Annotated in this window: 52 protein-coding genes and 3 pseudogenes (2 of these 55 only partly in view); 16 read left to right on the forward strand and 39 right to left on the reverse strand. The window is 59.6% G+C overall.

What is annotated here, in order from left to right:
* The 6 genes in view from V5E99_RS10310 to V5E99_RS10335 are tightly spaced (at most 47 nt apart) and all read left to right on the forward strand, a layout consistent with a single transcriptional unit that may run on beyond the window.
* Positions 1–294, forward strand: the final stretch of a protein-coding gene (locus V5E99_RS10310; protein WP_499802372.1) for an ABC transporter ATP-binding protein. The gene continues 801 nt to the left of window position 1, outside the view; the window shows 294 of its 1095 coding nt (coding positions 802–1095); its start codon lies beyond the left edge, outside the window; it ends in the stop codon at positions 292–294.
* Complete coding sequence (locus tag V5E99_RS10315) at positions 294–1391, forward strand: ABC transporter ATP-binding protein (protein WP_499802373.1); 1098 nt, start codon at positions 294–296, stop codon at positions 1389–1391. The genes V5E99_RS10310 and V5E99_RS10315 overlap by 1 nt, the downstream gene beginning before the upstream one ends.
* Positions 1388–2254: a carbohydrate ABC transporter permease gene (locus V5E99_RS10320; RefSeq protein WP_499802374.1), complete on the forward strand. Its 867-nt coding sequence runs from the start codon at positions 1388–1390 to the stop codon at positions 2252–2254. Before V5E99_RS10315 ends, V5E99_RS10320 begins: the two co-directional genes overlap by 4 nt.
* Before the next feature lie 8 nt (positions 2255–2262).
* Positions 2263–3063 (forward strand): carbohydrate ABC transporter permease, encoded by an 801-nt coding sequence (locus V5E99_RS10325; protein ID WP_005789022.1) that lies wholly within the window; start codon positions 2263–2265, stop codon positions 3061–3063.
* A gap of 7 nt (positions 3064–3070) precedes the next feature.
* Positions 3071–3346 (forward strand): DUF2160 domain-containing protein, encoded by a 276-nt coding sequence (locus V5E99_RS10330; protein WP_499802375.1) that lies wholly within the window; start codon positions 3071–3073, stop codon positions 3344–3346.
* Positions 3347–3393: 47 nt separating this feature from the next.
* Positions 3394–5136 (forward strand): ABC transporter substrate-binding protein, encoded by a 1743-nt coding sequence (locus V5E99_RS10335; protein WP_499802376.1) that lies wholly within the window; start codon positions 3394–3396, stop codon positions 5134–5136.
* A gap of 47 nt (positions 5137–5183) precedes the next feature.
* On the opposite strand, the gene V5E99_RS10340 is transcribed toward V5E99_RS10335, so the two are convergent.
* The 27 genes and pseudogenes from V5E99_RS10340 to V5E99_RS10470 all read right to left on the reverse strand — a co-directional run bounded on the left by V5E99_RS10340 (position 5184) and on the right by V5E99_RS10470 (position 35470).
* Positions 5184–6050 (reverse strand): alpha/beta fold hydrolase, encoded by an 867-nt coding sequence (locus V5E99_RS10340; protein ID WP_499802377.1) that lies wholly within the window; start codon positions 6048–6050, stop codon positions 5184–5186.
* Positions 6050–6949 (reverse strand): class I SAM-dependent methyltransferase, encoded by a 900-nt coding sequence (locus tag V5E99_RS10345; protein WP_499802378.1) that lies wholly within the window; start codon positions 6947–6949, stop codon positions 6050–6052. Before V5E99_RS10345 ends, V5E99_RS10340 begins: the two co-directional genes overlap by 1 nt.
* On the reverse strand, positions 6946–8169 hold the full coding sequence (locus tag V5E99_RS10350; RefSeq protein WP_499802379.1) for a YcaO-like family protein: 1224 nt from the start codon (positions 8167–8169) through the stop codon (positions 6946–6948). The genes V5E99_RS10345 and V5E99_RS10350 overlap by 4 nt, the downstream gene beginning before the upstream one ends.
* 43 nt (positions 8170–8212) lie before the next feature.
* Positions 8213–8341: a hypothetical protein gene (locus tag V5E99_RS10355; protein WP_499802380.1), complete on the reverse strand. Its 129-nt coding sequence runs from the start codon at positions 8339–8341 to the stop codon at positions 8213–8215.
* Positions 8342–8856: 515 nt separating this feature from the next.
* Positions 8857–8994, reverse strand: a complete 138-nt coding sequence (locus tag V5E99_RS10360; RefSeq protein ID WP_499802381.1) for a helix-turn-helix domain-containing protein — start codon at positions 8992–8994, stop codon at positions 8857–8859.
* Between the two features lie 300 nt (positions 8995–9294).
* Complete coding sequence (nuoN, locus tag V5E99_RS10365; protein WP_499802382.1) at positions 9295–10758, reverse strand: NADH-quinone oxidoreductase subunit NuoN; 1464 nt, start codon at positions 10756–10758, stop codon at positions 9295–9297.
* A gap of 7 nt (positions 10759–10765) precedes the next feature.
* Positions 10766–12298, reverse strand: a complete 1533-nt coding sequence (gene nuoM, locus V5E99_RS10370) for an NADH-quinone oxidoreductase subunit M (RefSeq protein ID WP_499802383.1) — start codon at positions 12296–12298, stop codon at positions 10766–10768.
* A gap of 40 nt (positions 12299–12338) precedes the next feature.
* On the reverse strand, positions 12339–14192 hold the full coding sequence (nuoL, locus tag V5E99_RS10375; RefSeq protein WP_499802384.1) for an NADH-quinone oxidoreductase subunit L: 1854 nt from the start codon (positions 14190–14192) through the stop codon (positions 12339–12341).
* Positions 14189–14497: an NADH-quinone oxidoreductase subunit NuoK gene (gene nuoK, locus V5E99_RS10380; RefSeq protein WP_007905077.1), complete on the reverse strand. Its 309-nt coding sequence runs from the start codon at positions 14495–14497 to the stop codon at positions 14189–14191. Before nuoK ends, nuoL begins: the two co-directional genes overlap by 4 nt.
* 2 nt (positions 14498–14499) lie before the next feature.
* The gene (gene nuoJ / locus V5E99_RS10385; RefSeq protein ID WP_499802385.1) at positions 14500–15003 is read right to left on the reverse strand and encodes an NADH-quinone oxidoreductase subunit J; all 504 of its coding nucleotides are present in this window, start codon (positions 15001–15003) and stop codon (positions 14500–14502) included.
* 9 nt (positions 15004–15012) lie between these two features.
* The gene (nuoI, locus tag V5E99_RS10390) at positions 15013–15558 is read right to left on the reverse strand and encodes an NADH-quinone oxidoreductase subunit NuoI (RefSeq protein ID WP_007946418.1); all 546 of its coding nucleotides are present in this window, start codon (positions 15556–15558) and stop codon (positions 15013–15015) included.
* Between the two features lie 12 nt (positions 15559–15570).
* Entirely contained in the window at positions 15571–16578 is a 1008-nt protein-coding gene (gene nuoH, locus V5E99_RS10395) for an NADH-quinone oxidoreductase subunit NuoH (protein WP_201204594.1), read from the reverse strand.
* The gene (nuoG, locus tag V5E99_RS10400; protein ID WP_499802386.1) at positions 16575–19289 is read right to left on the reverse strand and encodes an NADH-quinone oxidoreductase subunit NuoG; all 2715 of its coding nucleotides are present in this window, start codon (positions 19287–19289) and stop codon (positions 16575–16577) included. Before nuoG ends, nuoH begins: the two co-directional genes overlap by 4 nt.
* A gap of 137 nt (positions 19290–19426) precedes the next feature.
* Positions 19427–20782 carry an NADH-quinone oxidoreductase subunit NuoF gene (gene nuoF, locus V5E99_RS10405; RefSeq protein ID WP_499802387.1) on the reverse strand — a complete coding sequence of 452 codons (1356 nt, stop codon included), beginning with the start codon at positions 20780–20782 and terminating at the stop codon, positions 19427–19429.
* Positions 20779–21276, reverse strand: coding sequence for an NADH-quinone oxidoreductase subunit NuoE (gene nuoE, locus V5E99_RS10410; RefSeq protein WP_499802388.1), 498 nt, complete (start codon positions 21274–21276; stop codon positions 20779–20781). The genes nuoF and nuoE overlap by 4 nt, the downstream gene beginning before the upstream one ends.
* Positions 21277–21278: 2 nt before the next feature.
* Positions 21279–23063, reverse strand: coding sequence for an NADH-quinone oxidoreductase subunit C/D (gene nuoC, locus V5E99_RS10415; RefSeq protein ID WP_499802389.1), 1785 nt, complete (start codon positions 23061–23063; stop codon positions 21279–21281).
* 198 nt (positions 23064–23261) lie between these two features.
* A pseudogene (locus V5E99_RS10420) lies at positions 23262–23810 on the reverse strand (NuoB/complex I 20 kDa subunit family protein); the annotation flags it as partial.
* A gap of 10 nt (positions 23811–23820) precedes the next feature.
* A complete protein-coding gene (locus tag V5E99_RS10425; RefSeq protein WP_003223812.1) occupies positions 23821–24234 on the reverse strand; it encodes an NADH-quinone oxidoreductase subunit A in 414 nt (137 codons plus the stop codon).
* Positions 24235–24876: 642 nt separating this feature from the next.
* The gene (gene aceA, locus V5E99_RS10430; RefSeq protein WP_008032724.1) at positions 24877–26202 is read right to left on the reverse strand and encodes an isocitrate lyase; all 1326 of its coding nucleotides are present in this window, start codon (positions 26200–26202) and stop codon (positions 24877–24879) included.
* A gap of 458 nt (positions 26203–26660) precedes the next feature.
* Positions 26661–27422, reverse strand: a complete 762-nt coding sequence (locus V5E99_RS10435; RefSeq protein WP_499802390.1) for a secretin N-terminal domain-containing protein — start codon at positions 27420–27422, stop codon at positions 26661–26663.
* A 208-nt stretch (positions 27423–27630) separates the two neighbouring features.
* A complete protein-coding gene (locus V5E99_RS10440) occupies positions 27631–28056 on the reverse strand; it encodes a GNAT family N-acetyltransferase (RefSeq protein WP_054053668.1) in 426 nt (141 codons plus the stop codon).
* On the reverse strand, positions 28049–29218 hold the full coding sequence (locus V5E99_RS10445; RefSeq protein ID WP_499802391.1) for a ribosomal protein uL16 3-hydroxylase: 1170 nt from the start codon (positions 29216–29218) through the stop codon (positions 28049–28051). The genes V5E99_RS10440 and V5E99_RS10445 overlap by 8 nt, the downstream gene beginning before the upstream one ends.
* Before the next feature lie 86 nt (positions 29219–29304).
* Positions 29305–30675, reverse strand: a complete 1371-nt coding sequence (gene purB, locus V5E99_RS10450; protein ID WP_323570209.1) for an adenylosuccinate lyase — start codon at positions 30673–30675, stop codon at positions 29305–29307.
* 127 nt (positions 30676–30802) lie between these two features.
* The gene (gene hflD / locus V5E99_RS10455) at positions 30803–31426 is read right to left on the reverse strand and encodes a high frequency lysogenization protein HflD (RefSeq protein WP_475269233.1); all 624 of its coding nucleotides are present in this window, start codon (positions 31424–31426) and stop codon (positions 30803–30805) included.
* Complete coding sequence (gene mnmA, locus V5E99_RS10460) at positions 31423–32568, reverse strand: tRNA 2-thiouridine(34) synthase MnmA (protein ID WP_499802392.1); 1146 nt, start codon at positions 32566–32568, stop codon at positions 31423–31425. Before mnmA ends, hflD begins: the two co-directional genes overlap by 4 nt.
* A gap of 59 nt (positions 32569–32627) precedes the next feature.
* Positions 32628–33074 carry an NUDIX hydrolase gene (locus V5E99_RS10465; RefSeq protein ID WP_499802393.1) on the reverse strand — a complete coding sequence of 149 codons (447 nt, stop codon included), beginning with the start codon at positions 33072–33074 and terminating at the stop codon, positions 32628–32630.
* Positions 33075–33244: 170 nt separating this feature from the next.
* Positions 33245–35470 (reverse strand): NADP-dependent isocitrate dehydrogenase, encoded by a 2226-nt coding sequence (locus V5E99_RS10470; protein WP_499802394.1) that lies wholly within the window; start codon positions 35468–35470, stop codon positions 33245–33247.
* 493 nt (positions 35471–35963) lie between these two features.
* Here V5E99_RS10470 and icd point away from each other — a divergent pair, with 493 nt between their 5' ends.
* Positions 35964–37220, forward strand: a complete 1257-nt coding sequence (gene icd / locus V5E99_RS10475; protein ID WP_010458895.1) for an NADP-dependent isocitrate dehydrogenase — start codon at positions 35964–35966, stop codon at positions 37218–37220.
* A gap of 61 nt (positions 37221–37281) precedes the next feature.
* On the opposite strand, the gene V5E99_RS10480 is transcribed toward icd, so the two are convergent.
* The gene (locus V5E99_RS10480; RefSeq protein WP_499802395.1) at positions 37282–37563 is read right to left on the reverse strand and encodes a cold shock domain-containing protein; all 282 of its coding nucleotides are present in this window, start codon (positions 37561–37563) and stop codon (positions 37282–37284) included.
* Between the two features lie 225 nt (positions 37564–37788).
* On the opposite strand from V5E99_RS10480, the gene clpS reads away from it, so the two are divergent.
* Both clpS and clpA read left to right on the forward strand, forming a co-directional pair.
* Positions 37789–38172, forward strand: coding sequence for an ATP-dependent Clp protease adapter ClpS (gene clpS / locus V5E99_RS10485; RefSeq protein ID WP_092270045.1), 384 nt, complete (start codon positions 37789–37791; stop codon positions 38170–38172).
* A 30-nt stretch (positions 38173–38202) separates the two neighbouring features.
* Complete coding sequence (clpA, locus tag V5E99_RS10490; protein ID WP_201197127.1) at positions 38203–40473, forward strand: ATP-dependent Clp protease ATP-binding subunit ClpA; 2271 nt, start codon at positions 38203–38205, stop codon at positions 40471–40473.
* Between the two features lie 274 nt (positions 40474–40747).
* Here the strand turns inward: clpA and infA are convergent, their stop codons facing one another.
* From infA to trxB, 4 genes are all read right to left on the reverse strand, one after another.
* Positions 40748–40966, reverse strand: coding sequence for a translation initiation factor IF-1 (gene infA, locus V5E99_RS10495; RefSeq protein WP_002553999.1), 219 nt, complete (start codon positions 40964–40966; stop codon positions 40748–40750).
* Between the two features lie 111 nt (positions 40967–41077).
* Positions 41078–41785: an arginyltransferase gene (locus V5E99_RS10500; RefSeq protein WP_499802396.1), complete on the reverse strand. Its 708-nt coding sequence runs from the start codon at positions 41783–41785 to the stop codon at positions 41078–41080.
* A 55-nt stretch (positions 41786–41840) separates the two neighbouring features.
* A complete protein-coding gene (gene aat / locus V5E99_RS10505; protein ID WP_499802397.1) occupies positions 41841–42521 on the reverse strand; it encodes a leucyl/phenylalanyl-tRNA--protein transferase in 681 nt (226 codons plus the stop codon).
* 62 nt (positions 42522–42583) lie between these two features.
* Positions 42584–43543: a thioredoxin-disulfide reductase gene (gene trxB, locus V5E99_RS10510; protein WP_499802398.1), complete on the reverse strand. Its 960-nt coding sequence runs from the start codon at positions 43541–43543 to the stop codon at positions 42584–42586.
* Between the two features lie 363 nt (positions 43544–43906).
* Between trxB and V5E99_RS10515 the strand changes: the two are divergent.
* From V5E99_RS10515 to cysG, 7 genes and pseudogenes are all read left to right on the forward strand, one after another.
* A pseudogene (locus V5E99_RS10515) lies at positions 43907–44419 on the forward strand (DNA translocase FtsK 4TM domain-containing protein); the annotation flags it as partial.
* A 114-nt stretch (positions 44420–44533) separates the two neighbouring features.
* A pseudogene (locus tag V5E99_RS10520) lies at positions 44534–46255 on the forward strand (DNA translocase FtsK); the annotation flags it as partial.
* A gap of 66 nt (positions 46256–46321) precedes the next feature.
* Complete coding sequence (gene lolA, locus V5E99_RS10525) at positions 46322–46945, forward strand: outer membrane lipoprotein periplasmic chaperone LolA (RefSeq protein WP_499802399.1); 624 nt, start codon at positions 46322–46324, stop codon at positions 46943–46945.
* Positions 46946–47084: 139 nt separating this feature from the next.
* On the forward strand, positions 47085–48407 hold the full coding sequence (locus V5E99_RS10530) for a replication-associated recombination protein A (RefSeq protein WP_499802400.1): 1323 nt from the start codon (positions 47085–47087) through the stop codon (positions 48405–48407).
* Positions 48407–48781: a fluoride efflux transporter CrcB gene (gene crcB / locus V5E99_RS10535; protein WP_054053639.1), complete on the forward strand. Its 375-nt coding sequence runs from the start codon at positions 48407–48409 to the stop codon at positions 48779–48781. The genes V5E99_RS10530 and crcB overlap by 1 nt, the downstream gene beginning before the upstream one ends.
* A gap of 15 nt (positions 48782–48796) precedes the next feature.
* A complete protein-coding gene (gene serS / locus V5E99_RS10540; protein ID WP_499802401.1) occupies positions 48797–50077 on the forward strand; it encodes a serine--tRNA ligase in 1281 nt (426 codons plus the stop codon).
* Positions 50078–51472, forward strand: coding sequence for a siroheme synthase CysG (cysG, locus tag V5E99_RS10545; RefSeq protein ID WP_499802402.1), 1395 nt, complete (start codon positions 50078–50080; stop codon positions 51470–51472).
* 99 nt (positions 51473–51571) lie between these two features.
* Here cysG and V5E99_RS10550 read toward each other — a convergent pair whose 3' ends face one another.
* The 7 genes from V5E99_RS10550 to V5E99_RS10580 all read right to left on the reverse strand — a co-directional run.
* On the reverse strand, positions 51572–52573 hold the full coding sequence (locus tag V5E99_RS10550) for a glutathione S-transferase family protein (protein WP_499802403.1): 1002 nt from the start codon (positions 52571–52573) through the stop codon (positions 51572–51574).
* Positions 52574–52663: 90 nt separating this feature from the next.
* Positions 52664–53665 carry a glycosyl transferase family protein gene (locus V5E99_RS10555; protein ID WP_499802404.1) on the reverse strand — a complete coding sequence of 334 codons (1002 nt, stop codon included), beginning with the start codon at positions 53663–53665 and terminating at the stop codon, positions 52664–52666.
* Complete coding sequence (locus tag V5E99_RS10560; protein ID WP_499802405.1) at positions 53662–53997, reverse strand: TusE/DsrC/DsvC family sulfur relay protein; 336 nt, start codon at positions 53995–53997, stop codon at positions 53662–53664. Before V5E99_RS10560 ends, V5E99_RS10555 begins: the two co-directional genes overlap by 4 nt.
* On the reverse strand, positions 53994–54287 hold the full coding sequence (gene tusB, locus V5E99_RS10565; RefSeq protein ID WP_499802406.1) for a sulfurtransferase complex subunit TusB: 294 nt from the start codon (positions 54285–54287) through the stop codon (positions 53994–53996). Before tusB ends, V5E99_RS10560 begins: the two co-directional genes overlap by 4 nt.
* The gene (tusC, locus tag V5E99_RS10570) at positions 54287–54649 is read right to left on the reverse strand and encodes a sulfurtransferase complex subunit TusC (RefSeq protein ID WP_499802407.1); all 363 of its coding nucleotides are present in this window, start codon (positions 54647–54649) and stop codon (positions 54287–54289) included. The genes tusB and tusC overlap by 1 nt, the downstream gene beginning before the upstream one ends.
* 1 nt (position 54650) lies before the next feature.
* Positions 54651–55073 carry a sulfurtransferase complex subunit TusD gene (tusD, locus tag V5E99_RS10575; protein WP_499802408.1) on the reverse strand — a complete coding sequence of 141 codons (423 nt, stop codon included), beginning with the start codon at positions 55071–55073 and terminating at the stop codon, positions 54651–54653.
* 176 nt (positions 55074–55249) lie between these two features.
* Positions 55250–55946 carry the 3' portion of a YoaK family protein gene (locus V5E99_RS10580; RefSeq protein ID WP_499802409.1) on the reverse strand. It continues 8 nt past the right edge of the window, so the window shows 697 of its 705 coding nt (coding positions 9–705); its start codon lies off the right edge, out of view; its stop codon occupies positions 55250–55252.

Genomic DNA, 55946 nt, shown 5'->3' on the forward strand with positions numbered 1-55946 from the left:
GGCGAGGGCGAGTTCCGTTTCGGCGTGCGTCCGAGCCATATCTCGCTGGTGCCGAGCAACGACGATGACCTGGAATTGGCGGTGACGGTCGAGGTGGCCGAGATCAGCGGTTCGGAAACGTTCCTGCACGTGCGCAATGAGCATTTCCTGTTGGTGCTGCACTTGCCGGGCGTCCACGAATACGACGTCGATGCGCCGATTCGCATCTATATCCCGACCCATAAACTGTTTGTGTTCGATATGCAGGGGCGGCTGGTCCAGGCGCCGAGCCGACGTATCGCGAGGGTTGCCTGATGGCCGAAATCCGTTTGCAGAACCTCGCCCACAGCTACACCCGCACGCCGAATGGCCCCGAGGATTACGCGATTCGCGAGATGGACCATATCTGGGAGCAGGGCGGTGCCTATGCGCTGCTTGGGCCGTCGGGGTGTGGCAAATCGACTTTGCTCAACATCATTTCCGGGTTGCTTAGCCCGTCCCAGGGCCAGGTGCTGTTCGACGGCAACGTGGTGAATGACCTGACCCCGGAGAAGCGCAACATCGCCCAGGTTTTCCAGTTCCCGGTGGTCTACGACACCATGACGGTGTTCGACAACCTGGCCTTCCCGCTGCGAAATCAGGGCATGGGCGAGGCGAAAGTTCACAGCAAGGTGCAGGAAATTGCCGAGGTCCTCGACCTCCAGGCGCTGCTGAGCAAAAAGGCGCGCAACCTCACCGCCGACGAAAAACAGAAAGTCTCCATGGGCCGTGGGCTGGTGCGCGACGACGTCTCGGCGATCCTGTTCGACGAACCGCTGACGGTGATCGACCCGCACCTGAAGTGGAAACTGCGGCGCAAGCTCAAGCAGATCCATGAGCAGTTCAACATCACCATGGTCTACGTCACCCACGATCAGCTCGAAGCCTCGACCTTCGCCGACAAGATTGCGGTGATGTACGGCGGGCAGATCGTGCAGTTCGGCACGCCACGGGAATTGTTCGAACGGCCGAGCCACACCTTTGTCGGCTATTTCATCGGCAGCCCGGGGATGAACCTGATCGACGTGCAGCCCCAGCCCGGTGGTGTGGGTTTCGCCTCGACCCATTTGCCGTTGTCCGACGCCCAGCAGCAACGAATCGCCGAGTCCGAGTGGAGAACCCTGAAGGTCGGCATCCGTCCGGAGTTCATTCATGTGTGGGACGAGCCGTTTGATGACGCGATGCAGGCACAAGTCGTACACGTCGAGGACCTTGGCACCTACAAGATCATGACCCTGAACCTCGATGGCGTTCCGCTGAAAGTGCGACTGGCCGAAGACAAACCGGTGCCCGAAGGCACGGCGTATATCAGTTTTCCGGCGCAGTGGCTGATGGTTTACGCCGACGATTACCTCCTGGAGACGCAGCCATGAACAAGGTGCAGAACAACAAGGCCTGGTGGCTGGTGTTGCCGGTGTTTTTGCTGGTGGCGTTCAGTGCGGTGATCCCGATGATGACCGTGGTCAACTATTCGGTGCAGGACATCTTCGACCAGTCCAGCCGCTACTTTGTCGGCGCCGACTGGTACAAACAGGTGCTGCTCGACCCACGGTTGCACGACTCGCTGCTGCGCCAGTTCATCTATTCCGGTTGCGTGTTGCTGATCGAAATTCCGCTGGGCATCGCCATCGCCCTGACCATGCCGACCAAGGGTCGCTGGTCGTCGCTGGTGCTGATCATCCTGGCGATTCCGCTGCTGATTCCGTGGAACGTGGTCGGGACCATCTGGCAGATTTTCGGCCGGGCGGATATTGGCCTGCTCGGCGCCAGCCTCAAGGCCATGGGCCTGAACTACAACTACGCGGCCAACACCATGGACGCCTGGGTCACGGTGTTGATCATGGACGTCTGGCACTGGACCTCGCTGGTGGCGCTGTTGTGTTTCTCCGGGTTGCGGGCGATTCCGGATGTGTATTACCAAGCGGCGCGAATCGATCGGGCCTCGGCCTGGGCGGTGTTCCGACACATCCAGTTGCCCAAGCTCAAGAGCGTGCTGCTGATCGCGGTGATGTTGCGCTTCATGGACAGTTTCATGATCTACACCGAGCCGTTCGTGTTGACCGGCGGCGGTCCGGGAAATGCCACGACCTTCTTGAGTCAGACACTGACCCAAATGGCCGTAGGGCAATTCGACCTCGGCCCGGCGGCGGCTTTCTCGCTGGTGTACTTCCTGATCATCCTGTTGGTGTCCTGGCTGTTCTACACGGCCATGACTCACTCTGACGCCAACCGCTGAGGTCTGCCATGAGCAAGAGAAAGCTGATTCCGTTGCTGATCTACATCCTGTTCCTGCTGGTGCCGATCTACTGGCTGCTGAACATGTCCTTCAAGAGCAACACCGAAATCCTCGGCGGCCTGACGCTGTTTCCCCAGGAATTCACGCTGGCGAACTACAAGGTGATTTTCACCGACCCGAGCTGGTACACCGGTTACCTGAACTCGCTGTACTACGTGAGCCTGAACACGGTGATCTCCCTGAGCGTGGCGCTGCCGGCGGCCTATGCGTTCTCGCGGTATCGCTTCCTCGGCGACAAGCACCTGTTCTTCTGGCTGTTGACCAACCGCATGGCGCCGCCGGCGGTGTTCCTGTTGCCGTTCTTTCAGCTGTATTCCTCGATTGGTTTGTTCGACACCCACATCGCCGTTGCCCTGGCCCATTGCCTGTTTAACGTGCCGTTGGCGGTGTGGATTCTGGAAGGCTTCATGTCCGGGGTGCCCAAGGAAATTGACGAAACGGCCTACATCGATGGCTACAGCTTTCCGAAGTTCTTCGTGAAGATTTTTATCCCGTTGATCGGCTCGGGCATCGGCGTCACGGCGTTCTTCTGCTTCATGTTTTCCTGGGTCGAATTGTTGCTGGCGCGCACGCTCACTTCGGTCAACGCCAAGCCGATCGCGGCGGTCATGACCCGCACGGTGTCGGCCTCGGGTATCGACTGGGGTGTGCTGGCGGCGGCGGGGGTGTTGACCATCCTGCCGGGCATGCTGGTGATCTGGTTTGTTCGCAACCATGTGGCCAAGGGCTTTGCCCTGGGCCGGGTCTGAGGAACTGATGATGGAATGGATGAGTTGGACCACCCCCACCGCCGCCTTCTTTATCGCCATTGGCCTGATCCTGGTGGGCATGACGACTTGGGAACTGCGTTCGCCGAGCATTCTTCGACGGGGTTTGTTGCCGATTGCCACCACCCGTGGCGATCGGTTGTTTATCGGTCTTCTCGGCAGCGCCTACCTGCATTTGCTGGTAATCGGCGTCACCGACTGGAGCATCTGGGTCGCGTCCGCGTTATCCCTGGTGTGGCTGTTGGCTGTGATGCGTTGGGGCTAGTCGAATCGCTCGGCAAAGTTGCTCCGAAAACTAAACAGGAGGTCTCTATGTTCGACAAAAACAATAAGCTGCGACATAGCATTTCATTGGCAGCCCTGCTCGCACTCAGCGGTTTGAGCGCGTCTGCCTGGGCGGATGCCTACGAAGACGCGGCGAAAAAGTGGATTGGCAGCGAATTCAAACCGTCCACCCTGACGGCGGATCAGCAACTTGAAGAATTGAAGTGGTTCATCAAGGCGGCCCAGCCGTTTCGCGGGATGAACATCAAGGTTGTTTCGGAAACCCTGACCACCCACGAATATGAATCCAAAGTGCTGGCCAAGGCCTTTACCGAAATCACCGGGATCAACGTCACCCACGACCTGCTGCAAGAAGGCGACGTGGTGGAAAAACTGCAGACCGTGATGCAGTCGGACAAGAGCATTTATGACGGTTGGGTCAACGACTCGGACTTGATCGGGACGCACTTTCGCTACGGCAAGACCGAGTCGATCACCGACCTGATGGCCAACGAAGGCAAGGACTTCACCTCGCCGACCCTGGATATCAAGGATTTCATCGGCATTTCCTTCACCACCGCGCCGGACGGCAAGATCTATCAATTGCCCGACCAGCAGTTCGCCAACCTTTACTGGTTCCGCGCCGACTGGTTTGAACGGCCGGAGCTGAAGGCCAAATTCAAGGAAAAGTACGGCTACGACTTGGGCGTGCCGATCAACTGGTCGGCCTATGAAGACATCGCCAAGTTCTTCAGCGAAGACGTCAAGGAAATCGACGGCAAGCGCATTTACGGGCACATGGACTACGGCAAGAAAGACCCGTCCCTGGGCTGGCGCTTCACCGATGCCTGGTTCTCCATGGCCGGTGGCGGCGACAAAGGTTTGCCCAACGGCTTGCCGGTGGACGAGTGGGGCATCCGTGTCGAGGATTGCCACCCGGTGGGTTCCAGCGTAACCCGTGGCGGCGACACCAACGGCCCGGCGGCGGTTTTCGCCACCCAGAAATACGTTGACTGGCTCAAGGCCTATGCACCACCGGAAGCGGCGGGCATGACCTTCTCCGAGTCCGGCCCGGTGCCGTCCCAGGGCAACATCGCCCAGCAGATCTTCTGGTACACCGCGTTTACCGCCGACATGACCAAGGCTGGCCTGCCGGTGATGAACACCGACGGCACGCCGAAATGGCGCATGGCGCCGTCGCCGCGCGGCCCGTACTGGGAAGAGGGCATGAAGCTGGGTTATCAGGACGTGGGTTCCTGGACCTTCCTCAAGTCCACGCCTGAGAAACAAAAACTCGCGGCCTGGCTGTACGCGCAGTTCGTGACCTCGAAAACCGTATCCCTGAAGAAAACCATCGTCGGCCTGACACCAATTCGTGAGTCGGACATCAACTCCCAAGCCATGACCGACCTCGCACCGAAACTCGGTGGCCTGGTGGAGTTCTACCGCAGCCCGGCCCGTGTGCAATGGACCCCGACCGGGACCAACGTGCCGGACTATCCACGCTTGGCGCAACTGTGGTGGAGCCACATCGCCGAAGCGGCCAGCGGCGAGAAAACCCCGCAGCAAGCGCTCGATGGTTTGGCCAAGGACCAGGACGCGATCATGGCGCGGCTTGAACGCTCCAAGGTGCAACCGGTGTGTGGCCCGAAAATGAACGAGGAACGGGATGCGCAGTACTGGTTCGATCAACCGGGCGCACCGAAACCAAAACTGGCGAACGAGAAGCCTAAAGGTGAAACCGTGAGCTACAACGAACTGCTGAAATCCTGGGCGGATGCGCGTAAGTAACACAGTGCTGCAACGTAGTTGAACGGCACCTTCGGGTGCCGTTTTTGTTAGTAACCGCTTCCTCGTTTCAGTGAGTTGCGCACGGCTTTCACTATCGCCCTGTTGAAAGCGTTATGCCCGGCGTGGAGCAGTCGAGAACGAAGGTTGTGGCGTTGACGCAGCCAGTTCAGGCTCGCCATGCCGAAAATATCTTTGATACCTTGGATGACTTCGGTGTTGGCATCGACCACCAGTTCCTCATCCTCGCGGGTAAAGAAGTAGTGATTGACGTGATAGTGCAACTCCAGGCGAATGGCCCGGACGGCCTCCTGGTCGGCAAAGTGGTCGAGCGTGCCTGGGTCCATCGATTGCCCGTCCAGTTGCATGATTGCCTTCAACCAGCCAATGGCGGCGCGGCGTTGTTGTGCCTCGCAGCCGTGGCTCAGTATCTGGTAGATCGCCCGTACGCAGGTCCCTTGAGTGATGGCGGCCAAACCATCGTTCAGGGTTTTGTCGTAGGCGCGGACATTCTCCGCAAACGGCACAAACACCGACACCAGCGTGGTGTTCAGCAGCGTGTCGGGATAGCGCTGCTGATATTGAAGGGCCAGCCAACTGCCCCATGACACCCCCAATAAGCTGATTTTTTTGAAGCCGAAATAGTGGCGCAGGGCATCGATGTCCTCGACACATAGCCCGGTGTCGTTGTGCCGAAGCTCACCCTGGGGGATGGAGCGGCCGCAGCCGCGCTGGTCGAACAGGATGATGTCGAAACAGCGCAAATCGAAGAACTCAAGGTGATGACGCGAACTGCGGCCACCCGGCCCGCCATGCAGGAAAAACACCGGCTCCGTGCCGGGTGTACCGTGCCGTTCCCAATAGAGCTGGTGGCCATCAGCGGTCGGGAAGTAGCCAATGTTCGCTGCGCACAGCATCAGACAGGCACCCGCAGTTGATAAAACTGAAACAGTTCTGTTTGCCCTTCACGGGCGGCGACGCTGGAGATCAGTTGCAGTTCCAGAGTCCGGGCCATGTAGGGCATCGCGATCAGTACCGGTGTATGGCCGAATATGAGCAGCGTGCCCCCCGGTTTCACGCAGGGGATCAAGGCGTTCAATGTCCGCTGCGCTTCCTTGCGGGTCATGACTTCGGCATTGAGGAAGCGAACGATCAGCACATCACAGTGAACGCCTGCCGAGGCGACATTACGGGCATCGCTCAGGAAAAAATCGACGGATGAACTGCCGTGACGGCGTTTTGCGTGTTCGATCATCGACGGTGAACGATCAGAGCCCAGGTAGCGCCGATCCGGAAGCTCACGGGCCAGGTGTGCAATGAACTCGCCCGTCGAACAGGCCGGGTCATGGATCACCGCGCCGGGACTCGACAGTGTCTTGAGCAAGGAGGCGCAGTGCTGGCGCAGGTGAGTTTCGTCGGCGTCCAGTTGCAGGGCGAGTGACTCGCTGCACTGCCAGTAGTCCGCCGGACATACCCATTCCAGGCCTGCGTCATCGATGACGGGAAACGGGAAGCGGATCTCGCTGTCAGGTTGGGCCCGTGCGATGTCGAAGGCGGCGTCCTTCTCTTGCGTGGTGACCTGGCGGAAGTAGACCTCCACGCCTTCGTTGCCCCACTGCCATTGCGTGAGCGGCCCGAGCAACATCCATGGCTTGAGCAGGCTGCTGATGTACCAGCCTTCAGGGTGAGACTGTTGCAGGACTTTGCGGCCGACCCAGTCACAACCGTTTACCCGCAAGACAAACAAATGATGCAGTCCGGGGCCCAAGGGTTCGACGTGGCGATTGAGTTCGCCCGCTTCAATCGGTGCGTTCATGCCATCAACTCCTGTCTGTTTTCCAGGCGCCGCCCTCGGGCCTGCGCAACCACGACGTTGCCGCTGGACACCACGAAAAACCGCTCCAGCCCCGGAATGACAACGTTGACCAGCGTGGTGCCAAGTGTGGTTTGGTGAAGCCGTGAAATACCCAATGAGCGTCCGTGTCGATGCAGGTCTTTGGCCAGCAGGTCAATCTGTTCGGCCAATGGCGGTTCAACGGTAGCGTCGGGCAATGCAACCGTTTGCTGTTCGCACAGGTTCAGTAGCGGGCAGGGATCGAATCGTAAGCAGCGCAGCAGGCGAGGGAACGGTGTGAGATGGCGTTGGGCGTTGCTCAGTTCAGGCTCCGAAGCGGCGTGATGCAACTGCACCAACTCGGTCAGCGCACGCCAGGCGCCATGCCGGGCATCGAGAGAACAACCGCTGCCAAAAACCCTGGGGAGGGTGTCTGGCGCGGTTGAAAAGGCCAGAAAGGTTCGTGCCAGGAATTCGCTGCTGATCTCGACAAGCACGATGTCCGAACCGATTTCCGCTTCGGCGTCCGACCACAGCCGACCGAGTACATCGTGATCGGACGGTCGTGCGACACGGCGCAGGGGCGAGTGGTTTTCGTAGTAAAACTGATCCAGCAGAAACAACGACACCGCATCGCGTTCGATGCATTCATTCGCGGCGTGCAAGATCGCCTCGTTGTCACTGGCGCCAATGGCCGTTCCGCTGTTGCTGGCATAGCGTTGCAGTGCGCGGTAGTTGGTGGTGTCTTGCGCCAGCGGCTGCCGCGAGTAGCCGGGGATGCACAGTGCCATCGGGTAATAAAACGAAGTGTGGGTTATGGCGTCGGTGAACGTTCGGCAAGCGGTGACGGCATTGTGTTGTGCGGTGATCAGTGAAAGTACGGTGTCGTCGGCAAACAGTGGCGTCTCGGAAAAATACCGGGGGTTTAAATACTCAACATCCGAGCCATTGAAGTGCTCACTTAAGTAATGTTCCAGCGTTTCATATAGCGCACCGATACGGGCTGGTTGCGGGTGACCTTTGCCCGCGCCCCTGGCAATGCAAGGCTGGCCGGGCGCACTGACGGCAGCCTGCACCGTGACGATCCGCTGGCCCAGCGTGCGGGTCTCGACGCTCAGCCCCAAGGCCTCCATATCGGCGAGGATTCGCTGTTCGGCCTGTTCCAGCGTCAGTTCTCGTTCGGCAATAGTGAACGTGTCCATCATTCGTTCCCTCGAGAAACGGGGGGCATGGCCCCCACGTTTTTTATGCGGCGTCCAGTTCGGCTTGCTCGTCCTCAGTCAATTGCAGTTCTTCAATTTGCTCGGCGGTTGGCGCTTCCTGCTGTTCAAGATCGATGACTTTGTTGGCGTTCCAGGCACTCATGTAACCCATGATTAAACTCTCTTGTTAGTTGTTGGATGTGCTGCGTCGAGCACGGAGCGACTGTATAAGTTCGGCGTTTGAATCGTCAAAAATGACAGGAAGTTTCAAGGCGTGAATTCGGGGTAGGGTGAAATACGTACATATCAATTTTCGGGTTGACGACTTGAACTTGAAGGTATTAAGGAATTTCAGCAGGCGACGCCCCGTTTTTTGCGACGTACGCCGAGCGATGGAGGGCTTTTCAGGGATTGAAGCGTTTGGGTTTGAAACGACAGGGTCAGAAAACTTGCCAACCCTCATGTATTCGTCCCATGCACCTGTCGGAGATTTCAGCACCACGGCGCAGGGCAATCCTGGCATCCGGGCTATCGGCGATTTTTCACGGTACTCGCACTGACTTTTCCTATGGCGTTTGAAGACACTTCAGAAAGCCACGCACGTCCGGAACGCTCGACGTTCTGCTTCTTGGCCGCCAAACGCAAAAACGGCACCCGAAGGTGCCGTTCTGTATGTTTGGTCGGGGCTCAGGTTAACAGGGCGAGTCTTTCCACTGTTTCCGGAAACCGCGCGACCAGGCGAATCAGGGTCGTCGCCTGAGCATTGGGTTTTGCCCGGCCTTGTTCCCAGTTCTCCAGCGTGCGGGTATTGGTGCGCAGGTACATCGCAAACACCGATCTGGAGAGGTTCAGTTGTTGGCGTATCCGGTCGCAGGTGGGATCGGGATGTAGGACGCGGCTGAGTTTGCTGCGAGGGGATTCTTTGCATGGGCGGGGAGGGTTGAAGGTCAAAAAATCGCAGCCTTCGGCAGCTCCTACAGAGGCGGTTCAACCGCGAATGTTCGGATCGACGTTGCCTGTGTAGGAGCTGCCGAAGGCTGCGATCTTTTGATCTTGAAATCCCAAAATGCAAAAACGGCACCCGAAGGTGCCGTTTCTGTTTTCTACCAAGTACCGCTTACACGATCAACCCGCCAACACGGCCTGCTGAACCAGTACCAGCAACGGCTGCGGATACAGGCCGAGGAAGAACGCCAGTGCGGCGATGGCCAGCAGCATTACGCCGCCTGCACGTTGTTCCCAGTGCAGTTGCGCATCGTGGCGACGCAGGTTCGGCTCGATCAGGTACAGGGTGACCATCACGCGCAGGTAGTAGAAGACGCCGATGGCGCTGCCCATTACCAGGGAACCGACCAGCCACCATTGGTGCGACTCGACGCCGGTAGCGATGATGTAGAACTTGCCGATGAAGCCTGCGGTCAGCGGGATACCGGCCAGGGACAGCATCATCACGGTCAGTACGGCGGTCAGGTACGGACGGCGCCAGAACAGGCCGCGGTATTCGTACAGGGCATCCGCATCGCGACCTTTGTACGGCGAGGACATCAGGGTGATCACGCCGAACGCGCCGAGGCTGGTGATCACGTAGGTGACCAGGTACACGCCGATGGCTTCCATGGCCAGACCTTTGCTCGCCACCAGGGCGATCAGCAGGTAGCCGAAGTGAGCGATGGACGAGTAACCCAGCAGACGCTTGAGGTTGTTCTGGGTCAATGCCAGCAGGTTACCGAACAGGATCGACGCGATGGCGATGATGGTCAGCACGTCACTCAGCACACCGCTGCTTGCCGCTGGCGAGATCTGGAACAGACGCACCATCACCGCGAACACCGCGACTTTGGAAGCGGTCGCCAGGAACGCGGCCACCGGTGCCGGAGCACCTTCGTATACGTCCGGGGTCCAGAGGTGGAACGGCACCAGCGACAGCTTGAACGCCAGGCCGATCAGCATCATGCCCAGGCCCAGTTGAGCCAGCGAGCTTGGCAGACCGGTGGCCGCCAGCGCCTGGCCGATACCGACGAAGCTCAGGCTGCCGGAGTCGGCGTAGAGCAGGGCCATACCGAACAACAGGAACGCGGAACCGGCAGCGGACAACACCATGTACTTGATGCCGGCTTCCAGCGAACGCTTGTTGAAGAAGGCGTAAGCCACCAGACCGTAGACCGGCACCGACAACAGTTCCAGACCGATGAACAATCCGGCCAGGTGTTGCGCGCTGACCAGAACCAGGCCACCGGCGGCGGCCATCAGGATCAGCAGGTACAGTTCTTCGCGGTTGCCCGGGTAACCCGTGCCGCCATCGCCGAGGTAGGCGTGGGCGAGCGTTACACAAGCGAGGGTAGCGACCAGGATCAGCGCCATGTACAAGCAAGCGAAGCTATCGATTTGCAGCAGTGGGGTCACGGCCAATGGCGCGACTTTCAAGGCTGGCAGGATCGACAGCAACGCCAGGTTCAGACCCGCCACGGAAATCAGGAAGGTCTGCGAGTGGTTGCGGCGCCACGCGATGGCCAGCATCACCACGATGATCGTGGCGGTGGTGATCAACAACGGCGCGAGCGCGATAAAGTGTTGAGTCGTGAATTCCATAGCGCTCTTACCGGGCCGAAGCGAGTTGAGTGAAGGCGGTGCCGAGCCACTGCTGCACGCCATGCATCGTCGCGGCAGAAGTGTCGAGGAACGGTTGCGGGTACACGCCGATGTAAATCAGCAGCATCGCAAGCCCAACCACCATGATCAGTTCGCGAGCATCCATGCCATGCAGCACCGCGTCCGACTTGGACGGGCCGAAGTAGGCACGGTGGATCATGATCAGCGAGTAGACCGAACCGAACACCAGGCCAGACGTCGCAATCGCGGTGATCCACGGGGCTGCGGCGAAGGTGCCGATCAGAATCAGGAATTCACCGACGAAGTTACCGGTACCCGGCAAGCCCAGGGACGCGGCGGCGAAGAACAGGCTGATGGCCGGCAGGTAAGCGATCTTCGACCACAGGCCACCCATTTCACGCATGTCGCGGGTGTGGGTGCGTTCGTACAGCTGACCACTCAGGATAAAGAGTGCAGCGGCCGAAACACCGTGGGCCAGCATCTGGATCACCGCGCCTTGCAGCGCCAGTTGGCTGCCGGAGTAGATGCCGATCAGTACGAAACCCATATGGGAAACGGACGAGAAGGCGATCAGACGCTTGATGTCGGTTTGGGCGAAGGCCAGGAACGCACCGTAGAAGATCCCGACCAGACCGAGGGTCATGGCAATCGGCGCAAACTCGGCCGAGGCATTCGGGAACAGCGGCAGGGCGAAACGCAGCAGACCGTAAGCCGCCGTCTTCAACAAGATACCGGCCAGGTCGACCGAACCGGCCGTTGGCGCCTGGGCGTGAGCATCAGGCAGCCAGGAGTGGAACGGTACGACCGGCAGTTTCACCGCAAAAGCGATGAAGAAGCCGAGCATCAGGATGTACTCGGTGGTGAGCGACATCTTGGTTTTCAGCAGGTCGGCGTAGTTGAAGGTAATCACGCCGGTGCTGTTGAAGTTCACCAGAACCAGACCCAGGATCGCCACCAACATGATCAGGCCGGACGCCTGAGTGAAGATGAAGAACTTGGTCGCCGCGTAGATCCGGGTTTTCTTGCCGTCCGAAGAACTGTGACCCCAGAGCGCGATGAGGAAGTACATCGGCACCAGCATCATTTCCCAGAAGAAGAAGAACATGAACAGGTCGAGGGCGAGGAACACGCCGACGACACCGCCCAGAATCCACATCAGGTTCAAGTGGAAGAAGCCAACGTGACGCTGGATCTCTTTCCACGAGCAGAGGACCGAGAGGATACCCAGCAGACCGGTCAGCAGGATCATCAGCAGCGACAGGCCGTCGAGAGCCAGGTGCACGCTGATGCCGAAGCGCTGGATCCAGATGTGCTTGAACTCAAGCGCCCAGACCGGATCGGCGCCAGGCGCCGGAGCAAATGAATAGTTACCGTGGGCCCACAGCCAGAGGCCGAGCGCGAGTTCCAGGGTCATGGTCAACAGCGCAATCCAGCGGGGGAGGGTAGCGCCGAAGCGCTCACCCATCCAGCACAGCAGGCCGCCGATGAAGGGGATCAGGATTAGCCAAGGCAGAATCATGACGGGCTCAATTCCTTTCGCAAGTTCGCAAGGTTCATATTCAGACCGCTACCAGCACGATGGCGCCGATGACCAGCACGGAGCCGGCTGCCATCGAGGCCGCGTACCAACGCAGTTGACCGGTTTCGGTACGGCTCAGGGCGGTGTGACCACCCTTGGCCATACGCGGGATCAAACCGATGGTCTGATCGAGCGGGTCTTTGCGCAGTATGTGGCTGATCGCAAGGTATGGCTTGACGAACAGTTTGTCGTAGATCCAGTCGAAGCCCCAGGCAGCGAACCACCAGGCCGAAAGGAAGCGGCCGATGCCGCTGTTGGCGATTGCAGTGACGAAACGACGCTTGCCGAGGAACAGCAGCGCGGCCAGCAGGATACCGGCCAGGGCGATGGCGCCCGAGGCGATTTCCAGACTGTGCTTGGCTTCGCCGCCGGCATGGCCGACGCTCTCTGGCAGTACGCCATGCAGCGGTGGCACGATCATCGCGCCGACGAAGGTCGACAGCACGATCAGCACCGACAACGGCAACCAGTGAGCGATGCCGTGACCGGCGTGGGCTTCGGTCTTCGCTTCACCGTGGAACGCGATGAAGATCAGGCGGAAGGTGTACAGCGAAGTCATGAACGCGCCGACCAGACCTGCGTAAAGCAGACCGTGGTTGCCGCTGGCGAACGCTTCCCAGAGGATTTCGTCCTTGGAGTAGAAGCCTGCGGTCACCAGTGGCAGGGCCGAAAGGGCCGCGCCGCCGACGATGAAGCTGGCGTAGGCCAGCGGCAGTTTCTTCCACAGGCCGCCCATCTTGAAGATGTTCTGCTCGTGGTGGCAGGCAACGATCACCGCACCGGAAGCAAGGAACAACAGTGCCTTGAAGAAGGCGTGGGTCATCAGGTGGAAAATCGCGCCATCCCATGCACCCACGCCCAAGGCCAGGAACATGTAGCCGATCTGGCTCATGGTCGAGTAGGCGAGGATACGTTTGATGTCGGTCTGCACCAGAGCGGCAAAACCGGCGAGAACCAGGGTCACGCCGCCGACAATGCCGACCAGGTGCAGGATATCCGGCGCCAGGGCGAACAAGCCGTGAGTACGGGCGATCAGGTAAACGCCTGCGGTCACCATGGTCGCGGCGTGGATCAGTGCCGAAACCGGGGTCGGACCGGCCATCGCATCCGCCAGCCAGGTTTGCAGCGGCAGTTGCGCGGATTTACCGACAGCGCCACCCAGCAGCATCAGGGTCGCCAGAACGATCCAGAAGTCGCCGACCTTGAAGTGCTCAGGCGCCTTCACCAGCAATTCCTGGACGTTCAGCGTGCCCAGTTGCTGGAACAGGATGAACAGGCCGATGGCCATGAACACGTCGCCGATGCGGGTCACGATGAAAGCCTTGAGTGCCGCGTTACCGTTGTTGCGGTTGCTGTAGTAGAAACCGATCAACAGGTACGAGCACAGGCCCACGCCTTCCCAGCCGAAGTACAGGAACAACAGGTTATCGCCCAGGATCAGGAACAGCATCGAGGCGATAAACAGGTTGGTGTAGGCGAAGAAGCGCGAGTAACCGTCTTCACCGCGCATGTACCAGGACGCGAACAGGTGGATCAGGAAGCCGACGCCGACCACCACACCGAGCATGGTGACCGACAGGCCATCCAGGTACAGCGCGAAGTTCGGCGTGAAGCCTTCAACCGCCATCCACTGCCACAACACCTGGGTGTAGTGGCCGCCTTCGGGCGGGGCGACGTTGAATTGCCAGATCACGTAAGCGGCGACGATCGCCGACAGGCCGATGGAACCGACGCCAATCAGCGCCGACAGGTTTTCCGAGAAGCGGCCGCGTGAGAACGACAGCAGCAGGAAACCTATGAGAGGGAATACGAAAGTCAGATAGAGAAGATTCATCCGCGCATCTCGCTGGCAGCGTCGATATCGAGAGTGTGGAAGCGGCGATACAGCTGCAACAGAATCGCCAGGCCAATACTGGCCTCGGCGGCGGCCAGGCTGATCACCAGGATGAACATGATCTGTCCATCCGGCTGACCCCAGCGGCTACCGGCAACGATGAATGCCAACGCGGAGGCATTCATCATGACCTCCAGGCTCATCAGCACGAAGAGAATGTTGCGGCGGACCATCAGACCGACCAGACCGAGGCAGAACAGGATGCCGGCGACCGCCAGACCATGCTCCAAAGGGATAGCAGGCATCGTCATTGCTCCTTGGCTTCGTTGCGGCCCAAGTGGAACGCCGTGACGGCTGCGGCGAGCAGCAACATCGAGGCGAGTTCGACCACCAGCAGGTACGGGCCGAACAGGCTGATGCCCACGGCTTTCGCGTCTACGGTGGTGTGGCCGATGGCCTGACCGCTGGAGTGGCTGAACAGCACGTACAGCAGTTCAGCCAGCAGCAGGGCGCCGAGAATCACCGGGCCGATCCAGATGCCGGGCTTGAGCCAGACGCGTTCTTGCTGAACCGAGGCCGGGCCCAGGTTCAGCATCATCACCACGAACACGAACAGCACCATGATGGCGCCAGCGTAGGCGATCACTTCCAGCACACCGGCAAACGGCGCGCCGAGGGCGAAAAACGTCATCGCCACGGCAATCAGCGAAATGATCAGGTAGAGCAGGGCGTGCACAGGGTTGGTGTTGGTGATCACGCGAAGCGTGGACACCACAGCGATACCCGATGCGAAATAGAAAGCGAATTCCATCTTTCTTCCTTAAGGCAGCAAGCTCTTCACGTTGATCGGCTGGGCTTCGTTCTGCGCGGAGCCTTTCGGCTTCCCGGCAATCGCCATACCTGCAACACGATAGAAGTTGTAATCAGGGTTTTTGCCGGGGCCGGAGATCAGCAGATCTTCTTTCTCGTAAACCAGGTCCTGACGTTTGAACTCGGCCATCTCGAAATCCGGTGTCAGCTGGATCGCGGTGGTCGGGCAGGCTTCCTCGCAGAGGCCGCAAAAGATGCAGCGCGAGAAGTTGATGCGGAAGAAGTCCGGGTACCAGCGACCGTCTTCGGTTTCGGCTTTCTGCAGCGAGATGCAACCGACCGGGCAGGCCACGGCGCACAGGTTGCAGGCGACACAACGCTCTTCGCCATCAGGGTCGCGGGTCAGGACGATACGGCCACGGTAGCGCGGCGGCAGGTACACGGCTTCTTCCGGGTACTGCAGCGTGTCGCGCTTGCGGAAGGCGTGGCCGAAGATCATCACCAGGCTGCGAAGCTGGGTGAAGAAGCCATGCACGATGTCAAAAATGTACTTCATGATTCTCTATCCTCACTGAGCCGCGACGGCGGGCGTGTTGAGCAACACGATCGCAGCGGTCACCAGCATGTTGACGAGGGTCAGCGGCAGGCAGAACTTCCAGCTGAAATCCATCACTTGGTCATACCGTGGGCGCGGAATCGAGGCGCGCAACAGGATGAAGATCATGATGAAGAACGCGGTTTTGAGCGCGAACCAGATGAACGGGATCTGCGGCAGAATGCCGAACGGACCGTGCCAGCCACCGAAGAACAAGGTCACCAGCAGCGCCGAAATCAACACGATGCCGATGTACTCGCCGACGAAGAACATGCCCCATTTCATGCCGGCATATTCAATGTGGTAACCGTCGGCCAGTTCCTGTTCCGCTTCCGGCTGGTCGAACGGGTGACGGTGAGTCACGGCGACGCCGGCGATGAAGAAGGTCAGGAAACCGAAGATCTGCGGAATGATGAACCACAGGTGCTGGGCTTGATAATCGACGATGTCGCGCATGTTGAACGAGCCGACCTGGATCACGATGCCCATCAACGACAGGCCCATGAACACTTCGTACGACACGGTTTGCGCCGAGGCCCGCAAGCTGCCCAACAGGGCGAACTTGTTGTTACTCGACCAGCCGGCGAACAACACCGCGTAGACCGACAGACCGGCCATGGCGAAGAAGAACAGGATGCCGATGTTCAGGTCCGCCACGCCCCAGGTCGGGGTGATCGGGATGATCGCGAAGGCAATCAGCAGGGCGCTCATGGCCACAACCGGTGCCAACGTGAAGATCATCTTGTCGGCGAACGGCGGGGTCCAGTCTTCCTTGAAGAACATCTTGATCATGTCGGCGGCGATCTGGAACGCGCCGAACGGGCCGACGCGGTTCGGACCGTAACGGTCCTGCCAGAGGGCGAGCAGACGACGCTCGACCCAGCTCAGCAGCGCGCCGCACACCACCACGGCGAGCAGAATCACGATGGCCTTGAGGACCGCGATGATCACGTCAATCACTTCAGGCGTGAACCAGGTCATTGAGCTGCCTCCTGCAGACCGTCAACGGTTTTGCCAAAGATCGCCGCTGGAATGCCGGCGATACCCGCTGGCAATGCCACCAGGCCAGCGCCCAGCTCTTCGTTGATACGCAGCGGCAGACGCAGGGTCTGGCCATCGACGTTCACGTTGAGCAGGGCACCTTCGTTGACACCCAGGCGATCGGCTTCGGATTTGGCCAAAGCGACGTAGGCGGCCGGAATGCGTTCCTGAACCGGCGCGGCTTTGGAAGAGTTCTCTTCGCTGCCGAGCAGGTGGAAGAACGGCACGACTTGCCAGGTGCCTTGAGCCGGGTTGAAGGCGCGCGGAACACTGGCGAACCAGTTCAGCGAATCACCGGTGCTTTCGATCAGGCGGGTGCCCGGGTCGCCAGCACGAATGTGACCACCGACTTCGTCCTGGAATTTGTTCCAGGCTTGCGGCGAGTTCCAGCCCGGCGACCAGGCGAACGGCACTTGCTGACGCGGTTCAACCGAGCCCGAGTAACCTTCCATCGAGAAGGCGAACGCGGTGTCGTTGTCTTGCGGGGTACGCGGTTCGTGCACGCTGATGTCAGCGCGCATGGCGGTACGACCGGAGTAACGCAGCGGCTCGCGGGCCAGTTTCATGCCCTTGATGCGGAACGCGGCGGACGGTGCAGCGTCAACGATGCGCGCCAGTTGCGGCGTGCTCGAAGCCACGGCAGCGGTGACGTGGTCCAGTTGCGTCCAGTCAATCGGTTGGCCCAGCAGGGTGGCGCGCAGGGCATGCAGCCAGCGCCAGCCTTCGTGAACCAGGATGCTCGCGTCCATGTATTTCGGGTCGAACACCTGGAAGAAGCGCTGGGCGCGGCCTTCCTGGCTGACCAACGTGCCGTCGCCTTCAGCGAAGCTGGCGGCTGGCAGAACCAGGTGCGCACGATCGCTGGTGGCGGTCTTCTGATGGTCGGCCACGATCACCACTTTCGCGGCGTTCAGGGCGGCATCGACCTTGGCTTTGTCGGTGCGGGTGTACAGATCGTTTTCCAGCACGACGATGGCGTCGGCCTTGCCGTCGATCACCGCTTGCAGCGCGTCGTCGACCGAGTTGCCACCGAGCATGGCCAGGCCGAGGCTGTTGGCCTCTGGCACGATCAGGCTGATGGAACCGTTCTTCTCGCGCAGCTTCAGGGCTTTGGCAATGTTCGCCGCCGCTTCGATCAGCGCTTTGGAACCCAGCGAAGTACCGGCAATGATCAGCGGACGCTTGGCGGCCAGCAGGGCATTGGCGATGCGTTGAGCCAGTTCAACGGCTTCAGTGTCCAGGCCTTCAACGGCTGGAGCGCTGGCGTCGAGGGCGTGAGCCACGGCGAAGCCGATGCGAGCCAGGTCGTCTGGAGCGGCGTGCACGCACTCTTCAGCGATGTCGTCGAGCTTGGTTTCAGCCAGGCTGGCGATGAACAGCGGGTTCAGCTCGTGCTGGCCGATGTTCTTCACGGCGGCGTCGAGCCACGGCTGGACGCGCATTGCGTCGGCCATGTCTTCGGCTTTGCCCTTGACCGATTGACGCAGGGACAGCGCCATACGGGCGGCGGTCTGGGTCAGGTCTTCACCGAGGACGAAGATCGCGTCGTGGTCCTCGATGTCGCGCATGTTCGGGATCGGCAGCGGGCTGTCTTTCAACACCTGCATGACCAGGCGAATGCGTTCCAGCTCGGCGGCTTCGATACCGGAGTAGAAGTGCTCGGCGCCCACCAGTTCACGCAACGCGAAGTTGCTTTCGAGGCTGGCACGCGGCGAACCGATGCCGACGATGTTGCGACCGCGCAGCAGGTCAGCGGCTTTATCCAGCGCTTCGTCGAGGCTCAGCTTGGCGCCGTTGGCCAGCAATGGCTGACGCGGGCGGTCTTCGCGGTTGACGTAGCCATAGCCGAAACGGCCACGGTCGCACAGGAAGTACTGGTTGACCGAACCGTTGAAACGGTTTTCGATCCGACGCAGTTCACCGTAGCGCTCGCCCGGGGAGATGTTGCAACCGCTGGAGCAGCCATGGCAGATGCTCGGCGAGAACTGCATGTCCCACTTGCGGTTGTAGCGTTCGGAGTGAGTCTTGTCGGTGAACACACCGGTCGGGCAGACCTCGGTGAGGTTGCCGGAGAACTCGCTTTCCAGCACGCCGTCTTCAACGCGACCGAAGTACACGTTGTCGTGGGCACCGAACACACCGAGGTCGGTGCCGCCGGCGTAATCCTTATAGAAGCGCACGCAGCGGTAGCAAGCGATGCAGCGGTTCATTTCGTGGGAAATGAACGGGCCCAGTTGCTGGTTCTGGTGAGTACGCTTGGTGAAGCGGTAACGGCGCTCGTTGTGGCCGGTCATTACCGTCATGTCTTGCAGGTGGCAGTGACCGCCTTCTTCACAGACCGGGCAGTCGTGAGGGTGGTTGGTCATCAGCCATTCGACGACGCTGGCGCGAAACACTTTCGCCTCTTCGTCGTCGATGGAGATCCAGCTGCCATCGGTGGCGGGGGTCATGCAGGACATGACGATCCGACCACGCTTGTCGTTCTCGTCGGTGTACTGCTTGACCGCACACTGGCGGCAAGCGCCAACGCTGCCAAGGGCTGGGTGCCAGCAGAAATAAGGGATATCGAGGCCTAGCGACAGACATGCCTGTAACAGGTTGTCTGCCCCATCGACTTCGAGCTCTTTGCCGTCTACGTGGATAGTGGCCATGGTTCAAAGTTCTTCGTTGGCCCGGTGTCAGCGGGCGTGGCTAATGGAATCTTGTTATTCGCGTGAATCAACACAGCCGATGAAGGCGTCATCACACGAGAAGGCGAAGGGCACGGACCCTTCGCCTTTTTAAGCGTTTACGCGCCGACTACGATCGGCCTTGCCAGAGGCGGGACGACGGCGCTGGTAGGCGCGATGCCGGCTTCGAACTCTGGACGGAAGTATTTGATTGCGCTGCCCAATGGCTCCACGGCGCCCGGTGCGTGAGCACAGAAGGTCTTGCCAGGGCCGAGGAAACCGACCAGACCCAGCAGGGTCTCGATATCGCCGGCTTGCCCTTCACCATTCTCGATCGCACGCAGCAGCTTGACGCTCCACGGCAAACCGTCACGGCACGGGGTGCAGAAACCACACGACTCGCGGGAGAAGAACTCTTCCATGTTGCGCAGCAGGGACACCATGTTGACGCTGTCGTCCACCGCCATGGCCAGGCCGGTACCCATCCGGGTGCCCACTTTGGCGATGCCGCCGGCATACATTTGTGCGTCCAGGTGTTCCGGCAACAGGAAACCGGTACCGGCGCCGCCAGGCTGCCAGCACTTGAGCTTGTAACCGTCGCGCATGCCGCCGGCGTAGTCTTCGAACAACTCGCGGGCAGGCACGCCGAATGGCAGTTCCCACAGGCCAGGGTTCTTGACCTTGCCGGAGAAGCCCATGAGCTTGGTGCCCATGTCTTCGCTGCCTTCGCGGGCCAACGATTTGTACCAGTCCACGCCGTCGGCAATGACCGCCGGGACGTTGCACAGGGTTTCAACGTTGTTCACGCAGGTCGGCTTGCCCCACACGCCAACGGCGGCAGGGAAGGGTGGCTTGGAGCGCGGGTTGGCGCGGCGGCCTTCGAGGGAGTTGATCAGTGCGGTTTCTTCACCGCAGATGTAACGCCCGGCGCCGGTGTGGACGAACAGCTCGAAATCGAAGCCGCTGCCCAGGATGTTCTTGCCCAAAAGGCCTGCTGCCTTGGCTTCTTCCACGGCACGGTTCAGGTGCTTGGCGGCGGTGGTGTATTCGCCGCGCAGGAAGATGTAGCCACGGTAGGTTTTCAGCGCGCGAGCACTGATCAGCATGCCTTCGATCAGCAGATGGGGCAGTTGCTCCATCAGCATGCGGTCTTTCCAGGTGTTCGGCTCCATTTCATCCGCGTTGCACAGCAGGTAGCGGATGTTGATGGATTCGTCCTTGGGCATCAGGCCCCACTTCACGCCAGTGGGGAAACCTGCGCCGCCGCGACCTTTGAGGCCGGCGTCTTTCACGGTCTGGACGATGTCGTCCGTGGCCATGTCAGCGAAGGCTTTGCGCGCAGCGGCGTAACCGTTCTTGGCCTGGTACTCGTCGAGCCACACGGCCTCGCCGTCGTCACGCAGACGCCAGGTCAGCGGATGAGTCTCGGCCGAACGCTTGATGCGGTTGGCAGGACCGAAGGAAGTCAGGGTCATACGTAGCCCTCGAGCAATTTGGCGACGCCAGCAGGCTGCACATCACCGAATGTGTCGTCGTCGATCATCAACGCCGGCGCCTTGTCGCAGTTGCCGAGGCAGCAAACCGGCAGCAGGGTGAAACGACCGTCGGCGGTGGTTTGACCCAGGCCGATGCCGAGCTTGCTCTGGATTTCGCTGATCACCGATTCATGGCCGCCGATGTAGCAGACCATGCTGTCGCAGACGCGAATGATGTGGCGGCCGACCGGCTGACGGAAGATCTGGCTATAGAACGTCGCCACCCCTTCAACGTCGCTGGCCGGGATGCCGAGGATCTCGCCGATGGCGTAGAGCGCGCCGTCAGGCACCCAGCCACGTTCCTTCTGGACGATCTTCAGGGCTTCGATCGACGCCGCGCGCGGGTCTTCGTAGTGATGCAGTTCGTGCTCGATGGCCGAGCGCTCGGTTTCACTCAAGGTGAAACGGTCTGTCTGGATAAGCGTGCTATTCATGCTTAGCGGTCCACGTCGGCCATAACGAAATCGATACTACCCAGGTACGCGATCAAGTCCGCGACCATGCTGCCTTTGATCACCGAAGGGATCTGCTGCAGGTGCGGGAAGCTTGGGGTACGAATCCGGGTGCGGTAGCTCATGGTGCCGCCATCGCTCGTCAGGTAATAACTGTTGATGCCCTTGGTCGCTTCAATCATCTGGAAGGATTCGTTGGCCGGCATGACCGGGCCCCACGAAACTTGCAGGAAGTGCGTGATCAAGGTCTCGATGTGCTGCAGCGTGCGTTCTTTCGGTGGCGGCGTGGTCAGCGGGTGATCCGCCTTGTACGGGCCTTCCGGCATGTTGCGCATGCACTGCTCGATGATTTTCAGGCTCTGGCGCATTTCTTCGACGCGCACGATGCAACGGTCGTAGGCATCGCCATTGGCCGCCAGCGGCACTTCGAATTCGAAGTTCTCGTAGCCCGAGTACGGACGCGCTTTACGCAGGTCGAAGTCGCAACCGGTCGAACGCAGGCCGGCACCGGTGACGCCCCATTCCAGGGCCTCTTTGGTGTTGTAGGCTGCGACGCCGATGGTCCGGCCTTTGAGGATGCTGTTGTCCAGCGCGGCTTTCTGGTATTCGTCCAGACGCTTTGGCATCCACTCGACGAAATCTTTAACCAGTTTTTCCCAGCCGCGTGGCAGGTCGTGGGCGACGCCACCGATGCGGTACCAGGCCGGGTGCAGACGGAAACCGGTGATGGCTTCGATCACCGTGTACGCCTTCTGGCGGTCGGTGAAGGTGAAGAACACCGGGGTCATCGCGCCGACGTCCTGGATGTAAGTCCCCAGGAACAGCAGGTGGCTGGTGATGCGGAAGAACTCGGCCATCATGATGCGGATGACGTCGACCTTCTCGGGCACCTTGATGCCGGCCAGCTTCTCGACCGAGAGCACGTACGGCAGGTTGTTCATCACGCCGCCGAGGTAATCGATACGGTCGGTGTACGGGATGAAGCTATGCCAGGACTGACGCTCGGCCATCTTCTCGGCACCACGGTGGTGGTAGCCAACGTCCGGCACGCAATCGACGATCTCTTCACCGTCCAGCTGCAAGATGATGCGGAACGCACCGTGCGCGGAAGGGTGGTTCGGACCGAGGTTGAGGAACATGTAGTCCTCGTTCGCCCCGGAACGCTTCATGCCCCAGTCTTCAGGCTTGAAGCGCGCGGCTTCTTCCTCAAGCTGTTGCTTGGCCAGGTTCAGGGTGAACGGGTCGAATTCGGTGGCGCGGGCCGGGAAGTCCTTGCGCAGCGGGTGACCTTCCCAGGTCGGCGGCATCATGATGCGGGTCAGGTGCGGGTGACCTTTGAAGTCGATCCCGTACATGTCCCAGACTTCGCGCTCGTACCAGTTGGCGTTCGGCCAGATGCTGGTGACGGTCGGCAGGCTGAGGTCGCTCTCGGACAAGGCTACCTTGATCATGACGTCACTATTACGTTCGATCGACATCAAGTGATAGAACACAGTGAAGTCGACGCCGCTTGGCAGCCCTTGACGCTTGGTGCGCAGACGCTCGTCCACGCCGTGCAGGTCATAGAGCATGACGTACGGCTTGGGCAGGTTGCGCAGGAAGGTCAGGACTTCGACGAGTTTGGCACGGGCAACCCAAAGCACCGGCATGCCGGTGCGGGTAGGCTGGGCGGTGAACGCCTCGGGTCCAAAACGGTTATTCAGTTCGACAACCACATCCTGGTCGTCTGCCTTATAAGGCGGGATGTACAGAGCACTGCCTGTAGTCATGGTTATTTATCGCTTTCGGTCAACGTAAAGAATGAAGCCAGTGTCTCGTTCTATAAAAGAAGCAGAGCTGGATCAGACTTCGTCGGGGCTGCGCAGGTTGGTGACTGCGATTCGCTGTTCGCGGCGCTGTTCCTTTTGCGAAGGCATCTCGGCGCGATACACGCCTTGATCGCCGACGACCCAGGAAAGCGGACGACGCTCCTGTCCAATCGACTCCTGCAAGAGCATCAAGCCTTGCAGAAAAGCTTCAGGACGGGGCGGGCAGCCAGGCACGTAGACGTCCACGGGCAGGAACTTGTCCACCCCTTGAACGACGGAGTAGATGTCGTACATGCCACCGGAGTTGGCGCACGAACCCATGGAGATAACCCATTTAGGTTCGAGCATTTGCTCGTAGAGACGCTGAATGATCGGCGCCATCTTGATGAAGCAGGTACCGGCGATAACCATGAAATCCGCCTGACGCGGCGATGCCCGGATAACCTCGGCGCCAAAGCGCGCGATGTCGTGGGGCGCCGTGAAGGCGGTGGTCATTTCCACGTAGCAGCACGAAAGACCGAAGTTATACGGCCACAGGGAGTTCTTGCGCCCCCAGTTGATCGTGCCGTTAAGCACGTCTTCGAGCTTGCCCATGAAGATGTTTTTGTGGACTTGATCTTCTAACGGATCGGAAACGGTTTCCCGTTCGCCAATCGGATACTGCTCGTTAGGAGCATCGGGGTCGATCCTGGTGAGATTGTATTGCATTGCCAAAGCCTCATTGTTTCAGCTTCGCCTGCCGCTTGCGACGAGCTTCCGGAGCCCAGTCAAGGGCGCCCACTCGGAACAGGTAGACAAGACCTGCCAACAGAATTGCTATGAAAACGAGAGCTTCGACGAATCCGGTCCAGCCGCTTTCGCGGACGGACACAGACCAGGCAAAGAGAAAGAGGGCTTCGATATCGAAGATCACGAAGAGCATCGCGACCAGATAGAATTTGGCTGAGAGCCGCAAGCGGGCGCCACCTGTTGGTAGCATGCCGGACTCGAACGGTTCGTTTTTGCTGCGGCCCCAGGCTTTTGACCCTAGGAGGCTGGAGACGCCGAGCATGAAGGCGCAGAGGCCGACGACGCCCAGAAGGAAAATGGCAAAGCCCCAGTTGTGGGCCATGAGTCCTGTCGCTTCGGGCATGCTGGTAATCCTTAACAGAGAGCAAAGGTCTCTGAGCTTGAAAAGAAACAAAGCAGTGACGATATGTCGCAGCAATCAATCGCGGTGATTTTATGGCTAAACACCGAGCAAGTAAAATTCCTATAGCGAAATTATTTATAGGAATAAGGACATAGCGCACCTCCAAAGCCCTGTAGCCCATGCGGTTCGGGCATTAGGGGGCATTTCATCAATTATGTTTTGTAGGGAATGTAACGAACATAGTTGCGGCTAAATGATAATCAATATTGTTTGAGTGGCTTTTTAAACTGTTTAACGGGTGGGCGGCCAGGAAGTTGTCTTATATAGCTGTTACTGCAAGTAGCAGCCGGGGTCGTTTTACCGCAATTTTCTGAGCATGACGATGCGCTGGATCAATGTTTTTTTCCGCAGGTTGCCACTGATCCCCGGTAGGAGCTGCCGAGTGAAACGAGGCTGCGATCTTTTGACGTTGTTTTGAAGCAGGATCAAAAGATCGCAGCCTCGTTTCACTCGGCAGCTCCTACAGGGCTTTGTGGTGCTTTGTGAATCAAAGGCAAAAAAAACGCCCCGAACCAGTCGGGGCGTCAGATGTGCGACGTTGCGGTTAGCTTTCTACTCGGTCCGCAACGGCCGTTTGTTCAATCAGTGGAACTGTTCTTCTTCAGTCGAACCGGTCAACGCGGTGACCGAAGACGAGCCACCTTGAATCACGGTGGTCATGTCGTCGAAGTAGCCGGTGCCCACTTCCTGCTGGTGAGCCACGAAGGTGTAACCCTTGGCGGCGTCAGCGAACTCTTGCTCTTGCAGCTTCACGTAGGCAGTCATGTCGTTGCGGGCGTAGTCGTGCGCCAGGTTGAACATGCTGTGCCACATGTTGTGAATGCCGGCCAGGGTGATGAACTGGTGCTTGTAACCCATGGCGGACAGTTCGCGCTGGAACTTGGCGATGGTCGCGTCGTCCAGGTTTTTCTTCCAGTTGAAGGAAGGCGAGCAGTTGTACGACAGCAGTTGGTCCGGGTATTCCTTTTTGATCGCTTCGGCGAAGCGACGAGCTTCGTCCAGATCCGGCTTGGCGGTTTCGCACCAGATCAGATCGGCGTACGGAGCGTAGGCCAGGCCGCGAGCGATTGCCTGGTCCAGGCCAGCGCGTACTTTGTAGAAGCCTTCCTGGGTACGTTCGCCAGTGACGAACGGCTGGTCGTACGGGTCGCAATCGGAAGTCAGCAGGTCAGCAGCGTTAGCGTCGGTACGGGCCAGGATGATGGTCGGTGTACCGGCAACGTCAGCAGCCAAACGAGCAGCGGTCAGCTTCTGTACAGCTTCCTGGGTAGGAACCAGTACCTTGCCGCCCATGTGACCGCATTTTTTCACGGAAGCCAGTTGGTCTTCGAAGTGAACGCCGGCGGCGCCTGCTTCGATCATGCTCTTCATCAGCTCGTAAGCGTTCAGAACGCCGCCGAAACCGGCTTCAGCGTCAGCCACGATTGGTGCGAAGTAGTCGATGTAGCCTTCGTCGCCCGGACCTTTGCCCGCTTTCCACTGGATCTGGTCAGCACGACGGAACGAGTTGTTGATGCGCTTGACCACAGTTGGAACGGAGTCCACCGGGTACAGCGACTGGTCCGGGTACATCGATTCGGCGGAGTTGTTGTCCGCAGCAACCTGCCAGCCCGACAGGTAGATCGCCTGGATACCGGCTTTGACTTGTTGTACAGCCTGGCCGCCAGTCAGGGCGCCCATGCAGTTGACGAAATCTTTCTCAGGACGGAAGGACGGCTTGGCACCCTGGGTGACCAGGTTCCAGAGCTTCTCGGCGCCCAGTTTTGCAAAGGTGTGCTCAGGTTGAACCGAGCCACGCAGACGGACGACGTCAGCAGCGGAGTAAGCGCGTGTCACGCCTTTCCAGCGTGGGTTTTCAGCCCAATCTTTTTCGAGGGCTGCAATTTGCTGTTCGCGTGTCAGTGCCATGGAGATAAACCTCGTCGCATAGGTCGGGTGGAAAATTCGTGCTCGCTGACCAGAAGCTTAGGCGCTCAAGTCGTGTTCGGCGGGGGTGGCGACGGGATGAACGATGGGCTCGAGGGGAAGTGAGCAGGTAAGGGCGAACTGGCGAGCGCATTCGGGCGTCGTGGGCCTCTATACGAACTTCAGTGTGGTGCCGGGTTTACCTAATTACGCTTCCGTCCCTCGGGACAACTTCGTTCCAGTCGGCAACCTCGTCAAACACACCTTGTGGGCGGTACAGACACGAAGCGGCTCGCGGGGTAGATGCGAGCGTCGCCTCGAAGGCCCTTGCCAGGGCCCCTGATTAGCGGGAGCGAGGCCATCATGCCTTTGCTTTTTTGGCTCGTCAAACATTTTGTAGTGCTTTTTTTTGAGCACTACATCTTTAGTCTAATAAGACTTGTCAGTCAGTTTTTGGTGCTTTAGTCCAGTGTGTCGACTTTCACCCGCAAGGTCATGTCATCCCGGCCCTGAGTAGAGTAGCTGCGGGTTGTGTCCTGTTTGTCGGCCTGCGTCTGGCGATTCACGCCGGCCAGGGTGATCCACTCGCCCAAGCGCCCCGTGACAGTTGTGTCGGTACTTTGCACATTCACTACATCGGGACGTTCCTGGCTCATGCGGTCACGGTTGGTACTGATCGCCAGGTGAACGATGTCGCCGGTGACGCTGGCGGTGACGTAGAACCCCTGGGTGACGTTTCGGTATTGGGTCTGGCTTTGCAGGCGACCGTAGGTATCGGTTTGCGTGCTGGTCAGCGGCACGCTCTGACCCACCTGAATCAGTGCTGGCGTACCTTCGCTGGCCTGAACCTGTTGGATGCCGCCGTCACGGCTGTCGGTGCTGCGATTGATGATGCGGGTCTGGCTCGGCGCCGCGCCATTCACTGAATAACCCTGGTCACCCTGAACGTTGTTTTCGTTGGTGTCGACGGTGATCAACAGGCGCTTGGCAGCCACGTCGAGTTGGGTGATCAGTGCCTTAAGTTCGTCGATCTTGCGTTGATCTGCATTGACGATCAGTTGGTTACCATAGGCGCTGACCTGGCCATCCTTGCCGATGAAATTCTGCGCCACCGGCAGCATGTCGGCGCTGGTGCGGTAGTTCAGGGGCACGATCTCGGTGGCGGCCATGACCGAAAAACTACCGGTCAGCAGCAGCGTGGTGAGCAGGGTGCGTAGGGACATGTCCGTTATCTCCGCTTTCGAAAGGCTTGATATTGCCAGTTTGTCGGCCCGGGGTGGGGCAAGTTGAATCGTAGACAGCAAAACGCCCCGGCATCCGAGAATGGCGGGGCGTTTTGTGGTGTTCTTGCGGGCCTCTTCGCGGGCAAGCCTCGCTCCTACAGTTCGCGCCGTAGGAGCGAGGCTTGCCCGCGAAGGGTGCAACTTGGTCTTAAGCCGAATGCCGCACCATGTCCACATGCGGAATCCCGGCTTCGAGGAATTCCTCACTGACCAGGCTGAAGCCCAAGCGCTCATAGAACGCCGTGGCCTGTACCTGTGCGCTCAGCATCTGTTGCTTCAGCCCGCGCTTTTCGGCTTCACCGATCACTGCTTGCATCAGCGCATCGCCGACTTTCAGCCCGCGCCAATCCTTGAGCACCGAGACCCGGCCGATGTGCCCATCGGGCAGCAGGCGGGCGGTGCCAATCGGAAAGTCGCCTTCGAAAGCGAGGAAATGCACGGCTGTTGCGTCATCAGCATCCCATTCCAGCTCGGGCGGAACGGATTGCTCGGCGATGAACACCGTCTCACGAATGCGCCGGATCTCAGCGATATCCTTTTGCCAGTCTGCGACACGAACGTGAATTTTATTCATCAGCAAACCCCAGGCTGCCTTGCTTGACCAGCTCGCACAGCAGGCCGCGACCGTCTTCGTCGTTCAGCCACTCACCGAGGTTGTCGGTGTGCAGGGCGTCAGCGGCGCAGATCAGCTTCAGCAGCTCGCGCAGCTTGCCCGGCAGGTAACGGCTCTGACCGCTGGCGAACAGCAGCAGGTCGTCATCCACTTCGGACCAGGCCATGCGCGCGCTCGGGTTGCGGATCAGCACGGCGCCTTGTTCGAGGCTGGCGAGGAAATCTTCTTCTTCGATTTCTTCCGGGCCGGCAACCAGCTCCGGATAGCGCGGCTCGGTCATGAACTGGCCGAACCAGGTCAGCAGCAGGCGTTCGTCGCTCATGTGCTCGGCCAGCAAGGCTTTCAGGCGATCAAGCGCATCGTGCTGAATCTGGTGTGGATCGACCGCCGGCAGTGCGTCGGCGTCGGTGTAGCGCTCTTCGTCCGTCAGGAACTGGCTGAGGAAGTCAGTGAAGTGAGTCAGCACTTCAGCGGCGCTCGGGGCGCGGAAACCGACCGAGTAGGTCATGCAGTCATCAATCGCAACGCCACAGTGGGCCAGGCGCGGCGGCAGGTAGAGCATGTCACCCGGCTCCAGAACCCACTCATCGGTGGCTTCGAAGTCGGCGAGGATACGCAGGTCGGCGTGCGGCAGCATTTTGCTTTCGGAGCTGCACATCTGGCCGATTTTCCAGTTGCGCTTGCCGTGACCTTGCAGCAGGAACACGTCGTAGTTATCGAAGTGCGGACCGACGCTGCCCCCCGGGGCGGCGAAGCTGATCATCACGTCGTCGACGCGCCAGCTCGGCAGAAAACGGAAGTTTTCCAGCAATTCGCCGACTTCCGGTACGAATTGGTCGACGGCTTGTACCAGCAGGGTCCACTCGGTTTCCGGCAGTTTGCTGAATTCGTCTTCGGCAAACGGGCCGCGACGCAATTCCCAGGGACGCTCGCCGTGCTCGATGATCAGGCGCGATTCAACTTCTTCTTCAAGCGCCAGGCCGGCCAGTTCGTCGGGATCGATCGGGCTTTCGAAATCAGGGATCGCCTGGCGGATCAGCAGCGGTTTTTTCTGCCAGTAGTCGCGCAGGAATTCCCGCGCCGTGATGCCGCCCAGAAGTTGAAGAGGAATATCAGGATTCATGTGTAACCTATTGAAAAAATGCACTTTTCAGACGGGAATAAAAACGCCCGGCGCTGCCGGGCGTCTCAAAAGGGTCAAGCGGTCGATCAGATGCGTTTGGCTTGCTCTACAGCGTTGCCGATGTAGTTCGCCGGGGTGAGCAATTTCAGCTCGGCCTTGGCCGCGGCTGGCATGTCCAGGCCGTCGATGAAAGTTTGCAACGCTTCAGGGCTGATGCCCTTGCCGCGGGTCAGCTCTTTGAGCTTCTCGTACGGGTTTTCGATGTTGTAGCGGCGCATTACGGTCTGGATCGGCTCGGCCAGCACTTCCCAGCAAGCGTCCAGGTCAGCGGCGATCTTCTGGGCGTTGAGCTCCAGTTTGCTGATGCCTTTGAGGCTGGCTTCGTACGCGATCACGCTGTGGGCGAAGCCGACACCGAGGTTGCGCAATACGGTGGAGTCGGTCAGGTCGCGCTGCCAGCGGGAGATTGGCAGTTTGCTCGCCAGGTGCTGGAACAGTGCGTTGGCGATGCCCAGGTTGCCTTCGGAGTTTTCGAAGTCGATCGGGTTGACCTTGTGCGGCATGGTCGACGAGCCGATTTCGCCAGCGATGGTGCGCTGTTTGAAATAACCCAGGGAGATGTAGCCCCAGATGTCGCGGTCGAAGTCGATCAGGATCGTGTTGAAGCGTGCGATCGCGTCGAACAGCTCGGCGATGTAGTCGTGCGGTTCGATCTGCGTGGTGTACGGGTTGAAACCCAGGCCCAGCTCGTCTTCGATGAAAGCGCGGGCGTTTTCTTCCCAGTCGATTTCCGGGTAGGCGGAGATGTGTGCGTTGTAGTTGCCGACAGCGCCGTTGATCTTGCCCAGCAGCGGAACGGCAGCGACTTGAGCGATTTGACGCTCCAGACGGTAAACCACGTTCGCCAGCTCTTTGCCCAGGGTGGTCGGCGACGCCGGTTGACCGTGGGTGCGCGACAGCATCGGCACGTCAGCGAAACGGATCGCCAGTTCGCGGATGGCTTCGGCGGTCTGGCGCATCAGCGGCAGCATCACATCATCACGGCCTTCGCGCAGCATCAGGGCGTGGGACAGGTTGTTGATGTCCTCGCTGGTGCAGGCAAAGTGGATGAACTCGCTGACCTTGGCCAGTTCCGGCAGCTTGGCCGCTTGCTCTTTGAGCAAGTATTCGATGGCTTTGACGTCGTGGTTGGTGGTGCGCTCGATCTCTTTGACACGCTCGGCGTGCTCCAGAGCGAAGTTGTCCGCCAAAGTGTTCAGCACCGCGTTGGCTTCGGCGGAGAACGCCGGCACTTCGCTGATGCCTGGGTGAGCGGCCAGGCGCTGGAGCCAGCGCACTTCAACCAGAACGCGAGCACGGATCAGGCCGTATTCGCTGAAAATTGGGCGCAGGGCCTGGGTTCTGCCGGCGTAGCGGCCGTCAACAGGGGAAACCGCAGTGAGCGAAGAAAGCTGCATGGGGTGTTCTCGGACAGTCGGGCAACGAAATGGGGCGCGTATCATACATGAAAAAATCCGCCGGTCCGTTGCCAACTGACCGGCGTACTACGCGTTACTGACTACAAAGCGGTGTTGCGGGCGCGGTTCAGCTGCTGCGCATCAGCGGGTAAAGCTCTTTAAGCAACTTGCGACGGCTGATCACCAACTGCCAGCGATGACCGCCCAACTGCCGCCACAGCCGCGCCGAACGAATCCCGGCGAGCAACAGTGCGCGGATCTTCGAGGCGTTACTCGGTTGTTGCAGGTTGCGCATGTCACCGTGAACCTGGATGCGTTGGCGCAGGGTGCTCAGGGTGTCCTGATACAGCGCGCCACACGCCGCGATCACGTTTTCGTGGGCCGGGCCGAAGTGCTCGACCTGGGATTGAATCTGCGGCAGGCGCTTGCCGATCACGTCGAGCATGTCGCCACGCTTGGCCAGTTGACGCTCAAGACCGAGCATCGCCAAGGCGTAACGCAAAGGTTCACGCTGCAAAGTGCTCGGGTCGCGTTCCAGGGCGCCGATCAATGCGCGATAACCTTCGCGCAGATTGATATCGTCGCCGCCATAGACTTCCAGGGTGTCCTTGGGGTCGCGAATCAGCAGGCTGCCGAGCATGCAGGTCAGGCCGGCTTCACTGGTCTGGCCGCTCTTGGCGATCTTGTCCACCAGCACGGCGGCCAGAAACACGCCGCCCAGCGCCGTCAATTGCTCCTGAGTGGGGCTCATTGCTGCGCGCCTTGAGGAGTGCCTTTGCTGGTCCAGGGTTCGGCAATTTCGATTACGCCGCCGCCGAGGCAGATTTCGCCGTCATAAAACACCACGGATTGGCCCGGGGTGACCGCGCGTTGCGGGTCATCGAAGGTTGCGCGATAGCCGTTGGCGGTTTTTTCCAGCGTGCACGGCTGGTCGCTTTGGCGATAACGGACTTTGGCGGTCAACCGGCGCGGTTCGCTCAGATCGATCGGGTTGACCCAATAGATGTCCGAGGCGAGCAGGGCGCGGGAGAACAGGTACGGGTGGTCATTGCCCTGGCCAACGATCAGCTCGTTGTTGACCAGATCCTTGATCAGCACGTACCACGGCTCGTCACTGGCGTCTTTCAAACCGCCGATGCCCAAACCCTGGCGCTGGCCGATGGTGTGGTACATCAAGCCGTGATGACGGCCAATGACTTCACCTTCGGTGGTCTTGATCTCGCCGGGCTGCGCCGGCAGGTATTGCTTGAGGAAGTCGCTGAAGCGGCGTTCGCCGATAAAGCAGATCCCGGTCGAATCCTTTTTCTTCGCGGTAGCCAGTTCGTGCTTCTCGGCAATCGCGCGCACTTCGGGTTTTTCCAGCTCGCCGACCGGGAACAGGGTCTTGGCGATCTGTTCGCCGCCCACGGCGTGCAGGAAGTAACTCTGGTCCTTGTTCGGGTCCAGGCCCTTGAGCAGTTCGGTGCGGCCATCGATGTCGCGGCGGCGCACGTAGTGGCCGGTGGCGATCAGGTCGGCGCCAAGCACCATGGCGTAGTCGAGGAACGCCTTGAACTTGATCTCGCGGTTGCACAGGATGTCCGGGTTCGGCGTGCGGCCGGCCTTGTATTCGGCCAGGAAGTGCTCGAACACGTTGTCCCAGTACTCGGCGGCGAAGTTGGCGGTGTGCAGCTTGATGCCGATTTTGTCGCACACAGCCTGCGCATCCGCCAGGTCGTCCATGGCGGTGCAGTATTCCGTTCCATCGTCTTCTTCCCAGTTCTTCATGAACAGGCCTTCCACCTCATAACCCTGCTCGATCAGCAGGAGAGCGGAAACGGAAGAGTCCACGCCGCCGGACATGCCGACAATGACGCGCTTCTTTTGTGTGTCAGAAGGGGCTGGATCACGCATAGGGATTCAATGAGTGTCTTGAAAAAGGACGCGATTCTAACAGGCCGAAGCCCGCAAGGCTAAAGAGAAGGGCGGATCAGTTCGAGACCGAAGTGTTGACCGTCCAGATAATCATCGATACAGCGGATGATCAGCTCGCTGCGCCAGTTTGCGCGCAGCTCCATCAATTCGTCACGGGTTAGCCATTTGGCGCCGACGATGCCGTCGTCCAGTGGGTAATCCGGGTGATGTTTCAGGGCTTTGGCGGTAAAGCAGACCCGCTGGTAGGTCACGCCGTTGCTCGGGGCGGTGTAGAGGTAAATCCCTACCACGCCGGTCGGCTCGACGTCCCAGCCGGTTTCCTCAAGGGTTTCGCGCACGGCGGCGTCGATCAGGGTTTCGTTCGGGTCCAGGTGGCCGGCGGGCTGGTTGAGTACCGCTCGTCCGCCCTTGAGTTCTTCGACCATCAGGAAGCGGCCATGGTCTTCGACGATGGTGGCGACAGTGATGTGGGGTAGCCAGGTCATGCTTTGTCCTCTGGTGGTTTTGGGCTTGATCATGGCAATCAAAAGATCGCAGCCTTCGGCAACTCCTGCACGGCTCGGCGTAGGAGCTGCCGAAGGCTGCGATCTTTTGATCTTGGGTGCAAACACAAACCCCGGCACAGGGCCGGGGCTTGTGATGTTCCCTTACAACCTTAAACCAGCGCAGCGATCGCGGCGTTGAAGGTGTTGCTTGGGCGCATGGCCTTGCTGATCAGCTCGGCATTGGCGTGGTAGTAACCGCCGATGTCCACTGGCTTGCCCTGAACGGCGTTGAGCTCGGCGACGATGGTCGCTTCGTTCTCGGCCAGGGTCTTGGCCAACTGACCAAACTGCGCTTGCAGTGCAGTGTCTTCAGTCTGGGCAGCCAGGGCTTGAGCCCAGTACAGCGCCAGGTAGAAGTGGCTGCCGCGGTTGTCGATGTTGCCGACTTTGCGCGATGGCGACTTGTTGTTGTCCAGGAACTGGCCAGTGGCCTGGTCCAGGGTTTTGGCCAAAACCAAAGCTTTAGGGTTGTTGTAAGTAACACCCAGATGCTCAAGGGACGCGGCCAGGGCCAGGAACTCGCCCAGGGAATCCCAGCGCAGGAAGTTCTCTTCCAGCAGCTGTTGAACGTGCTTCGGTGCCGAACCGCCAGCGCCGGTTTCGAACAGACCGCCGCCATTCATCAGCGGCACGATCGACAGCATCTTGGCGCTGGTGCCCAGTTCCATGATCGGGAACAGGTCAGTCAGGTAGTCGCGCAATACGTTGCCGGTTACCGAGATGGTGTCCTTGCCTTCGCGAGTACGGCCCAGGGTGAACGCCATCGCGTCGACGGGCGACATGATGCGGATGTCCAGGCCGGAAGTGTCGTGATCCTTCAGGTAAGCCTGAACTTTCTCGATCACTACGCCGTCGTGAGCGCGCATTGGGTCCAGCCAGAAAATCGCTGGAGTGCTGCTTGCGCGAGCACGGTTGACGGCCAGTTTGACCCAATCCTGGATCGGCGCGTCTTTGGTCTGGCACATGCGGAAGATGTCGCCGGCTTCAACCGACTGTTCCAGCAGCGTGCGACCGGCACTGTCGGAAACCCGAACCACGCCGTTGCTCTTGATCTGGAAAGTCTTGTCGTGGGAACCGTACTCTTCGGCTTTTTTTGCCATCAGGCCAACGTTTGGCACGCTGCCCATGGTGGTTGGATCGAAAGCGCCGTTGACCTTGCAGTCTTCGATGACAGCCTGGTAGATGGTGGCGTAGCAGCGATCCGGGATCACAGCCTTGGTGTCGTGCAGTTGACCGTCAGTGCCCCACATTTTGCCGGAGTCGCGGATCATTGCCGGCATCGAGGCGTCGACGATAACGTCGCTCGGCACGTGCAGGTTGGTGATGCCTTTGTCGGAGTTGACCATGGCCAAGGACGGACGAACGGCATAGACCGCCTGGATGTCCGCTTCGATCTGTGCCTGCTGCTCGGCCGGCAAAGCCTTGATTCGAGCGTACAGATCACCGATGCCGTTGTTCAGGTTGAAGCCGATCTGTGCCAGCACGTCGGCGTGCTTGGCCAGTGCGTCTTTATAGAACTCGGCTACGATCTGGCCGAACATGATCGGGTCGGAGACCTTCATCATGGTGGCTTTCAAGTGAACCGACAGCAGTACGCCTTTGGCTTTGGCGTCTTCGATTTCGGCGGCAATGAAGCTGCGCAGGGCGTTTTTGCTCAGTACCGCGCAATCGAGGATCTCACCGGCTTGCACGGTGGTCTTTGCTTTCAGGACGGTGGTGGTGCCGTCTTGAGCGATCAGTTCGATTTTCACGGCGTCAGCGGCGTCGATCAGGGCGGCTTTTTCGCTGCCGTAGAAATCGCCGGTGCTCATGTGCGCGACGTGGGACTTGGAGTCCTTGGCCCAGGCGCCCATTTTGTGCGGGTGCTTGCGAGCGTAGTTCTTGACCGACAGCGGGGCACGACGATCGGAGTTGCCTTCGCGCAGGACCGGGTTTACGGCGCTGCCCTTGATCTTGTCGTAGCGCGACTTGGCTTCTTTGTCGGCGTCGGTGGTCACGGTTTCCGGGTAGTCCGGCAGGGCGAAGCCCTGGGCTTGCAGCTCTTTGATGGCTGCTTGCAACTGAGGAACCGAGGCGCTGATGTTTGGCAGCTTGATGATGTTGGCTTCAGGCGTAACGGCCAGGTCGCCCAGTTCGGCGAGGTGGTCGGCTACGGCTTTGTCACCCAGTTGCTCGGGGAAGCTGGCCAGGATGCGCCCTGCAAGAGAGATATCGCGGGTTTCCACGGCGATATCAGCGGAGGCGGTGAAGGCCTCTACGATAGGCAACAGTGAATAGGTGGCGAGGGCTGGGGCTTCGTCGGTGAAGGTATAGATGATCTTCGAGCGGGTGGGCATATTCGGATTAACTCTCTTCTTTGCTAAAGCATGCGCAGAAAACTCGAGGGGCGCCGGGTAAGCGCGTTCGTTCAAAGTCATCCATGAGCCGAATGTCGAGGTTTCTTCGCGGTGATGTTGGGTGCATCAGTCGAGCGTCAAGCGGGTGGGCTGCGGTAACAACCCGGCTTCAATCTGGCTGAAAGTCTCGTAATAGAGAGCTTGGCCTTTGTGACCCTTCGGTCAGCGGCGGCATTATACATAGGTAGCTGGCAATCTGCCGATGGTTCATACGCAACGATTATCGTCCATTGGTCTAAAGGTCGCAGGGGAGTGTGGGGCGTAGAGTCTTGCACCGTGCTTGAGTTTGGCGCTTTTCCCTTTGCTTTCAGGCTTGTAGATCGCGAACTGCACAGCTTTGCGGCAGATGGGAGGAACATAGGGTTTGCGCGCCGATTTAACTGGGGTACGCTCGAACGAAGCCAGATGTTCAATCCAAACAATGGAGTTCAGCATGGGATACAAGAAGATTCAGGTTCCAGCAGTCGGCGACAAAATCACCGTCAACGCGGACCATTCTCTCAATGTTCCTAACAACCCGATCATCCCCTTCATCGAAGGCGATGGCATCGGCGTTGATATCAGCCCGGTCATGATCAAGGTTGTCGATGCTGCTGTTAAGAAGGCTTACGGCGGCGAGCGCAAAATTTCCTGGATGGAAGTCTACGCCGGGGAAAAAGCGACTCAGGTTTACGATCAGGACACCTGGCTACCTCAGGAAACCCTGGACGCAGTCAAGGATTACGTGGTTTCCATCAAGGGCCCTCTGACCACTCCGGTCGGCGGCGGCATCCGTTCGTTGAACGTGGCCCTGCGTCAGCAACTCGACCTTTATGTCTGCCTGCGTCCGGTACGCTGGTTCGAAGGTGTGCCAAGCCCGGTCAAGAAGCCAGGCGACGTCGACATGACGATCTTCCGCGAGAACTCGGAAGACATCTACGCCGGTATCGAATGGAAGGCCGGTTCGCCGGAAGCGACCAAGGTCATCAAGTTCCTCAAAGATGAAATGGGCGTTACCAAGATCCGTTTCGACGAAAACTGCGGCATCGGCATCAAGCCGGTTTCGCTGCAAGGCACCAAGCGTCTGGCGCGCAAGGCTCTGCAATATGTGGTCGACAACGATCGTGATTCGCTGACCATCGTGCACAAAGGCAACATCATGAAGTTCACCGAAGGTGCCTTCAAGGAATGGGCCTACGAAGTGGCGGCTGAAGAGTTCGGCGCGACCCTGCTCGACGGCGGTCCGTGGATGCAGTTCAAAAACCCGAAAACCGGCAAGAATGTCATCGTCAAGGATGCCATCGCCGACGCCATGCTTCAGCAGATCCTGCTACGCCCGGCCGAGTACGATGTGATCGCGACCCTGAACCTGAACGGCGATTACCTCTCCGACGCCCTGGCGGCGGAAGTGGGCGGTATCGGTATCGCGCCGGGTGCCAACCTGTCTGACACCATCGCCATGTTCGAAGCGACCCACGGTACTGCGCCGAAATACGCCGGCAAGGACCAGGTCAACCCGGGCTCGCTGATCCTGTCCGCTGAAATGATGCTGCGTCACATGGGCTGGACCGAAGCGGCTGACCTGATCATCAAGGGCACCAATGGCGCCATTTCCGCCAAGACCGTGACCTATGACTTCCACCGTTTGATGGAAGGCGCGAAGCTGCTGTCTTCTTCGGCGTTTGGTGATGCGCTGATTTCGCATATGTAAGCAATCAGCACGAAAAAAACCGCCTCCGGGCGGTTTTTTTATGACTGGATGACTGGTTGCGTCAGCCTGATACTTTTTCGTGGTGGATGGCAGGCGTGGTCGGTTCGTTTGTGGCGGACGCGGCTGTGATCTTCACGGCGTGCAGGCCTTTTGGTCCCTGGAGGATCTCGAAGTTCACGACTTGTCCGGCCTTGAGGGTCTTATAGCCCTCCATTTCAATGGCCGAATAATGAGCAAAGAAGTCAATGTCTTTGCCATCCTCGTCACGACCTTCCCGGGCATCGGTGTTAATGAAACCGAACCCCTTGGCATTGTTGAACCACTTGACCTTGCCGACTGCCATGCTCATATCCCTCTGCAACAGACTCCATCACTGGAGTATCATCCAGTACATCCGCAGTCTAATCTCGTAAATAAGATTGACTCCGCGGACCTTTTTTACCCACTGTGGGCTCTATTGGTTGTAACACCGTTTTCCCGATAGTCAAGGTGACCGGGCAGTCGGAGTTGAAATCGTTGATAGGCGCCCCCACCACTGTATTTGCACAACTGACGAACCTTTCTTTCCATGCATGCAATCAGCCAGATTCGACTAACATTCAATCAGGATCGCCCGACTCTCCAGAAAGAACACCCGGAGGAGCACGACGACGATTCCGCAGGCATTGCTGTTCAGGAGGCCAAGCCTGCTTTACAGGCGCCGCCGATGTACAAGGTGGTTTTGTTTAATGATGACTACACACCGATGGATTTCGTCGTCGAAGTGCTCGAGGTGTTTTTTAACCTGAATCGCGAGCTGGCGACCAAGGTCATGCTGGCCGTCCACACAGAAGGACGGGCAGTATGTGGAGTGTTTACCCGCGACATCGCCGAGACGAAGGCCATGCAGGTCAACCAGTACGCCAGGGAAAGCCAGCATCCGCTACTCTGTGAAATCGAGAAGGACGGTTAATCGCCGACCACTTGGGTATGAGGTGAAGCTATGTTAAACCGCGAGCTCGAAGTCACCCTCAATCTAGCCTTCAAGGAGGCTCGTTCGAAGCGTCATGAATTCATGACCGTCGAACACCTTTTGCTGGCCCTATTGGACAATGAGGCTGCCGCCACCGTTTTGCGTGCCTGCGGCGCAAACCTCGACAAACTCAAGCATGACCTGCAGGAGTTCATCGACTCCACCACGCCGTTGATCCCCGTCCATGACGAGGATCGCGAGACCCAACCCACTCTGGGCTTCCAGCGTGTTCTGCAGCGTGCTGTTTTCCACGTACAGAGCTCGGGTAAACGCGAAGTGACTGGCGCCAACGTGCTGGTCGCAATCTTCAGTGAGCAAGAAAGTCAGGCAGTGTTCCTGCTCAAGCAGCAGAGCGTTGCACGCATTGATGTCGTCAACTACATCGCCCATGGCATTTCCAAAGTGCCGGGGCACGGCGATCACTCTGAAGGTGAGCAAGATATGCAGGACGACGAGGGCGGTGAGTCTTCTTCTTCAGGCAATCCTCTGGATGCTTATGCCAGCAACCTCAATGAACTCGCGCGCCAGGGTCGTATCGATCCGCTGGTAGGTCGTGAGCTGGAAGTCGAGCGTGTCGCGCAGATCCTGGCGCGTCGTCGCAAAAACAATCCGTTGCTGGTGGGCGAGGCAGGCGTGGGTAAAACCGCGATTGCCGAAGGCCTGGCCAAACGTATTGTCGACAACCAGGTGCCGGACCTGCTGGCCAACAGCGTGGTGTACTCCCTTGATCTGGGCGCCTTGCTGGCCGGGACCAAATACCGTGGCGATTTCGAGAAGCGCTTCAAGGCGCTGCTCAATGAACTGAAAAAACGTCCGCAGGCGATCCTGTTCATCGACGAGATCCACACCATAATCGGTGCGGGTGCTGCGTCCGGTGGTGTCATGGATGCCTCGAACCTGCTCAAGCCTTTGCTGTCGTCCGGTGATATCCGCTGCATCGGTTCGACCACGTTCCAGGAATTTCGCGGGATCTTCGAGAAGGACCGTGCCCTGGCTCGGCGCTTCCAGAAGGTCGATGTGTCGGAGCCGTCGGTGGAAGACACCATCAGCATCCTGCGCGGCCTGAAGGGGCGTTTCGAAACGCACCACGGCATCGAGTACAGCGACGAAGCTCTGCGTGCAGCGGCCGAGCTGGCCTCGCGCTACATCAATGACCGGCACATGCCGGACAAGGCCATCGACGTCATCGATGAGGCGGGCGCCTACCAGCGTCTGCAGCCAATCGAGAAGCGTGTGAAACGCATCGAAGTGCCTCAGGTCGAGGACATCGTCGCGAAAATCGCGCGGATTCCGCCCAAGCACGTCAACAGTTCCGACCGGGAGCTGCTGCGTAACCTTGAGCGCGACCTGAAGCTGACGGTGTTTGGCCAGGATGCTGCCATCGACTCGTTGTCGACGGCGATCAAGCTGTCCCGTGCCGGCCTCAAGTCGCCTGACAAGCCCGTCGGTTCGTTCCTGTTCGCAGGGCCTACCGGTGTCGGTAAAACCGAAGCGGCGCGTCAGTTGGCCAAGGCGTTGGGCATCGAACTGGTTCGCTTCGACATGTCCGAGTACATGGAGCGCCACACCGTATCGCGTCTGATCGGTGCGCCTCCGGGTTATGTCGGGTTCGATCAGGGTGGTCTGCTGACCGAAGCCATCACCAAGCAGCCCCACTGCGTGTTGTTGCTCGATGAAATCGAGAAGGCGCATCCGGAAGTCTTCAACCTGCTGTTGCAGGTCATGGACCACGGTACGCTCACCGATAACAACGGACGCAAGGCGGATTTCCGTAACGTGATCGTCATCATGACGACCAACGCCGGCGCCGAAACCGCAGCTCGCGCTTCGATCGGTTTCACCCATCAGGACCACTCGTCCGATGCGATGGAAGTGATCAAGAAGAGCTTCACGCCAGAGTTCCGCAACCGTCTGGACACCATTATCCAGTTTGGTCGCCTCAGTCATGAGGTCATCAAAAGCGTGGTGGACAAGTTCCTTACCGAGCTTCAGGCGCAGTTGGAAGACAAGCGCGTGCAGCTGGAAGTGACCGATGCCGCACGCAGCTGGCTGGCGGCGGGTGGTTACGACTCGGCAATGGGCGCTCGACCAATGGCGCGTTTGATCCAGGACAAGATCAAGCGTCCGCTGGCCGAAGAGATCCTCTTTGGCGAACTGGCCGACCATGGTGGTGTGGTTCACATCGACCTCAAGGACGGCGAGCTGACCTTCGAGTTCGAGACCACGGCAGAAATGGCCTGACGTTAACCGTAACAAAGCAAAAGGCGCCGAAAGGCGCCTTTTTGCTGTCTGCCGAATGTACGCCGGTCCCCGTAGGAGCTGCCGAAGGCTGCGATCTTTTGATCTTGTTTTTAAAAGCGAAGATCAAAAGATCGCAGCCTTCGGCAGCTCCTACACAAGCGGGTTGCGCGGGGTTGTTAAATCACAGGCAAGCAAAGCAAGCGTGTTGCGCGGGTTGTTAAATCCCACGCACACAAAAACGCCCGGCATAGCCGGGCGTTCTGTATTGACTTGATTAGCGAGCGCGGTAAGTAATGCGCCCTTTGCTCAAGTCATAGGGCGTCAGCTCGACGCGCACTTTGTCACCGGTAAGAATACGAATGTAGTTCTTGCGCATCTTGCCGGAAATATGCGCGGTTACGACGTGCCCATTTTCCAACTCCACACGAAACATGGTGTTGGGCAGGGTGTCGACGACAGTGCCTTCCATTTCGAAGCTGTCTTCTTTCGACATGCAGTAAAGCCCTCGGTATCCAATGAATGGCCCGGTGCAACTGCGCCAGGCAAAAGCGGCGTGCATTGTGCCCGAAAAATGGGGTTTACGCCAAGAGGTTTACGGATTGCCTTAGTTGAGGACGACCCAGCGCTGATTAATCAGCAGTTCGATGGGGCGATACTGGGTCTTGTAGTTCATCTTTTTGCAGTTCTTGATCCAGTAGCCGAGGTAGACCGCTTCCAGGCCCAGTCGCCGGGCTTCGGCGATCTGCCAGAGGATTGCGTAGCGCCCCAGGCTGCGATGGTCTTCGGCGGGCTCGTAGAAGGTGTAGACGGCCGACAGACCGTTGGGCAGCAGGTCGGTCACGGCCACAGCCACCAACCGGCCGTCGAGACGGAATTCATAGAACCGGGAAAATGGAAGGTCGCGCACCAGGAAGGTCGAAAACTGATCGCGGCTCGGCGGGTACATGTCGCCATCGGCGTGACGCTGTTCGATGTAGCGCTGGTAGAGGTCGAAATACTCTTCGCTGAACTTGGGTCTGGCCGGGCGCACCTGCAAATCGGCATTGCGCTTGAAGATGCGTTTTTGCTGACGGTTGGGGGAAAACTGCGCCACGGGGATGCGCGCCGGCACGCACGCATTGCAATTCTGGCAATGAGGCCGATAGAGATGATCGCCACTGCGACGAAAGCCCATTTCCGACAGATCTGCGTAGACATGCACATCCATGGGCTGGCTAGGATCGAGAAACAGGGTCGTGGCCTGCTCCTCGGGCAGATAACTGCAAGAGTGGGGCTGAGTGGCATAGAACTTCAAACGCGCCAACTCGGTCATGATCAACCCTCGGGATAACTTTGAATTAAGTGTAAGCCACGCGCGCAAAAGTCGCTCAGCAAACCCAGGTGGCGTGATTGGGTTGGTCCAGGTGTCGCGCCAGATAGGCGGCAAATTCGCTGCGGGGAATCGCCCGGGCGCCGAGACTGTGCAGATGGTCGGTGGGCATCTGGCAGTCGATCAGCACAAAACCTGAGTCTTTCAGATGTTGCACCAGCGTGGCAAAACCAAATTTTGAGGCGTTGTCGGCACGGCTGAACATTGATTCACCGAAAAACAGCTGACCCATCGCCAGACCGTATAACCCGCCAACCAATTCGCCCTGGTCCCAGACTTCCACCGAGTGGGCGTAGCCACGTCGGTGCAGTTCCAGATAAGCGTCCTGCATGGCTTCGGTGATCCAGGTGCCGTCGGCGTAGTCGCGCGGCGCGGCGCAGGCGCGAATGACGGCGGCGAAATCCTGATCGAAGGTCACTTGATAGCGTTGTTGGCGTAACAATTTGCTCAGGCTGCGGGAGACGTGCAGTTCGTCGGGAAACAATACGGTGCGAGGGTCCGGCGACCACCAGAGAATCGGCTGGCCTTCGGAAAACCAGGGGAAGCAGCCGTGGCGGTAGGCCTGAACCAGCCGATCGGCGGACAGGTCGCCGCCTGCCGCGAGCAGCCCGTTGGGATCGCGCATGGCTTTTTCCAGTGGCGGAAAAGTCAGGGTGTTGCGTTGTAACCAAGTCAGCATGGCATCCGGGCTTGCAGTAGGGGAGGGCAGTGGTGGGCGGGTGCCCACCGTGAAGTTTGCCGTCAAACGGCTGGAATGTCGTCCAGATACTTCTCGGCGTCCAGTGCGGCCATGCAGCCGGCGCCTGCCGAGGTGACGGCCTGGCGGTAAACATGGTCGGCCACATCCCCGGCGGCGAACACGCCTTCGATCTCGGTGGCGGTGGCATCGCCTTCGTTGCCGCCCCTGACCAGCAGATAGCCGTCACGCATGGGTAACTGGCCCTGAAACAAGTCGGTGTTGGGCTTGTGGCCGATGGCGATGAACACGCCGGCCAAGGGCAATTCACGAGTTTCACCGGTGTTGCTGTCACGCAGGCGCGCGCCGGTCACGCCGCTGGCATCGCCCAGCACTTCATCGAGATGCTGGTTCCAGTGCAAGCGGATATTGCCGTTGGCGGCTTTTTCGAAGAGTTTGTCCTGGAGGATTTTCTCCGAGCGCAGCTTGTCTCGACGGTGAATCAGGTGAACCTCCCTGGCGATGTTCGACAGGTACAGCGCTTCCTCAACCGCGGTGTTGCCGCCGCCGACCACCGCGACCACTTGATTGCGGTAGAAAAAACCGTCGCACGTTGCGCAGGCCGACACCCCTTTGCCGGCAAAGGTCTCTTCCGAGGGCAATCCCAGGTATTGCGCCGAAGCGCCAGTGGCAATAATCAGGGCGTCGCAGGTGTAGGTGCCGCTGTCGCCGATGAGTTCGAAAGGGCGCTGTTGCAACTTGGCGGTGTGGATGTGGTCGTAAACGATCTCTGTATCAAAGCGCTCGGCGTGTTTTTGCATGCGTTCCATCAGCACCGGGCCGGTGAGGCCTTCGACGTCGCCGGGCCAGTTGTCGACTTCGACGGTGGTGGTGAGCTGGCCACCTGCCTGTATGCCGGTGATGACGACCGGTTTGAGGTTGGCGCGGGCGGCATAAACGGCGGCGCTGTAACCGGCAGGGCCGGAACCCAGAATGATCAGGCGTGAATGCTTAGCTTCGCTCATAAAAACACCTCATAAGCCTTTGTCACAAAAGAGAATGCGTGCTCAAATTGAACCGTGTGTCTTGTGCTGTTGGCTATGCTGCACACAGGGGTGCCAGCATGGCATCGGGCGTACAAACCCGTACAATGCCGGCTTGTTACAGCGCTTGTATCAAAAAAGCAGTGCCAGCCCTGTTTTGAAACACCGGGGTGCAGTGTTAAAAGTAGTCCCAGTTGCAACGGTTAACTTTTTTACCTGCCTGGATTGGGCAGTTTTTTATAGTCATTCAACAGATGGACGCGCCGTTGGCGCAGGAATAGAAGCGTTTTGAAGAAATCCACCGCAGCACCTAAACCAGCCGTCGTTCCACTCTGGCGCCAGCAATTGCACTACCGACTCAAGGAAGGTGCATTGATCGCCATCGGCGCTTTGTGCCTGTTCCTGATGATGGCCTTGTTGACCTATGGCAAGGACGATCCGGGCTGGAGCCATAACAGCAAGATCGACGATGTGCAGAACTTCGGCGGGCCGGTTGGCTCCTACAGTGCCGATATCCTGTTCATGGTGCTCGGCTACTTCGCCTACATCTTTCCGCTGTTACTGGCGGTCAAGATCTACCAGATCTTCCGTCAACGTCACGAACCGTGGCAGTGGAGCGGCTGGCTGTTCTCCTGGCGCCTGATCGGTCTGGTGTTTCTGGTGCTGTCGGGCGCGGCCCTGGCCCACATCCATTTCCATGCGGCGACCGGTTTGCCGGCCGGTGCTGGCGGCGCGTTGGGCGAAAGCCTTGGCGATCTGGCCAGAAACGCCCTGAACATCCAGGGCAGCACGCTGCTGTTCATCGCATTGTTCCTGTTCGGCCTGACGGTGTTCACCGACCTCTCGTGGTTCAAGGTGATGGACGTTACCGGCAAGATCACCCTCGACCTGTTCGAACTGTTCCAGGGCGCCGCCAATCGTTGGTGGGCCGCACGTACTGAACGCAAGCAACTGGTCGCCCAGTTGCGTGAAGTCGACGACCGCGTCCACGACGTCGTGGCCCCGACCGTCACCGACAAGCGCGAGCAGGCCAAGGTCAAGGAACGCCTGATCGAACGTGAGCAAGCCCTGAGCAAGCACATGTCCGAGCGCGAGAAACAGGTGCCGCCCGTGATTGCCCCGGCTCCGACCAAAGCGCCCGAGCCAAGCAAGCGCGTGCAGAAAGAAAAGCAGGCGCCGTTGTTCGTCGACAGCGCCGTGGAAGGCACCTTGCCGCCGATCTCGATCCTCGACCCGGCGGAAAAGAAACAACTCAATTACTCGCCCGAATCCCTGGCTGCGGTTGGCCACTTGCTGGAAATCAAGCTCAAGGAATTCGGCGTCGAAGTCACCGTGGACTCGATTCACCCCGGTCCAGTGATTACCCGTTACGAAATCCAGCCAGCCGCTGGCGTCAAGGTCAGCCGCATTTCCAACCTGGCCAAAGACCTTGCGCGTTCCCTGGCCGTGACCAGCGTGCGGGTGGTGGAAGTGATTCCAGGCAAGACCACCGTGGGTATCGAGATCCCGAACGAAGACCGGCAGATCGTGCGCTTCTCCGAAGTCCTGTCATCGCCTGAATACGACAACTTCAAATCCCCGGTCACCCTGGCCCTGGGTCATGACATCGGCGGCAAGCCGGTCATCACCGACCTGGCGAAGATGCCGCACTTGCTGGTGGCCGGTACCACCGGTTCCGGTAAGTCGGTGGGTGTGAACGCGATGATCCTGTCGATCCTGTTCAAGTCGGGGCCGGAAGACGCCAAGCTGATCATGATCGACCCGAAAATGCTTGAGCTATCGATCTACGAAGGCATTCCGCACTTGCTCTGCCCGGTGGTTACCGACATGAAGGACGCGGCCAACGCCTTGCGCTGGAGCGTGGCGGAGATGGAGCGTCGCTACAAACTGATGGCGAAGATGGGCGTACGTAACCTGTCCGGCTTCAACCAGAAGGTCAGGGAAGCGGAGGAGGCCGGTACGCCGCTCGCCGACCCGCTGTACAAACGCGAAAGCATTCACGACGAAGCGCCGTTGCTGCACAAGCTGCCGACCATCGTGGTGGTGGTCGACGAATTCGCCGACATGATGATGATCGTCGGCAAGAAAGTTGAAGAACTGATCGCCCGTATCGCCCAGAAGGCCCGTGCGGCCGGTATCCACTTGATCCTCGCGACCCAGCGTCCGTCGGTTGACGTGATCACCGGTCTGATCAAGGCCAACATCCCGACGCGCATGGCGTTCCAGGTCTCGAGCAAGATCGATTCCAGGACCATCATCGATCAGGGCGGTGCCGAACAACTGCTGGGCCACGGTGACATGCTCTACATGCCGCCGGGCACCAGCCTGCCGATCCGGGTGCACGGCGCGTTTGTGTCCGATGACGAAGTGCACCGGGTGGTTGAAGCCTGGAAACTGCGTGGCGCACCGGAATACAACGACGAGATCCTGGCCGGTGTCGAAGAGCCGGGTAGCGGCTTTGAAGGCGGCAGCGGCGGCGATGAAGACAGCGAATCCGATGCGCTCTACGACGAAGCCGTGCAGTTCGTGCTGGAAAGCCGTCGGGCGTCCATCTCGGCGGTCCAGCGCAAACTGAAAATCGGCTACAACCGCGCCGCACGCATGATCGAAGCCATGGAAATGGCCGGGGTCGTGACGTCCATGAACACCAACGGTTCGCGTGAAGTCCTGGCCCCTGGCCCGGTGCGCGACTGATTTGAATTGAAAAAACGGTGGAGCAATGACGCACCGCCGTATCCCATGCCTATCAAGAGGACTCCCATGCGTCTTATCCGCATGCTGTTGCTGCCGGTTTTGGCTTTGACCACACTCTCGGCCCACGCCGATGACAAGGACGTGGCACGCCTGACTCAACTGCTGGAAACATCCAAGACCCTGACCGCGCGCTTCTCCCAGTTGACCCTCGATGGCGGCGGCACCCAGTTGCAGGAAACCGCCGGTGACATGTCGTTGCAGCGCCCGGGCCTGTTCTACTGGCACACCGATGCGCCGGCCGAACAAACCATGGTCTCCGACGGCAAGAAGGTCACCCTGTGGGACCCGGACCTGGAACAGGTCACCATCAAGACCCTCGACCTGCGCCTGACCCAGACCCCGGCCTTGTTGCTGTCCGGTGATGTGTCGAAGATCAGCCAGAGCTTCGACATCAGCGCCAAGGAAGCCGGCGGCGTGATTGATTTCACCCTGAAACCGAAAACCAAGGACACCCTGTTCGACAGCCTGCGTTTGTCGTTCCGCAACGGCCTGGTCAATGACATGCAACTGATCGACAGTGTCGGCCAGCGCACCAACATCCTGTTCACCGGCGTAAAGGCCAACGAGCCAATCCCTGCGTCCAAGTTCAAGTTCGACATCCCTAAAGGGGCGGACGTGATCCAGGAATAAACCGCAAGTCTCTGTAGGAGCGAAGCTTGCTCGCGAAAGCAGTGTTTCAGACGACATTTACGGCGACTGACCCTCCGCTTTCGCGAGCAAGCTTCGCTCCTACAGGGGACAGAGAATCAGTGAGGTTTCAGAGGTAGTGATGGACCTGTTTCGCAGCGCCCCGATTGCTCAACCCTTGGCCGCCCGCTTGCGTGCAGCCAATCTGGATGAGTACGTCGGTCAGGAACACCTGCTCGCTCGCGGCAAGCCATTGCGCGAAGCCCTGGAGCAGGGTGCCCTGCATTCGATGATCTTCTGGGGGCCGCCGGGGGTGGGTAAAACCACTCTGGCGCGGCTGCTGGCGGAAGTCTCGGATGCGCATTTCGAAACGGTGTCGGCGGTACTGGCTGGGGTCAAGGAAATCCGCCAGGCGGTGGAAATCGCCAAGCAACAGGCCGGGCAGTACGGTAAACGGACCATTCTCTTTGTTGATGAGGTGCACCGTTTCAATAAGTCCCAGCAAGATGCCTTCCTGCCCTATGTGGAAGACGGCACGCTGATTTTCATCGGCGCGACCACCGAAAACCCGTCCTTCGAACTCAATAACGCCTTGCTTTCGCGGGCGCGCGTCTATGTGCTCAAAAGCCTCGACGAAGCGGCCCTGCGCAAGCTGGTGCACCGCGCCCTCACCGAAGAGCGTGGCCTGGGCAAACGGCAACTGACCCTCAGCGATGAAGGCTTCCAGATGCTGCTGTCCGCCGCTGACGGCGATGGCCGGCGCCTGCTCAACCTGCTGGAAAACGCCTCGGACCTGGCCGAAGACAACAGCGAGATCGGCGTCGATCTGCTGCAAAGTCTCCTCGGTGACACCCGCCGTCGTTTCGACAAGGGTGGCGAAGCGTTCTACGACCAGATTTCCGCGCTGCATAAATCCGTGCGTGGCTCCAACCCCGACGGCGCGTTGTACTGGTTCGCCCGGATGATCGACGGTGGTTGCGACCCTTTGTACCTGGCCCGGCGCGTGGTGCGCATGGCCAGCGAAGACATCGGCAACGCCGACCCCCGCGCCCTGAGCCTGTGCCTGGCGGCGTGGGAAGTGCAGGAACGCCTCGGCAGCCCCGAAGGCGAGTTGGCGGTGGCCCAGGCCATCACCTACCTGGCTTGCGCGCCGAAAAGCAACGCCGTGTACATGGGTTTCAAAGCCGCGCTGCGCAGCGCTACCGAACACGGTTCCCTCGAAGTGCCGCTGCACCTGCGCAATGCGCCGACCAAGCTGATGAAGCAATTGGGTTATGGCGATGAATACCGCTACGCCCACGATGAACCGGACGCCTACGCCGCTGGCGAAGACTACTTCCCGGAAGAACTCGAACCACAAGCGTTCTATCAACCGGTGCCGCGCGGTCTGGAATTGAAGATCGGCGAGAAGCTCAATCACCTCGCGCAACTTGACCGACTCAGCCCCCGGCAGCGGAGAAAATAGTGCTTCCATTGATCGTTGCGGTATCCGTGGGCGGAATCGCCGGCACGTTGTTGCGCTTTGCCACTGGCAACTGGATCAATGCTAATTGGCCGCGGCACTTCTATACCGCGACGCTGGCCGTTAATATCGTGGGCTGTTTGCTGATCGGCGTTCTATACGGTCTGTTTTTGATACGCCCGGAGGTGCCGATCGAGGTGCGTGCCGGGTTGATGGTCGGCTTCCTCGGGGGGCTGACGACTTTTTCATCCTTTTCACTGGATACGGTGCGCCTGCTGGAAAGCGGGCAGGTGCCGCTGGCCCTGGGCTATGCGGCCATCAGCGTATTCGGCGGGCTGCTCGCCACCTGGGCTGGCCTGTCCTTGACCAAACTTTGATAACGAGAGACCGACATGCTCGATTCCAAACTGTTACGTAGCAACCTTCAGGACGTAGCGGACCGCCTGGCATCCCGTGGCTATAAGCTGGATGTTGCGCGCATCGAAGCGCTGGAAGAACAGCGCAAGACCGTCCAGACCCGCACCGAAGCACTGCAGGCTGAACGTAATGCGCGCTCCAAATCCATCGGTCAGGCCAAGCAGCGCGGCGAAGACATCGCGCCGTTGATGGCTGACGTCGAGCGCATGGCGAACGAATTGAGCGCCGGTAAAGTCGAGCTGGACGCGATCCAGACTGACCTGGACTCGATCCTGCTTGGCATTCCGAACCTGCCTCATGAATCCGTGCCGATTGGCGCCGATGAAGACGGCAACGTCGAAGTGCGTCGCTGGGGCACGCCAACCGTGTTCGACTTCCCGGTTCAGGACCACGTGGCCCTGGGCGAGAAGTTCGGCTGGCTGGACTTCGAAACCGCCGCCAAGCTGTCCGGCGCCCGTTTTGCCTTGCTGCGTGGCCCGATCGCTCGTCTGCACCGCGCCCTCGCACAGTTCATGATCAACCTGCACACCAGCGAACATGGTTACGAAGAGGCTTACACGCCTTACCTGGTACAAGCGCCGGCCCTGCAAGGCACTGGCCAGTTGCCGAAGTTCGAAGAAGACCTGTTCAAGATCACTCGCGAAGGCGAAGCCGATCTGTACCTGATCCCGACCGCTGAAGTGTCGCTGACCAACATCGTCGCTGGCGAAATCGTCGATGCGAAACTGCTGCCAATCAAGTTCGTTGCCCACACCCCGTGCTTTCGCAGTGAAGCCGGCGCGTCGGGTCGTGACACTCGTGGCATGATCCGCCAGCACCAGTTCGACAAGGTTGAAATGGTCCAGATCGTGGAGCCGTCGACCTCGATGGACGCGCTGGAAGGCCTGACCGCCAACGCTGAAAAAGTCCTGCAACTGCTGGAATTGCCATACCGCACCCTGGCGCTGTGCACCGGCGACATGGGCTTCAGCGCGGTCAAGACCTACGACCTGGAAGTGTGGATTCCGAGCCAGGACAAGTACCGTGAAATCTCGTCGTGCTCCAACTGCGGCGATTTCCAGGCCCGTCGCATGCAGGCGCGTTTCCGCAACCCGGAAACCGGCAAGCCTGAGCTGGTTCACACCCTGAACGGCTCTGGCCTGGCGGTCGGTCGTACTTTGGTGGCCGTGCTGGAAAACTACCAGCAGGCCGACGGTTCGATCCGTGTGCCGGACGTACTGAAGCCGTACATGGGTGGCCTTGAGGTCATCGGCTAAATGGACTATCTGCCGCTGTTTCATAACCTGCGCGGCAGTCGTGTGTTGGTCGTCGGCGGCGGGGAAATTGCCTTGCGCAAATCCCGCCTGCTGGCCGAAGCCGGTGCGCTGCTGCGGGTGGTCGCACCTGAAATCGAACCGCAACTGCGCGAGCTGGTCACCGGCAGCGGTGGCGAGTGCCTGTTGCGCGGCTACGTTGAAGCGGATCTGGACGGTTGCGGGCTGATCATTGCCGCCACCGACGACGAACCGCTGAACGCGCAAGTCTCCGCCGATGCCCATCGGCGCTGCGTGCCGGTCAACGTGGTGGATGCGCCGGCCTTGTGCAGCGTGATCTTCCCGGCGATTGTCGACCGCTCGCCGCTGATCGTGGCCATCTCCAGCGGCGGCGATGCGCCGGTATTGGCACGGTTGATCCGGGCCAAGATCGAAACCTGGATTCCTTCTACTTACGGTCACTTGGCGGGTCTGGCGGCGCGTTTTCGTACTCAGGTTAAAAACCTGCTTCCGGATGTGCAGCAGCGTCGGGCGTTCTGGGAAGATGTTTTCCAGGGCCCGATTGCCGATCGGCAACTGGCCGGGCAGGGGGCTGAAGCCGAGCGCTTGCTGCTGGCGAAAATCGCCGGCGAGCCACCGAAAAAAACCGGTGAAGTGTATTTGGTTGGCGCCGGGCCGGGCGATCCGGACCTGCTGACCTTCCGCGCGTTGCGGCTGATGCAGCAAGCCGACGTGGTGTTGTACGACCGCTTGGTCGCACCAGCGATTCTCGATTTGTGCCGTCGTGATGCCGAGCGGGTTTATGTCGGCAAGCGTCGCGCCGATCACGCGGTGCCGCAGGATCAGATCAACCAGCAATTGGTGGATCTGGCCAAGGCTGGCAAACGCGTGGTGCGGCTCAAGGGCGGTGATCCGTTTATCTTCGGTCGCGGCGGTGAAGAGATCGAAGAACTGGCGGCTCATGGCATCCCGTTCCAGGTCGTGCCGGGTATCACGGCGGCCAGTGGTTGCGCGGCGTATGCCGGGATTCCGCTGACCCATCGGGATTACGCGCAGTCGGTGCGGTTTGTCACCGGGCATTTGAAGGACGGCTCCACCGATTTGCCGTGGGCCGATCTGGTCGCCCCGGCACAAACCCTGGTGTTTTACATGGGGCTGGTGGGTTTGCCGATCATCTGCGAGCAGTTGATCAAGCATGGCCGCGCATCCGATACCCCGGCGGCGCTGATTCAGCAGGGCACCACGGTCAATCAACGGGTGTTTACCGGTACCTTGGCCGACCTTCCACAACTGGTGGCGGAGCATGAGGTGCATGCGCCAACGCTGGTGATTGTGGGGGAAGTGGTGCAACTGCGCGAGAAACTGGCGTGGTTCGAGGGGGCCCAGGCGCAGGTTTGAATGCTTTGTTGTCTGCTGAAAAAGATCGCAGCCTTCGGCAGCTCCTACAGTGGATCGCGTAATCCAGTAGGAGCTGCCGAAGGCTGCGATCTTTTGATCTTAACGCTTCTGCCAAACCCCGTTCCCGCTCAACCGCGCCCGATCATGCGGTGCAGTAAAATCCTGCGCCGGCCCTTTTGGCACAACGCCCGTCGGGTTGATGGTCTTGTGGCTGCCGTAGTAATGATTCTTGATGTGTTGAAAATCCACCGTTTCGGCAATCCCCGGCCACTGATACAGCTCGCGCAACCAGTTCGACAAATTCGGATAATCGGCAATCCGCCGCAGGTTGCACTTGAAGTGTCCGTAATACACCGCGTCAAAACGAATCAATGTGGTGAACAGCCGAATATCCGCCTCAGTCAGGTATTCACCGACCAGATAGCGGTTCGCGCCTAACAGCAATTCCAATCGATCCAGCTCGGCAAATACATCATCAAACGCCGCTTCATAAGCTGTCTGCGAGGTGGCAAACCCGGCGCGGTATACGCCGTTGTTCACCGCCGGATAAATCCGTTCGTTTAGCGCGTCGATTTCATTGCGCAGCGGCGCCGGGTAGAAGTCCAGTGCGTTGCCGGTCAAATCATCAAACGCGCTGTTGAACATGCGAATGATTTCCGCCGATTCATTGCTGACGATGCGCTTCTGCTGTTTGTCCCACAGCACTGGCACGGTGACGCGCCCGGTGTAGTCGGCGGTATCGGCGGTGTAGCGCTGGTGCATGAAATTGAAGTGATCAAGTTTGTCGCCGGTAGAGCCGAGGCTCTGGTCGAAGGTCCAGCCGTTTTCCAGCATCAACCAACTGACCACCGACACGTCGATCAGGCTTTCGAGGCCTTTGAGTTTGCGCAGGATCAGCGTGCGGTGCGCCCACGGGCAGGCCAGGGACACGTAGAGATGATAACGACCGGCCTCGGCCGCAAAACCTCCGACACCGGACGGACCGGGTGTTCCGTCAGCGGTCACCCAGTTGCGACGCTGCGCCTGTTCGCGCTGGAACGCACCGTCCTTGCTGCTTTCGTACCACTGGTCATGCCAGCGGCCTTCAACTAATAAACCCATTGTCCAGACTCCATAACCTATAAGCGTTGGAGAGGAGTCTATGCGGATAGGTTCGAACAAAAAGCGCAAAGGTTGGGCAGTTATGATCGGTTAAATCGATCTATTCCGCGCATCCCAGTAATGCTGGGCGGTTTCGAAGGCTTGTTCTCGGGTTTGGCCGAGGCCGCGCAAGGCCAGGGCCATGGTCGAAATCAGCGCCATTTGCGGGTAACTGTCGACTACGTCGCCGCGCCAAACGGCTTTCAAATGCTCCGGGTCGAGGCTGGCCGGTTTGACGTGACGTTGGGCCGACCGTTGTGGCCATTCCTCATCCCAGCTCTCGCCGCCGGTGGTGCCATACAAATGACTGTCGGCGTCCGGGTTGATTTCGATCTCGCCGCCATCGCCCTTGACCACAATCGCCGTGTCGCCGAGTAAACCGCTGGCATCACGATGCACGGCTTGATAACCCGGATGGAAAATACTTTGCAGGCCACAGCGCGCGCCCAGTGGATTGAGAATGCGCGTGAGCGAGTGAATCGGCGAACGCAGGCCCAGGGTGTTGCGCAGGTCGATCATGCGCTGAAGTTGCGGCGCCCAGTCCACCAGGGGCATGAACGCCAAACTGCCGTTATCCAGCGCTTCACCCACCTGTTGCCAGTTGCGGCACAGCGGGATCTGCAATGCTTCCAGCAGTTGCTCGCTGTACAGGCGACCCGCCGTGTGGGCGCCGCCGCCGTGCATGAAGATGCGCACACCGTTCTGCGCCAGGCTCTTGGCCGCGAGCAGGTACCACGGCAGATGACGCTTCTTGCCGGCATACGTCGGCCAATCCAGATCGACCTTCAACGCCGGCGCCTGAAGCCGTTCACGCAACGCTTCGGTAAACCCCGCCATCTCCTCGGCGCTTTCTTCTTTGTGCCGCAACAGCATCAAGAACGCGCCAAGCTGTGTGTCTTCGACCTTGTCGTCCAGCACGAAGCCCATCGCTTCACGCGCTTCGCTACGGGTCAGGTCGCGGGCGCCGCGCTTGCCTTTGCCGAGGATGCGCACGAACTGGGCGAACGGGTGTTCGGCGGGTGTTTCGAGGGTCAGGGCTGGGTAGTCGGTCATAAGCAATTCGTCGGTTTGGGCAGGCCCGCCAGTTTTGCGGCGAGTTTGGCAGGGGTGCCTTTGAACAGTCGGTTCAGGTGCAGGCTGTTGCCTTTTTCCGGACCGAGCTTCAGTGCGGTGTATTTGATCAGTGGGCGGGTGGCCGGGGATAGCTGGAACTCATCGTAGAAACCGCGCAGCAGCTCGAGGATTTCCACATGTTCGGCGCTTAACTCGATGTCTTCGGCGGCGGCCAGAACGTTTGCCACTTCCAAGGACCAGTCGCTCAGTTCAACCAGGAAACCATCCTTGTCCAGCTCAATGGCGCGAGTACCGACAGTCAGGGAATTCATAGCCAACTGTTGACCTTGTCGTAGTGAATCGACAGCTCGACGAAGGCCGGGTAATCGATGGCTTGGACCCAATCGGGCACCGCCAGCGCGCGAGCCTGGGCGTCTTCGGCCAGTACGAACAGTTTCAGTCTGCGACTGCTCAATGCGTTGAATGGCGCGGTGCCCGGCTGCAAGGCATACGCCGCGTCACCGGACAGCAGCAACCCATCGTTGGCGCCGATCACGCGCAGGCAACTGGTGAGGCGATCGTCGCCGAACGGGGAATGAGACAACACGTGCAGAGTCGACATCAGAGGGTGATCACCTGGTCATAGCGGTCGATAAGGGCGGTGATTTCGTCGGCGCTCAGCGCCCGGGTTTCTTCCAGCGCCAATCCTGTCGGGTCGAGGCCACGTTCGGCGGCGCTGTCGGCGCAGACAAACAGCTCCTCGACACCAAACATCGGCAACGCTTGCAGGTTGGCACTCAGGTCCTTTTGTTGCAGGGCCTTGGCGTCCTGTTTCGCGGCGAGCTGGAACACCCCGTCATCGAGAAACAGCAGGCCGATCGGTAAGTCAAAGGCGCCGCCGGCCAGCACGATGTCCAATGCTTCCCGAGCGCTCGGCCCGGACCATGGCGCCTGACGGCTGATCATCAGCAAGGATTTAGGCATGTCACGCGCCTCCGAAACAGATCAGGCGGTCAGCGTCTTGCACCGCGTCATGCAACTGGCCGAGGCCGGACAATTCCCACGGCGCACCGACCGCGACTGCTTCGCGTTGATAGCGCTTGGCTTCTTCCTCGTTCAACACGCCACGGCGCAGGGCAGCGGCAATGCAGACCACGCCGTCCAGTTGATGCTCGGCGACAAACGCGCGCCATTGCTTGGGCAAGTCCTGCTCGTCCTGGGGCGTAACCACGCTGCCGGACGCGTTATAGACGCCGTCCTGATAGAAAAACAGCCGGACAATCTCATGCCCGCCGGCCAGCGCGGCCTGGGCAAACAGCAAGGCACGGCGCGAGGAGGGCGCATGGGCGGCGGAAAACAGCGCGATGGCGAACTTCATGACGGACTCGGTCAGCAAAACTGCGGCCATGATAATGCTTTATCGCTGATGCGGCGAAGGGCGATTACCCGACCCCACATCGTCTGGCCAACACAACCCCCCGTAGGAGCTGCCGAAGGCTGCGATCTTTTGATCTCGTTTTAAAAAATCAAAGTCAAAAGATCGCAGCCTTCGGCAGCTCCTACGGTGATTGGGGCTGTCGTTGTTTAGCGTGGCATATAGCCTAACTGCCAACGCCGAGGGATTTTCAGCGACAACAACCCCACCAGCCCGGCGAGCAGACCGCTGACAAACAACGCCTGAAGCCCCAGGTGATGCTCCAGCACCGCGCCGAGGATTGCGCCAGCGAACATGCCGGTCCAGGGAATCAACTGCACCCGCCAGCCATTGCGCCGCTCGCCGAGCAACCAACGGCCGAGGCCGCGACCGAAGCGCGACAGGGCGCCGGTGACGTAGGTCAGGCCGACCGGCAGCCCGTTCACTTCTTCCACGGCGGCGTTGAGCATGCCCATGGCAATGATGGCGGCCAGCAGCGCCGGCAATTGCTCGTCATAAGGCCACGCCGCAGCGCCGCACAGCAGGGTGGCGATGCACATCAGCAACGGCAGCGCCCGTCGCCCGCCGAGTCGGCTGACGACGATGCCCAAGGCATTGCCGACGATGAATGTGGCGACGAGGATCAACAGACGCAGGGTCAGCCCAAGGTCGCCATCGCTGATCGCTACGGCGAGGCGGGTGGTGTTGCCGCTCATGAAGGACACAAAGTCGCCGCTGGCCATGAAGCCGATGGCGTCGGTCATGCCGGCCAGCACCGACAATGTGGCCACCAGCGACATGCCGATGCGCCCGCGCCATTTCTGGATATGCAGATGGCCAGGGCTGGCGCGGTGGGTGGAAGCGGAT

Source organism: Janthinobacterium sp. LPB2021202312-11-4 (assembly GCF_037049705.1).
In the GTDB taxonomy this organism is placed as follows: Bacteria; Pseudomonadota; Gammaproteobacteria; order Pseudomonadales; family Pseudomonadaceae; genus Aquipseudomonas.

What these genes read in the sequence shown, in the direction of transcription:
- nuoG (WP_499802386.1), bottom strand. Translation starts at nt 19,289, where the DNA reads ATGGCCACTATCCACGTAGACGGCAAAGAGCTCGAAGTCGATGGGGCA.
- V5E99_RS10320 (WP_499802374.1), top strand. Translation starts at nt 1,388, where the DNA reads ATGAACAAGGTGCAGAACAACAAGGCCTGGTGGCTGGTGTTGCCGGTG.
- cysG (WP_499802402.1), top strand. Translation starts at nt 50,078, where the DNA reads ATGGACTATCTGCCGCTGTTTCATAACCTGCGCGGCAGTCGTGTGTTG.
- V5E99_RS10340 (WP_499802377.1), bottom strand. Translation starts at nt 6,050, where the DNA reads ATGCTGTGCGCAGCGAACATTGGCTACTTCCCGACCGCTGATGGCCAC.
- V5E99_RS10445 (WP_499802391.1), bottom strand. Translation starts at nt 29,218, where the DNA reads ATGAATCCTGATATTCCTCTTCAACTTCTGGGCGGCATCACGGCGCGG.
- V5E99_RS10425 (WP_003223812.1), bottom strand. Translation starts at nt 24,234, where the DNA reads ATGCCCGAAGCGACAGGACTCATGGCCCACAACTGGGGCTTTGCCATT.
- tusD (WP_499802408.1), bottom strand. Translation starts at nt 55,073, where the DNA reads ATGGCCGCAGTTTTGCTGACCGAGTCCGTCATGAAGTTCGCCATCGCG.
- nuoC (WP_499802389.1), bottom strand. Translation starts at nt 23,063, where the DNA reads ATGACTACAGGCAGTGCTCTGTACATCCCGCCTTATAAGGCAGACGAC.
- nuoJ (WP_499802385.1), bottom strand. Translation starts at nt 15,003, where the DNA reads ATGGAATTCGCTTTCTATTTCGCATCGGGTATCGCTGTGGTGTCCACG.
- V5E99_RS10325 (WP_005789022.1), top strand. Translation starts at nt 2,263, where the DNA reads ATGAGCAAGAGAAAGCTGATTCCGTTGCTGATCTACATCCTGTTCCTG.
- hflD (WP_475269233.1), bottom strand. Translation starts at nt 31,426, where the DNA reads ATGAGCCCCACTCAGGAGCAATTGACGGCGCTGGGCGGCGTGTTTCTG.
- clpA (WP_201197127.1), top strand. Translation starts at nt 38,203, where the DNA reads ATGTTAAACCGCGAGCTCGAAGTCACCCTCAATCTAGCCTTCAAGGAG.
- aceA (WP_008032724.1), bottom strand. Translation starts at nt 26,202, where the DNA reads ATGGCACTGACACGCGAACAGCAAATTGCAGCCCTCGAAAAAGATTGG.
- infA (WP_002553999.1), bottom strand. Translation starts at nt 40,966, where the DNA reads ATGTCGAAAGAAGACAGCTTCGAAATGGAAGGCACTGTCGTCGACACC.
- V5E99_RS10335 (WP_499802376.1), top strand. Translation starts at nt 3,394, where the DNA reads ATGTTCGACAAAAACAATAAGCTGCGACATAGCATTTCATTGGCAGCC.
- lolA (WP_499802399.1), top strand. Translation starts at nt 46,322, where the DNA reads ATGCGTCTTATCCGCATGCTGTTGCTGCCGGTTTTGGCTTTGACCACA.
- V5E99_RS10560 (WP_499802405.1), bottom strand. Translation starts at nt 53,997, where the DNA reads ATGAATTCCCTGACTGTCGGTACTCGCGCCATTGAGCTGGACAAGGAT.
- nuoF (WP_499802387.1), bottom strand. Translation starts at nt 20,782, where the DNA reads ATGACCCTGACTTCCTTCGGTCCTGCCAACCGCATCAAGCGTTCGGCC.
- nuoL (WP_499802384.1), bottom strand. Translation starts at nt 14,192, where the DNA reads ATGAATCTTCTCTATCTGACTTTCGTATTCCCTCTCATAGGTTTCCTG.
- mnmA (WP_499802392.1), bottom strand. Translation starts at nt 32,568, where the DNA reads ATGCGTGATCCAGCCCCTTCTGACACACAAAAGAAGCGCGTCATTGTC.
- V5E99_RS10350 (WP_499802379.1), bottom strand. Translation starts at nt 8,169, where the DNA reads ATGGACACGTTCACTATTGCCGAACGAGAACTGACGCTGGAACAGGCC.
- tusB (WP_499802406.1), bottom strand. Translation starts at nt 54,287, where the DNA reads ATGTCGACTCTGCACGTGTTGTCTCATTCCCCGTTCGGCGACGATCGC.
- V5E99_RS10555 (WP_499802404.1), bottom strand. Translation starts at nt 53,665, where the DNA reads ATGACCGACTACCCAGCCCTGACCCTCGAAACACCCGCCGAACACCCG.
- trxB (WP_499802398.1), bottom strand. Translation starts at nt 43,543, where the DNA reads ATGAGCGAAGCTAAGCATTCACGCCTGATCATTCTGGGTTCCGGCCCT.
- V5E99_RS10470 (WP_499802394.1), bottom strand. Translation starts at nt 35,470, where the DNA reads ATGCCCACCCGCTCGAAGATCATCTATACCTTCACCGACGAAGCCCCA.
- tusC (WP_499802407.1), bottom strand. Translation starts at nt 54,649, where the DNA reads ATGCCTAAATCCTTGCTGATGATCAGCCGTCAGGCGCCATGGTCCGGG.
- V5E99_RS10355 (WP_499802380.1), bottom strand. Translation starts at nt 8,341, where the DNA reads ATGGGTTACATGAGTGCCTGGAACGCCAACAAAGTCATCGATCTTGAA.
- V5E99_RS10330 (WP_499802375.1), top strand. Translation starts at nt 3,071, where the DNA reads ATGATGGAATGGATGAGTTGGACCACCCCCACCGCCGCCTTCTTTATC.
- V5E99_RS10480 (WP_499802395.1), bottom strand. Translation starts at nt 37,563, where the DNA reads ATGGCAGTCGGCAAGGTCAAGTGGTTCAACAATGCCAAGGGGTTCGGT.
- V5E99_RS10435 (WP_499802390.1), bottom strand. Translation starts at nt 27,422, where the DNA reads ATGTCCCTACGCACCCTGCTCACCACGCTGCTGCTGACCGGTAGTTTT.
- serS (WP_499802401.1), top strand. Translation starts at nt 48,797, where the DNA reads ATGCTCGATTCCAAACTGTTACGTAGCAACCTTCAGGACGTAGCGGAC.
- nuoH (WP_201204594.1), bottom strand. Translation starts at nt 16,578, where the DNA reads ATGACCTGGTTCACGCCTGAAGTGATTGACGTGATCATCGCGGTCCTC.
- V5E99_RS10465 (WP_499802393.1), bottom strand. Translation starts at nt 33,074, where the DNA reads ATGACCTGGCTACCCCACATCACTGTCGCCACCATCGTCGAAGACCAT.
- nuoI (WP_007946418.1), bottom strand. Translation starts at nt 15,558, where the DNA reads ATGAAGTACATTTTTGACATCGTGCATGGCTTCTTCACCCAGCTTCGC.
- purB (WP_323570209.1), bottom strand. Translation starts at nt 30,675, where the DNA reads ATGCAGCTTTCTTCGCTCACTGCGGTTTCCCCTGTTGACGGCCGCTAC.
- nuoK (WP_007905077.1), bottom strand. Translation starts at nt 14,497, where the DNA reads ATGCCTGCTATCCCTTTGGAGCATGGTCTGGCGGTCGCCGGCATCCTG.
- nuoE (WP_499802388.1), bottom strand. Translation starts at nt 21,276, where the DNA reads ATGAATAGCACGCTTATCCAGACAGACCGTTTCACCTTGAGTGAAACC.
- nuoN (WP_499802382.1), bottom strand. Translation starts at nt 10,758, where the DNA reads ATGGAATTCACGACTCAACACTTTATCGCGCTCGCGCCGTTGTTGATC.
- V5E99_RS10550 (WP_499802403.1), bottom strand. Translation starts at nt 52,573, where the DNA reads ATGGGTTTATTAGTTGAAGGCCGCTGGCATGACCAGTGGTACGAAAGC.
- aat (WP_499802397.1), bottom strand. Translation starts at nt 42,521, where the DNA reads ATGCTGACTTGGTTACAACGCAACACCCTGACTTTTCCGCCACTGGAA.
- clpS (WP_092270045.1), top strand. Translation starts at nt 37,789, where the DNA reads ATGCATGCAATCAGCCAGATTCGACTAACATTCAATCAGGATCGCCCG.
- V5E99_RS10500 (WP_499802396.1), bottom strand. Translation starts at nt 41,785, where the DNA reads ATGACCGAGTTGGCGCGTTTGAAGTTCTATGCCACTCAGCCCCACTCT.
- V5E99_RS10360 (WP_499802381.1), bottom strand. Translation starts at nt 8,994, where the DNA reads ATGTACCTGCGCACCAATACCCGCACGCTGGAGAACTGGGAACAAGGC.
- V5E99_RS10345 (WP_499802378.1), bottom strand. Translation starts at nt 6,949, where the DNA reads ATGAACGCACCGATTGAAGCGGGCGAACTCAATCGCCACGTCGAACCC.
- nuoM (WP_499802383.1), bottom strand. Translation starts at nt 12,298, where the DNA reads ATGATTCTGCCTTGGCTAATCCTGATCCCCTTCATCGGCGGCCTGCTG.
- V5E99_RS10315 (WP_499802373.1), top strand. Translation starts at nt 294, where the DNA reads ATGGCCGAAATCCGTTTGCAGAACCTCGCCCACAGCTACACCCGCACG.
- icd (WP_010458895.1), top strand. Translation starts at nt 35,964, where the DNA reads ATGGGATACAAGAAGATTCAGGTTCCAGCAGTCGGCGACAAAATCACC.
- V5E99_RS10530 (WP_499802400.1), top strand. Translation starts at nt 47,085, where the DNA reads ATGGACCTGTTTCGCAGCGCCCCGATTGCTCAACCCTTGGCCGCCCGC.
- V5E99_RS10440 (WP_054053668.1), bottom strand. Translation starts at nt 28,056, where the DNA reads ATGAATAAAATTCACGTTCGTGTCGCAGACTGGCAAAAGGATATCGCT.